At 63.7% G+C, this 57,671-nt stretch carries 45 protein-coding genes and 1 pseudogene (2 of these 46 cut by a window edge); 32 read left to right on the top strand and 14 right to left on the bottom strand.

Annotation, left to right across the window (positions count from 1 at the left end; genetic code table 11):
• Together E1B25_RS12390 and E1B25_RS12385 are read right to left on the bottom strand one after the other, a co-directional pair.
• On the bottom strand, positions 1–394 hold the 5' portion of the coding sequence (locus E1B25_RS12390; protein WP_425358934.1) for a hypothetical protein. The gene continues 32 nt to the left of window position 1, outside the view; the window shows 394 of its 426 coding nt (coding positions 1–394); it begins with the start codon at positions 392–394; its stop codon lies off the left edge, out of view.
• A gap of 39 nt (positions 395–433) precedes the next feature.
• Complete coding sequence (locus E1B25_RS12385; RefSeq protein WP_132829677.1) at positions 434–2,098, bottom strand: hypothetical protein; 1,665 nt, start codon at positions 2,096–2,098, stop codon at positions 434–436.
• 175 nt (positions 2,099–2,273) lie between these two features.
• On the opposite strand from E1B25_RS12385, the gene tssA reads away from it, so the two are divergent.
• The 22 genes and pseudogenes from tssA (at position 2,274) to E1B25_RS12280 (ending at position 31,831) form a co-directional block, all read left to right on the top strand.
• A complete protein-coding gene (tssA, locus tag E1B25_RS12380; protein WP_132829676.1) occupies positions 2,274–3,341 on the top strand; it encodes a type VI secretion system protein TssA in 1,068 nt (355 codons plus the stop codon).
• A gap of 57 nt (positions 3,342–3,398) precedes the next feature.
• Positions 3,399–3,920 (top strand): type VI secretion system contractile sheath small subunit, encoded by a 522-nt coding sequence (gene tssB / locus E1B25_RS12375; RefSeq protein ID WP_132829675.1) that lies wholly within the window; start codon positions 3,399–3,401, stop codon positions 3,918–3,920.
• Between the two features lie 9 nt (positions 3,921–3,929).
• On the top strand, positions 3,930–5,426 hold the full coding sequence (gene tssC / locus E1B25_RS12370; protein WP_132829674.1) for a type VI secretion system contractile sheath large subunit: 1,497 nt from the start codon (positions 3,930–3,932) through the stop codon (positions 5,424–5,426).
• A gap of 75 nt (positions 5,427–5,501) precedes the next feature.
• Positions 5,502–6,002 (top strand): Hcp family type VI secretion system effector, encoded by a 501-nt coding sequence (locus tag E1B25_RS12365; protein WP_132829673.1) that lies wholly within the window; start codon positions 5,502–5,504, stop codon positions 6,000–6,002.
• A gap of 80 nt (positions 6,003–6,082) precedes the next feature.
• A complete protein-coding gene (locus E1B25_RS12360; RefSeq protein WP_132829672.1) occupies positions 6,083–6,895 on the top strand; it encodes a type VI secretion system accessory protein TagJ in 813 nt (270 codons plus the stop codon).
• The gene (gene tssE / locus E1B25_RS12355; protein ID WP_132829671.1) at positions 6,888–7,385 is read left to right on the top strand and encodes a type VI secretion system baseplate subunit TssE; all 498 of its coding nucleotides are present in this window, start codon (positions 6,888–6,890) and stop codon (positions 7,383–7,385) included. The genes E1B25_RS12360 and tssE overlap by 8 nt, the downstream gene beginning before the upstream one ends.
• Positions 7,386–9,263, top strand: a complete 1,878-nt coding sequence (gene tssF, locus E1B25_RS12350) for a type VI secretion system baseplate subunit TssF (RefSeq protein ID WP_132829670.1) — start codon at positions 7,386–7,388, stop codon at positions 9,261–9,263.
• Positions 9,227–10,273, top strand: a complete 1,047-nt coding sequence (gene tssG / locus E1B25_RS12345) for a type VI secretion system baseplate subunit TssG (protein WP_132829668.1) — start codon at positions 9,227–9,229, stop codon at positions 10,271–10,273. Before tssF ends, tssG begins: the two co-directional genes overlap by 37 nt.
• Positions 10,274–10,303: 30 nt before the next feature.
• Positions 10,304–13,015 (top strand): type VI secretion system ATPase TssH, encoded by a 2,712-nt coding sequence (gene tssH, locus E1B25_RS12340; RefSeq protein ID WP_132829667.1) that lies wholly within the window; start codon positions 10,304–10,306, stop codon positions 13,013–13,015.
• 63 nt (positions 13,016–13,078) lie between these two features.
• Positions 13,079–14,632 (top strand): hypothetical protein, encoded by a 1,554-nt coding sequence (locus E1B25_RS12335; protein ID WP_132829665.1) that lies wholly within the window; start codon positions 13,079–13,081, stop codon positions 14,630–14,632.
• Between the two features lie 62 nt (positions 14,633–14,694).
• Positions 14,695–15,540 (top strand): ion transporter, encoded by an 846-nt coding sequence (locus E1B25_RS12330; RefSeq protein ID WP_132829664.1) that lies wholly within the window; start codon positions 14,695–14,697, stop codon positions 15,538–15,540.
• A pseudogene (tssB, locus tag E1B25_RS22555) lies at positions 15,537–16,010 on the top strand (type VI secretion system contractile sheath small subunit); the annotation flags it as partial. The gene E1B25_RS12330 and the pseudogene tssB (E1B25_RS22555), both read left to right, overlap by 4 nt.
• Before the next feature lie 2,172 nt (positions 16,011–18,182).
• Positions 18,183–19,367 carry a type VI secretion system contractile sheath domain-containing protein gene (locus E1B25_RS22550; RefSeq protein ID WP_342635597.1) on the top strand — a complete coding sequence of 395 codons (1,185 nt, stop codon included), beginning with the start codon at positions 18,183–18,185 and terminating at the stop codon, positions 19,365–19,367.
• 63 nt (positions 19,368–19,430) lie between these two features.
• Positions 19,431–21,524, top strand: a complete 2,094-nt coding sequence (locus tag E1B25_RS12320; protein WP_132829660.1) for a type VI secretion system Vgr family protein — start codon at positions 19,431–19,433, stop codon at positions 21,522–21,524.
• A gap of 11 nt (positions 21,525–21,535) precedes the next feature.
• A complete protein-coding gene (locus E1B25_RS12315; protein ID WP_132829659.1) occupies positions 21,536–22,129 on the top strand; it encodes a DUF6931 family protein in 594 nt (197 codons plus the stop codon).
• A gap of 23 nt (positions 22,130–22,152) precedes the next feature.
• Positions 22,153–22,446, top strand: coding sequence for a PAAR domain-containing protein (locus E1B25_RS12310; RefSeq protein WP_342635596.1), 294 nt, complete (start codon positions 22,153–22,155; stop codon positions 22,444–22,446).
• 8 nt (positions 22,447–22,454) lie between these two features.
• Positions 22,455–23,981 (top strand): type VI secretion system-associated FHA domain protein TagH, encoded by a 1,527-nt coding sequence (gene tagH / locus E1B25_RS12305; RefSeq protein ID WP_132829656.1) that lies wholly within the window; start codon positions 22,455–22,457, stop codon positions 23,979–23,981.
• Between the two features lie 64 nt (positions 23,982–24,045).
• The gene (tssK, locus tag E1B25_RS12300) at positions 24,046–25,386 is read left to right on the top strand and encodes a type VI secretion system baseplate subunit TssK (RefSeq protein ID WP_132829654.1); all 1,341 of its coding nucleotides are present in this window, start codon (positions 24,046–24,048) and stop codon (positions 25,384–25,386) included.
• Between the two features lie 16 nt (positions 25,387–25,402).
• Complete coding sequence (gene tssL, locus E1B25_RS12295; protein ID WP_132829653.1) at positions 25,403–26,863, top strand: type VI secretion system protein TssL, long form; 1,461 nt, start codon at positions 25,403–25,405, stop codon at positions 26,861–26,863.
• On the top strand, positions 26,860–30,435 hold the full coding sequence (gene tssM, locus E1B25_RS12290) for a type VI secretion system membrane subunit TssM (RefSeq protein WP_132829651.1): 3,576 nt from the start codon (positions 26,860–26,862) through the stop codon (positions 30,433–30,435). Before tssL ends, tssM begins: the two co-directional genes overlap by 4 nt.
• Positions 30,435–31,112, top strand: a complete 678-nt coding sequence (gene tagF, locus E1B25_RS12285; protein WP_165937610.1) for a type VI secretion system-associated protein TagF — start codon at positions 30,435–30,437, stop codon at positions 31,110–31,112. Before tssM ends, tagF begins: the two co-directional genes overlap by 1 nt.
• Entirely contained in the window at positions 31,109–31,831 is a 723-nt protein-coding gene (locus E1B25_RS12280; RefSeq protein WP_132829648.1) for a PP2C family protein-serine/threonine phosphatase, read from the top strand. The genes tagF and E1B25_RS12280 overlap by 4 nt, the downstream gene beginning before the upstream one ends.
• 40 nt (positions 31,832–31,871) lie before the next feature.
• On the opposite strand, the gene E1B25_RS12275 is transcribed toward E1B25_RS12280, so the two are convergent.
• Positions 31,872–34,040, bottom strand: coding sequence for a serine/threonine protein kinase (locus E1B25_RS12275; RefSeq protein ID WP_132829646.1), 2,169 nt, complete (start codon positions 34,038–34,040; stop codon positions 31,872–31,874).
• A 45-nt stretch (positions 34,041–34,085) separates the two neighbouring features.
• Positions 34,086–34,652 carry an OmpA family protein gene (locus E1B25_RS12270; RefSeq protein ID WP_132829645.1) on the bottom strand — a complete coding sequence of 189 codons (567 nt, stop codon included), beginning with the start codon at positions 34,650–34,652 and terminating at the stop codon, positions 34,086–34,088.
• 188 nt (positions 34,653–34,840) lie between these two features.
• Here E1B25_RS12270 and E1B25_RS12265 point away from each other — a divergent pair, with 188 nt between their 5' ends.
• On the top strand, positions 34,841–35,680 hold the full coding sequence (locus E1B25_RS12265; RefSeq protein WP_245510705.1) for a M15 family metallopeptidase: 840 nt from the start codon (positions 34,841–34,843) through the stop codon (positions 35,678–35,680).
• A gap of 20 nt (positions 35,681–35,700) precedes the next feature.
• Here the strand turns inward: E1B25_RS12265 and E1B25_RS12260 are convergent, their stop codons facing one another.
• From E1B25_RS12260 to E1B25_RS12250, 3 genes are read right to left on the bottom strand one after another with little or no spacing between them, the layout of a single operon-like run.
• Positions 35,701–36,366: a hypothetical protein gene (locus E1B25_RS12260; RefSeq protein ID WP_132829643.1), complete on the bottom strand. Its 666-nt coding sequence runs from the start codon at positions 36,364–36,366 to the stop codon at positions 35,701–35,703.
• Positions 36,367–36,370: 4 nt separating this feature from the next.
• Entirely contained in the window at positions 36,371–37,183 is an 813-nt protein-coding gene (locus E1B25_RS12255) for a hypothetical protein (RefSeq protein WP_132829642.1), read from the bottom strand.
• 47 nt (positions 37,184–37,230) lie between these two features.
• Positions 37,231–38,745 carry a caspase family protein gene (locus E1B25_RS12250; RefSeq protein WP_132829641.1) on the bottom strand — a complete coding sequence of 505 codons (1,515 nt, stop codon included), beginning with the start codon at positions 38,743–38,745 and terminating at the stop codon, positions 37,231–37,233.
• 206 nt (positions 38,746–38,951) lie between these two features.
• Here E1B25_RS12250 and E1B25_RS12245 point away from each other — a divergent pair, with 206 nt between their 5' ends.
• Positions 38,952–39,701 carry a hydroxypyruvate isomerase family protein gene (locus E1B25_RS12245; RefSeq protein ID WP_132829639.1) on the top strand — a complete coding sequence of 250 codons (750 nt, stop codon included), beginning with the start codon at positions 38,952–38,954 and terminating at the stop codon, positions 39,699–39,701.
• Positions 39,702–39,871: 170 nt separating this feature from the next.
• Here E1B25_RS12245 and E1B25_RS12240 read toward each other — a convergent pair whose 3' ends face one another.
• On the bottom strand, positions 39,872–40,051 hold the full coding sequence (locus E1B25_RS12240; protein ID WP_132829638.1) for a zinc-finger domain-containing protein: 180 nt from the start codon (positions 40,049–40,051) through the stop codon (positions 39,872–39,874).
• Positions 40,052–40,406: 355 nt separating this feature from the next.
• Between E1B25_RS12240 and gpmI the strand changes: the two genes are divergently transcribed.
• Genes gpmI through E1B25_RS12225 form a run of 3 tightly spaced genes read left to right on the top strand, consistent with a single transcriptional unit; the run spans position 40,407 to position 44,413 of the window.
• Positions 40,407–41,924 (top strand): 2,3-bisphosphoglycerate-independent phosphoglycerate mutase, encoded by a 1,518-nt coding sequence (gpmI, locus tag E1B25_RS12235; protein ID WP_132829636.1) that lies wholly within the window; start codon positions 40,407–40,409, stop codon positions 41,922–41,924.
• Positions 41,921–43,069, top strand: coding sequence for a murein hydrolase activator EnvC family protein (locus E1B25_RS12230; RefSeq protein ID WP_245510704.1), 1,149 nt, complete (start codon positions 41,921–41,923; stop codon positions 43,067–43,069). The genes gpmI and E1B25_RS12230 overlap by 4 nt, the downstream gene beginning before the upstream one ends.
• A 6-nt stretch (positions 43,070–43,075) precedes the next feature.
• Positions 43,076–44,413 carry a S41 family peptidase gene (locus E1B25_RS12225; protein WP_132829634.1) on the top strand — a complete coding sequence of 446 codons (1,338 nt, stop codon included), beginning with the start codon at positions 43,076–43,078 and terminating at the stop codon, positions 44,411–44,413.
• An 82-nt stretch (positions 44,414–44,495) separates the two neighbouring features.
• Here the strand turns inward: E1B25_RS12225 and E1B25_RS12220 are convergent, their stop codons facing one another.
• From E1B25_RS12220 to ilvD, 4 genes are all read right to left on the bottom strand, one after another.
• On the bottom strand, positions 44,496–44,873 hold the full coding sequence (locus tag E1B25_RS12220; protein ID WP_132829632.1) for a hypothetical protein: 378 nt from the start codon (positions 44,871–44,873) through the stop codon (positions 44,496–44,498).
• A gap of 11 nt (positions 44,874–44,884) precedes the next feature.
• Positions 44,885–45,646, bottom strand: a complete 762-nt coding sequence (locus tag E1B25_RS12215) for a DUF6478 family protein (RefSeq protein WP_132829631.1) — start codon at positions 45,644–45,646, stop codon at positions 44,885–44,887.
• A 64-nt stretch (positions 45,647–45,710) separates the two neighbouring features.
• Entirely contained in the window at positions 45,711–46,430 is a 720-nt protein-coding gene (locus E1B25_RS12210; protein ID WP_132829629.1) for a hypothetical protein, read from the bottom strand.
• The gene (gene ilvD / locus E1B25_RS12205) at positions 46,411–48,174 is read right to left on the bottom strand and encodes a dihydroxy-acid dehydratase (RefSeq protein ID WP_132829627.1); all 1,764 of its coding nucleotides are present in this window, start codon (positions 48,172–48,174) and stop codon (positions 46,411–46,413) included. Before ilvD ends, E1B25_RS12210 begins: the two co-directional genes overlap by 20 nt.
• A gap of 191 nt (positions 48,175–48,365) precedes the next feature.
• On the opposite strand from ilvD, the gene E1B25_RS12200 reads away from it, so the two are divergent.
• The 4 genes from E1B25_RS12200 (at position 48,366) to E1B25_RS12185 (ending at position 54,703) form a co-directional block, all read left to right on the top strand.
• Positions 48,366–51,488 carry an ABC transporter transmembrane domain-containing protein gene (locus tag E1B25_RS12200; RefSeq protein ID WP_132829626.1) on the top strand — a complete coding sequence of 1,041 codons (3,123 nt, stop codon included), beginning with the start codon at positions 48,366–48,368 and terminating at the stop codon, positions 51,486–51,488.
• Positions 51,481–52,368, top strand: a complete 888-nt coding sequence (locus tag E1B25_RS12195) for a CPBP family intramembrane glutamic endopeptidase (protein ID WP_132829624.1) — start codon at positions 51,481–51,483, stop codon at positions 52,366–52,368. Before E1B25_RS12200 ends, E1B25_RS12195 begins: the two co-directional genes overlap by 8 nt.
• Positions 52,369–52,431: 63 nt before the next feature.
• Positions 52,432–53,388, top strand: coding sequence for an acetyl-CoA carboxylase, carboxyltransferase subunit beta (accD, locus tag E1B25_RS12190; protein WP_132829622.1), 957 nt, complete (start codon positions 52,432–52,434; stop codon positions 53,386–53,388).
• Positions 53,389–53,464: 76 nt separating this feature from the next.
• Positions 53,465–54,703: a bifunctional folylpolyglutamate synthase/dihydrofolate synthase gene (locus E1B25_RS12185; protein WP_132829799.1), complete on the top strand. Its 1,239-nt coding sequence runs from the start codon at positions 53,465–53,467 to the stop codon at positions 54,701–54,703.
• A 148-nt stretch (positions 54,704–54,851) separates the two neighbouring features.
• On the opposite strand, the gene zapE is transcribed toward E1B25_RS12185, so the two are convergent.
• Positions 54,852–55,919 carry a cell division protein ZapE gene (gene zapE / locus E1B25_RS12180; RefSeq protein ID WP_132829621.1) on the bottom strand — a complete coding sequence of 356 codons (1,068 nt, stop codon included), beginning with the start codon at positions 55,917–55,919 and terminating at the stop codon, positions 54,852–54,854.
• Between the two features lie 168 nt (positions 55,920–56,087).
• Here zapE and E1B25_RS12175 point away from each other — a divergent pair, with 168 nt between their 5' ends.
• On the top strand, positions 56,088–57,329 hold the full coding sequence (locus E1B25_RS12175) for an MFS transporter (protein ID WP_132829619.1): 1,242 nt from the start codon (positions 56,088–56,090) through the stop codon (positions 57,327–57,329).
• A 39-nt stretch (positions 57,330–57,368) separates the two neighbouring features.
• Here E1B25_RS12175 and E1B25_RS12170 read toward each other — a convergent pair whose 3' ends face one another.
• Positions 57,369–57,671, bottom strand: partial view of an ornithine cyclodeaminase family protein gene (locus E1B25_RS12170; RefSeq protein ID WP_132829617.1) — the 3' portion only. 621 nt of this gene lie beyond the right edge of the window; 303 of the gene's 924 nt are visible here — the last part of the coding sequence; its start codon lies beyond the right edge, outside the window; the stop codon is at positions 57,369–57,371.

Below are 57,671 nucleotides of genomic sequence, written 5' to 3'. Positions count from 1 at the left end.
TCAAATCGAGGATCTCGAAACAGTCCATCTCATCCTCGTTCTGGGGGCGGCAGGCGGTCACCTCATGCAGCAGCATCTCCGAAATATCGCTGCAGGCGATGTCGGGGATCTCGAACAGTTTCAGGGTGGTGCGCGCCACCGGCAGCGGCGCCGCGTCGATCGACAGCAGTCGGTCGATCACGCCCTTGCCGTCCAGGATTGCCAGCGACATCTCGAAGCCTTCAAAGCTTTTCCCAGTCTCGTTACGAAACAGAAAGAAGGCACGGCAGCCGCCGCCGTCGATCTGTTCGAGCTTGTTCAGCTCGACGGTCAGGCGCTCGGGGGCGGCGGCTGCCGGCAGGGCAAGGGCCAGTGTCATCAACAGGCCGGCGAACAGTGAATTGCGCGGTATCATGGTGTCCCTCCCAGGAACTTGTGCGGGGGCCTGCGGTGTTCAGCTTGCCAGCGCGCCGCTGACGTCTTGCAATGCATTCAGCGCGCTGGCGCGGATCTTGGTGCGCGCGAACCCGGAGCCGTCCACCGCCTTGAAAAAGTCGGTGTCGAGCAGACCTTGATAGTCGCCGATGATCTTGCGCGCTGATTTTTTCAGCCCCTCGCGTCGGTCACCGTCGGGGGCTTCGACCAGTTGTTTCAGGGTGTCTTCCAGCGTGCTGTCGATGTCGTCGAGATAGTCGAACAGCACCCCGGATTTCGCTGGCACGTCCTCCATCCCCTCGATTCCGGTGGTGGCTGACACAATCGCGTTTTTCAGCCCCTCAAGCTCGTTGCGCAGGCTTTGGCGCGTCTTGATCCAGCCCAGACGCGATTTGGTATAGTCGACCACATTGTCCGGGGCCGCGGCCTGCGCCTGCGCTGCGGCGGCGGTCGTGGTGGAGGCTTTGGCCTGTTTGATCAGCGCCACCACCTGTCCTGCTGCGGCCAGCGCCTTGTCGAACTGCCCCGCTGCGGCCTGATCCTGCGCATAGGCAAAGGTGCGGTTGAGCGCCGCCAGATCGCCGCGCTTTTCGGCGATCAGCCGGTCGATCTCGGGCTGCAACCGGGCCTCGGCCGTGCGCCATTTTGCTGCCTGTGGATCTGGCGCTTCGGCGGCGGCCTCAGCCTTGGGCGTTGCCTCTGTTTGCGCCGCAGAGTTCGATCCGGCGTTGACGGAGGCGACCATCTTGTTCGTCGCCGCCTCGATCCGTGCCAGACCATCACTGGCGGCGACCAGATCGCCCGCTTCTATCCGCTGCGCGGCATTGCCCAGTGCTGTGGTCAGCTTGCTGCGGGCCGGGTCGTGAAGGGTGGCGATCACGTCGCGCAGCGCTCCGGCCCGCGCCGCCAGCTGGCGGGGGGCACCGTCCTGTGCCGGTTTCGTAGCGGCGGCTTCCCCGGGGGCGGGGGCAGACGTTTCAGGCGCACCTGCCTTGGGCCCTAGCCGAGAGGCGGCCTTTTCCAGCGCCGCGATGGTTTTGTCCGCCGCGGCAAGATCTTGGGCCTTGATCTGAGCCACCGCCAGCGCGACGGCCTTTTTCAGCTTGTCGGCCATCGGGGCCGGGGCGGTGACAAGCGCCGGCTGCACCGCCTTCAGCCGGATGACCAGCCCTTTGGCGTCAAGGGCGGCGGGCGCGGGTGGTTCGGCTGGGGTCGTTTCGGCGGCGGGGTCAGTCGGGGCCTTGGTGGTGGGCGCCGCGACCTCCTCGTTTGCGTCGTCCGCATCCTCCACCTCGTCCCAACCGGCATCCTGCGGCAGCGGTTCGACGTCGCTTTCCAGTACGGTGCCCTGCGCGTCCAGCACCAGAACGTTGACCAAGACCTTCTGAGATTTGAGGTATTTCTTGAGCAGCTTCGCCAGTCTTGGAATAACAACGTCGCAGGTCAGCTCCAGCGTGCCGTCATCGAGCACGAAGGTGCCAAACGCAACCTTGGGACCTGCGCCCTCCTTTTTGGCCATCTGCTTGGCCGCCTGACCCAGCACCTTGGCGGGCTTGCGTCGGTCGATCAGGACGGTGTGATCATTGCCCGAGGCGGCGGGATAAAAGGCGAAAGACAGCCTTTTCTTCATGCCCAACTTGACCAGTTTCTTGAGCGCCGGGCCTTCGACTTTTTCTTCTGCCATGGCTCCAACCCTCAAAAATGATACGAAATACAATTGACTTCGAGCAAACGATAAGGCTGTCTTGTGGTCAAGATATTGTTTTTTTATGTTTAGCGAAACGACGGGCCCGCCTCTTTGCACGGGGTGTTGAACCAGAACCCGCGAGACCGCATCGAGCTTACTTGGGAGGTTCTGGATGGAACTGGCTGTTCTGTTGCAGTCAAAGGGCGGCGATTCACCCAGTGGGGAGAATCTCGAATACGACCCGATCTTTACCGAGATGGAGCTTGCGGCCCAGCAAGGCGAAGAGGTGCAGATCGGGAGCGAGATCCACGCCGCGGAAGACCCTGATTACGGTGAAGTGCGCAAAAAATCCCTCGAGGTGCTGGAGCGGAGCCATGATCTGCGCGCGGCGGTTTTTCTGGCCGACGCTCTGCTGCACGGCGATGACGGGTTGAACGGCTTTGCCGAGGCCACCGGATTCATTCGCGGCTGCCTTGAGGATTTTTGGGACAGCTGCCATCCCGAGCTTGACGAAGACGACGGCGATCCGACCATGCGCATCAACGCGGTGCAGGATCTGTGCGGTCAGCCCGGCGGTATGGGCGGACCCTCCCCGGTGTATCGGTCGCTGCGCCGCGTGGCGCTGACCGACAGCCGTGGTTTTGGGCGGTTCACGTTGCGCGACATCGAGATCGCCGAAGGGCTGATGACCGCGCCCGCCGATATGACCACGATCCCCGACACCGCCTCTATCGGGGCGGCGTTTCAGGATACGGCGGACGAGGTTCTGACCGGTTGGCTTGAGGCGGCGCAGCGGGGCGAAGAGAATATTCGCGCCATCTCGGATGTGTTTTCCGAACGGACCCCGGGGCAGGGCCCCGACCTCGACCCGCTGATCAAGCTGATGCGTCAGATCGTCAAACGCCTGTCTGACCATGCCAGCACAAGCGATGCCGCCGCCGGGGAGGAGACCGTCGGCGCCGCTGGCGATGAGGCCCTTGGCGCAATGGCCGCCGGCAACGGTGGCGGTGGCCGTGGGGGGGTGGTGGTCGGCGGTATCAATTCGCCCGCCGATGTCTCCAGCGCGCTGGATCGCATTGTGGACTATTACAAGCGCAACGAACCCTCTAGCCCGGTGCCATTGTTGTTGGTCCGGGCCAAGCGGTTGGTGAACGCTGATTTTCTCACGATCATGCAGGATATGGCGCCAGCTGGCATCGACAACGTGCATCTGATTGGCGGAATTGAAGACGACGATTGAGGCCGCCCCTGCTGGGACGCGGACGGAACGGGACATATTAGGGTCAAGGAGCACTAAATGGCGGATAGCTCACAGAAATTCATCGCGCGAAACCGCGCGCCACGGGTCCAGATTGAATATGATGTCGAACTCTACGGGGCCCAGAAAAAGGTTCAGCTCCCCTTTGTGATGGGGGTGATGAGCGATCTTGCCGGCAAGTCCGAAGTGAAACAGCCTGCCGTCGCCGACCGCAAGTTTCTGGAAATCGATGTCGACAATTTTGATGACCGGATGAAGTCGATGGCCCCGCGCGCGGCCTTTACCGTGCCCAACACGCTGACCGGCGAGGGCAATCTGGCGGTGGACATCACGTTTGAGAGCATGGATGATTTTTCGCCCGCCGCCATCGCCCGCAAGGTCGAGCCGCTGCGCGAATTGCTTGAGGCGCGGACCCAGTTGTCCAACCTGATGACCTATATGGACGGCAAGACCGGGGCCGAGGATCTGATCAGCAAGATCATTCAGGATCCGGCCCTGCTCAAGACGTTGGCCGCCCAGCCGGCGCCGAAATCCGACAGCCCCGACGAAGCAGAAGAATAGGAGCATCCGATGGCCGAAGAACAAGCCCAGACGGAAGCCGGCGCCGAAGCCACGGCTTTTGGGTCTTCCGAATTCGCCAACCTGTTGCAAAAGGAATTCCGCCCAAAGTCCGATCAGGCCAAGACGGCGGTGGAATCCGCCGTCAAGACGCTGGCCGAACAGGCCCTGGCCAATACCGGCCTGATCTCTGACGACGCGCTGAAATCCATCGAAGGCATCGTTGCCCAGATCGACAAGAAGCTGACAGAACAGGTCAACGAGATCCTGCACCACGCCGACTTTAAGCAAATGGAAAGCGCGTGGCGCGGGCTGCACTATCTCGTCAACAACACCGAGACGGACGAGCAGCTCAAGATCCGGGTCATGAACATCTCCAAGAAGGACATGCACAAGACCCTGCGCAAGTTCAAAGGCACCGCCTGGGATCAGTCGCCGATCTTCAAGAAGCTGTACGAAGAGGAATTCGGCCAGTTCGGTGGCGAACCCTATGGCACGCTGGTGGCGGATTACCATTTCGACCATTCGCCACCCGATATCGAGCTTTTGGGCGAAATGTCCAAGATCGCGGCGGCGGCCCATGCGCCGCTGATCACCGGGGCAAAGCCGTCGCTGTTCCAGATGGACAGCTGGTCGGAACTGGCCAATCCGCGCGACCTGACCAAGATCTTTCAGACGCCGGAATACGCCGGATGGCGGTCCCTGCGCGAAAGCGAGGATTCGAAGTATGTCGGCCTTGCCATGCCGCGGTTTCTGGGCCGGCTGCCCTATGGCGCCAAAACCGACCCGGTCGAGGAATTCGCCTTTGAGGAGGATACCGAGGGGGCCGACAGCGAGAAGTACAGCTGGGTCAATGCCGCCTATGGGATGGCCACGAATATCACCCGTTCGTTCAAATCCTATGGCTGGTGTTCGCGGATCCGGGGCGTGGAATCGGGCGGTGCCCTGACCGAGCTTCCCAGTCACACCTTTCCCACCGACGATGGTGGGGTGGATCAGAAATGCCCGACCGAAATCGCGATTTCGGACCGGCGCGAGGCCGAGCTGGCCAAGAATGGCATGATGCCGCTGATCCACCGCAAGAACTCCGATGTTGCCGCCTTCATCGGGGCGCAGTCGCTGCACAAGCCGGCCGAATATGACGATCCGGATGCCTCAGCGAATGCCAATCTGGGCGCGCGTCTGCCCTATCTTTTCGCCACCTGCCGCTTTGCGCATTATCTCAAATGCATGGTGCGCGACAAAGTGGGGTCGTTCAAAAGCCGGCAAGACATGGAGGGCTGGTTGCAGGATTGGATCAACAACTACGTTGATTTCAATGCCGAGATCTCGTCCGAGAATGAAAAGGCGCGCAAACCGCTGGCGGCGGCCGAGGTCGTCGTCGAGGACGTCGAAGGCAACCCGGGGTATTACACCTCCAAGTTCTTCCTGCGTCCGCATTACCAGTTGGAAGGCCTGTCCGTTTCGCTGCGACTGGTCTCGAAACTGCCCTCCGAGAAAGGTGCCTGAGCGGGGTCGCGTCCCCGCTCAGACGCAAGACATTTTTAATCATCAACCTGACTTTTAGAATGAAAGGATAAGACAATGGCCGCCAATATGTTCGTCGAGATCTCCGATATCCCCGGGGACGCGACCGAATCGGGTCACGACAAATGGATCGTGATCCAATCCTGCAGCTGGAATGTGGAGCGTGCCGTCGAGATGTCGGATCTTGGCTCGACCCAGCGGGGGCATGCGAACTCCAACTTCGGCAAGGTCGAAGTGTCGTCTCAGATGGGGCTGGCATCGAACAAGCTGATGACCTCGGTTGCCAACGGCACCATCCGACCCGAGATCAAGATCCATTTTTGCCGCTCGGGTGAAAGCGCCTCTGCCGGTTTGGAGGCCTATTCGATGTGGACGTTGAAGGACGTCGTCGTCGACAGCTATGCGGTTTCGAGCAGCGAGGATGGCATCCCCGAGGAAACATGGACGATGGCCTATACGGCGATTGAACATGAATACAAATCGACCGATCAGAAAAGCGGAAAACTGAAGACCGAGAACACCTTCAAGTGGAACGTGCGGACCGGCAAGGTCGAGTGATCCGATAGTTGATGCCCCGGGGTCTGACCGGCCCCGGGGCGTTGGCCCTGTCTTTGTACCGCCTCAGCGGAGCCCGCCATATGACACCCGAAGAGCACCTCAAGACCGGGGATCTCGATCTTGCCCTCAAGGTATTGCAGGACAAGGTCCGCGCCGACCCCTCTGATGCAAAGCTCAGGATTTTCCTGTTCCAGCTGCTCTGTGTTCTGGGCGATTGGAAACGCGCGATTGCGCAACTGAAACTCAGCGCCGAGCTGGACCCGGAGGCTGAGATGATGGCCCGCACCTATCGCGAGGCAATCATCTGCGAGGTCTATCGTGACAAGGTCTTTGCCGGCGAAAAGGAACCGATGATCTTTGGCGAGCCGCAGGAGTGGCTGGCGCTGTTGATCGAGGCGCAAAAACGTCTCTCCGAGGGTAAACCGGAAGAGGCCGCCAGCCTGCGCGCCCGCGCCTTTGACGCCGCCCCGGCGCGGTCCGGCACCTTGAATGGGGAGCCCTTCGGCTGGATCTCGGACGCTGACATGCGGCTGGGGCCGGTTCTGGAAATCATCGTCAACGGCCGCTATTTCTGGCTGCCCTTTGCCAGTATTTCCAAGCTTGAGATCGACGAACCCGGCGATCTGCGTGACGCGGTCTGGACCGCCGGTGTGCTGACGCTGGCCAATGGCGGCGAAGTGCCGGCCTTGATCCCGACCCGCTATCCCGGCACGACGCTCAGCAACGACAGCGCCGCGAAACTGGCGCGCGCGACAAGCTGGGCCGATGTGGGCGCCGACACCTTTGTCGGGACCGGCCAGCGCCTGCTGGCAACGGATCGGTCCGACATCGCATTGATGGATCTGCGCAGCCTTGTCATGAACGGCGCCGGAGGCGCGCCCGAGGATGGCTGACAAGACGCTCGCTGACCGATTGCAACCCTCGCTTCTGGACCGTCTCACCGACCGGGATCCGGGCAACCCGAAAGAGGGGCGCGACGTTCGGGTGATCGACCTTGTCCGTCTGCGCGAGATCATTCAACGCGACCTGTCCTGGCTTTTGAACACCAACAATATTGCTACCATGATCGACACCGAAACCTATCCCAACGTGGCCCGGTCGGTGCTCAATTATGGGCTTGAGGAAGTGTCCGGTGAATATTCCACCGAAGAGCGCGCCGAACGCATCCGCCGCTCCATCGAAATCGCGATCTCGATGTTCGAGCCACGGATCATTGCCGGTTCGGTCGATGTCGCGATCAATCCGGACAAGCGCGGCGGCGAGATGACAGTTGATCTCGATATCCGCGCCGATATGTGGGCGCAGCCGCTGCCGCTGGAACTGTATCTGCGCAGTCAGGTGGATTTGACCACCGGCGAAGTTCTGGTCGAGCGGAGCGCGTAGATGGATACACGTCTCACCAAACATTACGAACGCGAACTGATGTACATGCGCGACATGGGCGCCGAGTTTGCCGCCGCCTATCCCAAGATCGCGGCGCGGCTTGGGATGGAGGGGATCGAGGTGCTCGATCCCTATGTCGAGCGGTTGCTGGAGGGGGTCGCCTTTCTTTCTGCGCGGGTCCAGCTTGAGCTGGAGCTGCAATACCCCAATTTCACCTCCAATCTTTTGGAGATTGTCTATCCGCACTATCTGGCACCGACCCCCTCGATGATGATCGCGGCGTTCGAACCCGATATCGCCAATGCGGCGCTCAAGGATGGCTATGTGCTGCCCCGCAATTCGGTGCTGCGCAGCCGCCTGATGGAGGGCGAACAGACCCCCTGCGAATACCGCACCGCCGCCGATCTGACGATGTGGCCGATCGAAATCTCCGAGGCCGAATATATCGACGGGCGGGGCGATCTGGTGGCCGCCGGGGTGGCGGGGCAAACCCGTGCGCGCGCCGGTATCCGCCTGCGCCTGCGTCGCCGCGACGGCGATCCGATCCGCGAATTGGCGATGGACAAGCTGGTGCTGCATCTCAACAGCGGGGCGGGCAATTCCTGGTTGCTGCTGGAATTGCTGTGCACCCAGGTCGAGGGGCTGACCGGCCGCTCCACCGATCCGCGCGCCGACTGGACGCTGCCGCTGCGCGACGGGGGCGTTGTGCAGCGTGGCTTTGAACCGGAAGAGGCGCTGTTGCCGATCCCGCGACGGGTGTTCGATGGCTATCGGCTGTTGCAGGAATATTTCGCGATGCCGGAGCGGTTCCTGTTCGTCGAATTGCAGGGGCTTCGCCCGGCGCTGGAACGCGCGACGGGCTCCGAGGTGGATATCTATATCCTGCTGCACGAGGGGCATCGCGACCTTGCCCCGATGATCGTGCCCGAGGCGTTTACCCTCAACGCGGTGCCGGCGGTCAATCTCTTTCCCAAGCGCTGCGACCGGGTTCTGGTCAATGCCCGGGACGCTGAACACCATGTGGTGCCAAACCGCACCGCCGGGCTCGATTTCGAGATCTACGCCCTGCAAAGCGTGACCGGCATCAGCGGCGAGGATCGGGACGACGTGATCTTTCGCCCGTTCTATTCCGCCACGGATTTTACCGCCGCGGGTGAAACTCACCCCGCCTATTACACCCTGCGCCGCCGCATGCGACAGCGCAGCGAAAAGGAGCGTTTGCGCGGGGTGCGTACCTCCTATCTGGGGTCCGAGGTCTATCTGACGCTGGTGGACCGGGGGCAGGCGCCCTATCGCGCCGACCTCGATCAACTGGCGGTGCAGGCGCTGTGTACCAACCGGGATCTGCCGCTGCTTTTGTCCACTGGCGACGCGGATGTGTTTCAATTGCCCGAGGGCGGGCCAGTGAAATCGATCCGGCTGCCGGTATCGCCGACCCGGCCAAACCCGACGCTGGCCCAAGGCGACACCGCTTGGCGTCTGATCAGCCATCTCAGCCTGAACTACGCCTCGATCGCCGATACCGGCCAAGGCAGTTCGGCCGAGGCGCTGCGCGAACTGGTCGGCCTATATGCGCCGCTGGGCAACCGGGTGACCGAGAAACAGCTTGAAGGGATCGTCAACGTCTCCAGCCGCCCGATCGTGCGCCGGGTCAGTGACGAGGTGCTGTCAACGGCGCTGCGCGGGCTGGAAATCACCATTGGGTTTGACGAAAGTTTCTTTGAAGGGTCGAGCATTTACGCCCTTGGCGCGGTGCTGGAGCGGTTTTTTCGCCGCTACGCCACGCTGAACAGTTTTACAGAAACCGTTTTGACAACGCAGAAACGCGGGGAAATCGCCCGATGGCGACCAGAAAAGGGCCTGGGCCGGATCATTTGAGCCATTTTGACCGATTGGCGCGTGACCCTGAAAAGCATCATGTTTTTCAGGCCCTTCGCGTTATCGAGGCGCAGTTTCCCGAAGCCCCCCGTCTGGGTGAAAGCCGGCGTCCACGTCAGGATCAGGTGCGGCTGGGCCAGCAGCCGGAATTGTCGTTTCCCACCTCGAGCATCGCTGATTTCACACCGCCCCAAGGTGACCGACCGGGGCGTCTGACCAACCGGTTTTTCGGGCTGTTCGGATCGCAGGGGCCGCTGCCGCTGCATATCACCGAATATGTGCGCGACCGGCTGCGCAACCATCGCGACCCCACCTTCGTCGCCTTTGCCGATATGCTGACCCATCGGATGATGAGCCTGCTCTACCGCGCTTGGGCGGCGGGCCAACCGGCGGTCAGCTTTGATCGCGGCGATGATCAGATGGCGCGTCAAGTCGCGGCGCTGTCGGGCTATCACGGCGATCACCTGCAAGATCGTGATGCGATGCCCGATCTGGCGAAACGCTATTTTTCCGGTCTGTTGGCACAGGGCCCCAAGAACGCCGCCGGGCTTGAGGCGATGCTGGGCGACTTTTTTGGCGTGCCAGTCACGGTGCAGCAATTCGTCGGCTCCTGGCTGGAGCTGGAGCCGGATGACCGTTGGCAACTTGGCGCGGCCGCCGGGCTTGGGCAGGCCACCAGCATCGGCAATCGGGTCTGGAGCCGTGCGGCCAAGTTTCGGCTGCGGATCGGCCCGCTGAGCATGGCAGATTTTGACCGCCTGCTGCCCGGGGGCGCGGCGCTGGACAGGCTGCGCGCCTTGGTGCGCACCTATGCCGGCGACGCGCTGGATTGGGACATTAACCTGATCCTTGCCGGCGACGAGGTGCCGCGTGCCAGCCTCGGCGGCAGCACCCGGCTGGGGCATACCAGCTGGATCGGCAGCCGCCGCGATGAAGATACCGACCGCTCTGACGCCGAGGACTTGTTCCTCTATCCCGGCGCTGGGGCGGACCACCACAGGCCGATGTAACGGCCGGGACGGAGAGGGAAGGAAACACAGATGACCGAGATCAGCCGCGTTGCACTATTCGGAAAGCTGAACCCGCTGGGCTATCAGGCGGTGGAGAGCGCGACAGTGTTCTGCAAGATGCGGGGCAACCCCTATGTCGAGATCGTGCACTGGATGCACCAGATCCTGAACGGGCAGGACAGCGACCTGCACCGCATCCTGCGGCATTACGATCTGGACCCGGGCCGCATCGCGACCGAGCTGACGCGCGCGCTCGACGCGCTGCCGCGGGGGGCCTCGACCGTCTCGGATCTTTCCGATCATCTGATGGACGCGATGGAGCGCGGCTGGGTCTGGGGCTCGCTGCTGTATTCCTCGTCGCAGGTGCGCACCGGGCATTTGCTGCTCGGGATGCTGAAAACCCCCAGCCTGCGCAATATCCTGTCCTCCATGTCGCCTGAGCTGGCCCGGATCGGTGCCGATGATCTGGCCGAGAATTTTGCACGCGCGACCGAGGGGTCGCCGGAAGAAGGGCAGCGCCCGCAGGACGGCTCGCAAACCGGCGGCGGGGTAGAGCCGGGCGAGGCCTCAGGCGCCCGCGCCCCGGCGCAGATGGGCCAGGGCGAGGCGCTGGAGCAATTCTGTACCGACCTCACCGAACAGGCCCGCAACGGCGAAATTGATCCGATTGTTGGCCGGGACGAGGAAATTCGTCAGATCGTCGACATCCTGATGCGGCGACGCCAGAACAACCCGATCCTTACCGGCGAGGCCGGGGTCGGCAAGACGGCCGTGGTCGAAGGCTTTGCCCTGCGCATCGCGCGTGGTGACGTGCCGCCGACGTTGAAGGACGTGCGCCTGCTGATGCTGGATGTCGGCCTGTTGCAGGCCGGGGCCAGCATGAAGGGCGAATTCGAGAACCGCCTGAAACAGGTGATCGAAGAGGTGCAGTCAAGCCCGGTGCCCATCATCATGTTCGTGGACGAGACCCACACGTTGGTCGGCGCGGGCGGGGCCGCTGGCACCGGCGATGCCGCCAACCTTTTGAAACCGGCGCTGGCGCGCGGCACCCTGCGCACCATCGGCGCGACCACTTGGGCGGAATACAAGAAGTACATCGAAAAGGATCCTGCGCTGACCCGCCGCTTTCAGGTGGTGCAGGTGGACGAGCCGGGGATCCCCAAGGCGATCCTGATGATGCGCGGCATCGCCTCGATGCTGGAAAAACACCACCGTGTTCAGATCCTGGACGAGGGGATCGAGGCCGCCGTCACCCTCTCGGCCCGCTATATCCCGGCGCGGCAACTGCCTGACAAATCGGTCAGCCTGCTGGACACCGCCTGTGCCCGCGTCGCTGTCAGCCAGCACGCGGTCCCGGCCGAGGTAGACGACAGCCGCCGCCGGATCGAGGCGTTGACGACCGAGCTTGAGATCATCGACCGCGACGAGACCGCCGGTTACGAGGTGGCCGCCCGGCGCGAGGCGGTGACCGCCGCGCGCGAGACCGAGGAGGGGCGTCTGGCCAAGCTGACCGAACGCTGGGACATCGAAAAGGCGGTGGTCGAGTCGATCCTTGATCTGCGCGCCAAACTGCGCGAAGGCGGCGCCCCGGTCGAGGGCGCGGACGCCACCAGCGCAGAGGCCGCCGCCACCAGCCCGCTCAGCAGTGAGGAGCGCGCCGCCCTGTTGGCAGAGCTCAAGGCAAAGAATGCCGAACTGATCACGGTGCAGGGCGATAGCCCGCTGATCCTGCCGATCGTCGATCATCAGGCGGTGGCCAGCGTCGTCGGCGACTGGACCGGCATCCCGGTGGGGCGCATGGTTCGCGATGAAATCGACACCATCCTGCATCTGGAAGACCGGCTGGCCGAGCGTGTGATCGGTCAGGATCACGCGATGAAGATGATCTCCAAGCGCATCCAGACTTCGCGCGCGGGGCTCGACAACCCGTCCAAGCCGATCGGGGTCTTCATGCTTGCCGGCACCTCTGGCGTTGGCAAGACCGAGACCGCGCTGGCCTTGGCCGAAAGCCTGTATGGCGGTGAACAGAACGTCATTACCATCAACATGAGCGAATATCAGGAGGCCCATACCGTCAGTTCTCTGAAAGGGGCGCCGCCGGGCTATGTCGGCTATGGTGAGGGCGGCGTGCTGACCGAGGCGGTGCGGCGCAAGCCCTATTCCGTGGTGCTGCTGGACGAGGTCGAAAAGGCCCACCCGGACGTGCACGAGCTGTTCTTTCAGGTCTTTGACAAGGGCGTGATGGAGGATGGCGAGGGCCGGGTGATCGATTTCAAGAACACCCTGATCCTGCTCACCACCAATGTCGGCACCGAACTGATCATGGATCTGTGTGCAGATCCCGATCTGTTGCCCGAACCCGATGGCATCGCCAAGGCGCTGCGCGATCCGCTGCTCAAGGTGTTCCCGCCGGCGCTGTTGGGGCGTTTGGTGACGATCCCCTATTATCCGCTGACGCCCGACATGCTGGGCCAGATCACCCGGCTGCAACTGAACCGGATTCAGAAACGCGTGGCCGAGGCGCATGACGTACCGCTCTCCTATTCCGACGCGGTGGTCGAGGCGATCGTCGATCGCTGTCAGGAACTCGACTCAGGCGGGCGCATGATCGACGCCATCGTCACCAACACCATGCTGCCCGACATCTCGGCCGAATTCCTGCACCGGATGATGGACGGCGACAGCCTGTCCAAGATCGCCATCGATGTGACCGAGGGAGAGTTCACCTACGCGTTTGATTAAGACCCGGGCGGCGGCGCCCGAACCGGTGGGAAACACCGATGTAAACCAGAGTGGGGGGTAACGATGAAAAAGAATGCTGTACCGGAACTGAACCAGAAATGGTGGTCCAAGAACAAGGCCAAGACGATGAAGAAATCCGGCCTCGGCACTGCGCTGAAGGATTTCGAGGTCGCCGAAGACCTGATGGATTACGACCGCATGCTCAAGGCGCTGAGCGAGGTGAAGAAAAAGGTCGTGGTGGCGATCCAGGGCTGCAGCGCGTCATCCCACGCCGAAACCATCGCCGCGCTCAAGAAATACCCGGGCGTGATCCAGAAACGCGAGACCGAGATCAAGGCGAAACAGAAGCAGGCCGCCGCGCGCCCTGCGGCCCAGGGCGCGCCCAAGCAGAAGCTCGGCAAGAGCGTGGTGATCTGGAAAAAGGATCTCGGTACGGAGCTGCTGAAGGCGTACAAACCGTCTTGGGTCAAGGACATCAAAGGGTATGAGTTCAAGCTGACGCTGAACGAGGATCTGCTTGATGTGCTGGAAGCCGAAGGCGATTACGTCACGCCGCAGCAGATGGTCGATGATGCCAACGACCTGACCAAAAAGCTGGTTGTGGCGCTGGTCAAGCTGATGAAACAGATCGAGACTGCCGCCGACAAGGAAACCGACCCGGGCAAGAAACAGCGCATTTACGGGCTGTTCGATACCAAGGCAAAACAGGTGTTGACCGCCTCGAAATCGCATTTCGAAAAGATCCCTGACGCCCGCTGGAAGGCCTTTGTAAAGCGCAAGGCGCAGTACAAGGATTACAAGATCAAGACCGGTTTTGACATCACGCTGGGCGTGCTTGGCGTGGCTGGCGGTGCGGTTGGCGTGGCCGGCTCCGTGGCCACCGGCGGGGCCTCTCTGGTGCTGGGCATTGTCAGCCTTGTGCGCGGGGTCGCGGCGCTGGCCGACAAGCTCAAGGACGCTGCCCGCGATGCCGAAAAGGTCGAAAAGGTTCTGGATGGGGATCTTGCCACGCTGAAGAAACGTTATCAGACCGTGCTTGGCGAGGCCAAGAAAGGCGCGCAAGGCGCGAGCGAGATGACCGGCAGCGTGATCAAGGGACTGTTGGGAACCGATACCCCCTTTGTCGCCACCCTGCCGAAATGCGACAAGAATTACGGCCTGTGGCAAAACAAGGTTGCCGGTCTGGCGGTTGGCGGGCGCAAGCTGTCGGCGGCGATTTCCAAGGCGCTGGACGACTGCGACAAGCTGGAAAAGATCCTCAAGAAATCGAGCGATGCCAAGGCGCGCAGCTATCTCGACAAGCTGCGCAAGGCCCGCAAGGCGCTGGACAAGGCGCTGGATGGCTGCTCTGACATGATGGGCCGGGTCACCCATGCCGACAAGAACGCGCCCAAGCTGAAAACGCTGCTGGACGCGCTCAAGGCGCAGAACCCGAAATACGCCGATATCTTTGACCGCGCCTTTCCCGCCGTCATCAACCTGACGCTCGCCGGTGCGAATGCCGGCGTCGGTTTCAAAGAGGCGGCAAGCACGCTGGAGTCTCTCAATACCGGGCTGGGGCTGATGAATGACATCCTCGGCGAAGGCAAGGACCAGCTCGAAGCGACCATCGGATAAATTCACCGCCCTGTCCCGTTTGGGGCAGGGCCCAGATCACAGATCAGGTCGGCAGCAAACAGATGACCGAAACAGCCCCCACGACGCTTCAGGACAGGGTGCGCGCCTTTGTGGAACGCGGCAGCACCCACAATGCGATTCTGGGCGTCATCATCTTCAATGCCATCACTCTGGGGCTTTCGACCTCGGCCACTGTCCGGGCCGAGATTGGCGGCACGCTGACGCTGATCGACCACGCCGTGATGACCTTTTTCGTGGCAGAGTTGGGGTTGAAATTCTTTGCCTACGGGCTGCGCTTTTTTGCTAACGCCTGGAACATCTTTGATTTCGTCGTGGTCGGTCTGGGGCTTTTGCCCGACCGGGCCGGGCTTTCGGCGCTGCGCGGGCTGCGGGTGATCCGGGCAATGCGGCTGTTGTCGGTGATCCCGCAGATGCGCGCGGTGGTGCAGGCGCTGTTGGATGCCTTGCCGGGGATGGGCGCGGTGATCGTTATGATCTCGATCGTGTTCTATGTTTTCGGTGTCATGGCGACATTGATGTACGGCGCGGCCTTTCCGCAATGGTTCGGGACGCTGGGGGGATCGCTGTATTCCCTGTTCCAGATCATGACACTGGAAAGCTGGTCGATGGGCATCGTGCGCCCGGTGATGAAACAGTTTCCGATGGCGTGGCTGTTCTTTGTCCCGTTCATCGTCATCACCGCCTTTTCCGTGCTCAACCTCTTTATCGGTCTGCTGGTCAACACCATGCAATCGGCCGTGGAGGAGGAGGCCGAGGCCGAATTCGAGGGGCTGCGCGATCTGGTGCGGTCGGAAACCGATGTGGTGGGGGCCCATGTGCTTGATCTGCACCGGGAGGTTAAAGCGTTGCGCGCCGATCTGGCCGCGCTGAAAGGGAGCGGATCATGAGCAGCACGTCGCAGAAATTCATCGCCCGCAACCGCGCGCCACGGGTGCAGATCGAATATGATGTCGAACTCTACGGGGCGCAGAAAAAGGTTCAGCTCCCCTTTGTCATGGGCGTGATGAGCGATCTGGCAGGCAAGTCGCGGGTGCAACAGCCCTCGATCGACGAGCGCAAGTTTCTCGACATCGACGTCGACACCTTTGATGACCGGATGCAGGCGATGGCCCCCCGCGTCGCCTTTGCCGTGCCCAACACGCTCACTGGCGAGGGCAATCTCGAAGTTGATCTGACCTTCGAGAAAATGTCCGATTTCAGCCCCGCTGCCATTGCCTCCAAGGTCGATGCGCTGCGCCCGCTGCTCGAGGCCCGCACTCAGCTTGCCAATCTGATGGCCTATATGGACGGCAAGGCGGGGGCCGAATCCTTGATCGAAAAGATCCTCGCCGACCCCTCGCTTCTTAGCGCGCTGGCAGGGGCCGACGGGGGCGCGGATCACAGCGCCGCGCTTGACAGCCTGCGCGCCCTCACCCCGCAGCAAGAGGGGACGCAGGACGACACCGCTGCCACTCTCGACGCCCTGCGCGCCAGCACGCCTGAACCGGCTACAGAAACGGACAGTGCCGCCGCAGTGCTGGGCGCGTTGAAATCCGCCGCCCCGACGCCGGATGTCGCCTCGGACGAGATCGGCGGCGCGCTGGACGCCCTGCGCAGCTCCGCTCCGGAAGCGGCCCCGGCGGACAACACCACCGCCGCCGCCCTCGACAGCCTCGCGGCGCTGGACCTGCCCGAGGAGGTCGCGGACATCACCGATGATCTGCTCGCCGATCTGGCCGCCGCCGCCCTGGAGGAGGTGGTGGAAGACGACAGCACAAGCGCCCTCGACAGCCTCGCGGCATTGGACCTGCCCGAGGAAGTTGCGGACATCACCGACGACCTGCTCGCCGATCTGGCCGCCGCCGCTCCGGAGGAGGCGACGGAAGACGACAGCACAAGCGCCCTCGACAGCCTTGCGGCGCTGGACCTGCCCGAGGAGGTCGAGGACATCACCGATGATCTGCTCGCCGATCTGGCCGCCGCCGCTCCGGAGGAGGCGACGGAAGACGACAGCACAAGCGCCCTCGACAGCCTTGCGGCGCTGGATCTGCCGGAGGAGGTCGCGGACATCACCGATGATCTGCTTGCCGATCTGGCCGCCGCCGCCCCGGAGGAGGCGGTGGAAGAGGACAGCACAAGCGCCCTAGACAGCCTCGCGGCGCTGGACCTGCCCGAGGAGGTCGCGGACATCACCGATGATCTGCTCGCCGATCTGGCCACCGCCGCCCCGGAAGCGACGGTGGAAGAGGACAGCACAAGCGCCCTCGACAGCCTTGCGGCGCTGGATCTGCCGGAGGAGGTCGCGGACATCACCGATGATCTGCTCGCCGATCTGGCCACCGCCGCCCCGGAAGCGACGGTGGAAGAGGACAGCACAAGCGCCCTCGACAGCCTTGCGGCGCTGGATCTGCCGGAGGAGGTCGCGGACGACACCGACGACCTGCTTGCCGATCTGGCCACCGCCGCCCCGGAGGAGACTGTGGAAGAGGACAGCACAAGCGCCCTCGACAGCCTTGCGGCGCTGGATCTGCCGGAGGAGGTCGCGGGCGACACTGACGACCTGCTTGCCGATCTGGCTGCTGCCGCCCCGGAGGAGGTCAATCTGGATGCTGCCGGTGACGACCTTGATGACCTTCTGGGGGATCTGGGGGATGAGGCCCCTGATCTTGGAGCGCAGGGCGAAGAGTCTGCCGCGCAGGAGGTCGGCAGTGATGATCTTGACGATCTACTCGGCGATCTGGACGGCGATCTGGAGGGGGCAAACGACGCATCCTCCCCCCCGGACGAGACCGGGCAGGGCGGTGACAGCGGCACAGACTTCGATGATCTGGATGATCTGCTTGGCGATCTTGGCGAGGATGAGGCCGGGCCGACGGCGGTCAGCGCGGACAGCACAGACTTCGATGATCTCGACGATCTGCTGGGGGATCTGGGCGGTGATCTGGGCGGTGATCTGGGTAGCGATTTGGACAGCGATCTGGGCGGTGACGAGGGGGAGGCTCCCTCTGGTGCCACCCTCACCGGTGCCCCTGAATTTGCCTATGGTACGCTCAACACCGAACGCCCCACCGCCGAGCGGCTCACCCGCAAACGCTTTCGCATCGCCATTCTTGGCGATTTCTCGGGCCGTGCCGCGCGCGGCGCGATCGAGACCGGCGAGGCGTTGGCCACCCGTCGCGCCACCTTGCTTGATCCGGATACGGTCGAAGAGATCATCGAAAACTTTGCCACCGATCTGGTGTTGCCGCTGGGCCGGGAGGGTGGCGGCGTCGCGGTTCCGCTCACCGGGCTGGATGATCTGCACCCGGATGAACTGTACGAAAAGGTTGAGATATTCTCCGAACTGGCGGGGCTGCGCGGGCAGCTGGCCAGTGGTGCCACGACCGAGCGCGCGGCGCAGCGCCTACGGGATTGGGGCGCGGCCTATGGCAGCCCGGTCAGGCCGCCGCACGCGCGCTCGGGCGGCAATGCGGTGCGCGCCGACCTCAAGCTCAGCGATTTCCAGACCCTGATCGGCGCCACCCGGCCGCAACCGGCCACGCCATCGCCGATGGACGATCTGATCGCCCGCATCGTCGGCCCACATATTCGCGCGCTGCCGGATCCTGACGAGGCGGCGATGACGGCGGCGGTGGACCGGGCGCTGTCGTCGGCCATGCGGTTGCTGCTGCATCATCCTGAGTTCCAGTCGCTTGAGGCGCAGTGGCGTTCGCTCGACCTGATTGCGCGCTCGGTCGAAACGGATGATACGCTTGAACTGATGCTATATGACGTGTCCGCCGAGGAAATCGCCGCCGATCTGGCAACCCATGACGACCTGTCGCAAAGCGGCTTCGCCCGCCTGCTGACCGAAGAGCCGCTGGATGAAGAGAACGGTCGCGGCGGTTACTCCGCGCTGATCGGGCTGTACAGCTTTGAGGAAACCCCACCCCATGCCGAGCTGCTGGGCCGGATCGCCCGCGTCGCGGCGCATGTGGATGCCCCCTTCCTCGCCGCGATCTCGCCCGGGTTCCTTGAGGTCGAGAAACGCGATCGCCCGCCGCTGGTGGCCACGGCCTGGGACACCCTGCGCGCCATGCCCGAGGCCGGGCATCTGGGCCTGTTGACCCCGCGCGTTCTGCTGCGTCGCCCCTATGGCGCCAAAACCGAGCCGATCCATGAATTCGAATTCGAGGAATTCACCACGCAAGAGGGGCTCTCTGGCCTGCTCTGGGCGAATCCGGCGGTGTTGGCTGCGATCTTGCTGGCGCAATCCTTTCGCCGCAACGGGCCGTCGATGGGGCTGGGGTCGGTGATGTCGCTGGGCGGGATGCCCTATCACTATGTCACCGACCGCTATGGCGATCAGGTGGCGCTGCCCTGCACCGAACGCAACCTGACCCAGTCGCGGGTGGAATTTGCCATGGCGCGCGGGTTTATGCCTGTGGTCTCGATAAAGGGCCGGGATGAGGTTAGACTGGCCTCGTTCCAGTCGCTTGCCGGGGGCGATATTCTGGGGCCATGGACGGGCGTCGCCCCGCCCGAGGCCTCGCCACCGATCCCTGCCGCGCCCCCCACTTCCGGCGCGGATGACGATACGTCCGAGCTTGAGTTGGACGGGGACGAGACGGGCGATGATGATCTCGATGACTTGCTTTCGGGTTTTGGCGACGATCTTGATCCGGGCGGGGACGAGGACGACGGCGGGATCGGCGATATGGACGCCGACCTTGCCGCACTATTGGACGATTTATGATGAAGATTTTTAGATCCAAGATAATTGTAACGCGCGTCGCGCCCCGTCACGAAAGGACAGGCCATGGCGAAGAGTAAATCACACGAGAAAGATGTCGTCTGGATGTCAGGCGGCTATGCGGCCAAGGACATTTCGCTCAAACGCGCCATCGTGCGCGAGGGGCTCAGCACGTTGACCGAAACCACGATTGAATTTCAATCCAAAAACAAGGTGCTGGAGCTCAAGGACTTTATCGGCAAACCCATGCGGCTGCACATGATCGACGAGGCGCAGAAGGAACGGGAGTTTCAGGGCCTTTGCATCTCGGTTGAAAACCTCGGCTTTCGCGACGGATATGGCCAGTACGTGGCCGAGGTGCGCCCCTGGGCCTGGCTTTTGACCCGGGCGCGCAACTGCCGAATTTTTCAGGACAAATCGGCGCTGGAAATCATCGAAGAGGTGTTCAATGACCACGGGTTCTCTGATTTCCAGAAACGGCTGAGCGAGACCTATGAGAAACGCGGCTATTGCGTACAGTACCGCGAAACCGATTTCGACTTTATCTGTCGCCTGATGGAGGAGGAGGGGATCTATTACTATTTCGATTCCGACAAGGCGGCATCGACCTCGGAAACGATGGTGCTGAGCGATGGGGTCAACGGCCATTCGCCGGTGTCGGGGGATGCGACGCTGCGCTATCACGCCCGCGACAACAATGACCGCCGCCGCGGCGATCATATCGCCGAATGGAGCGAGCAGGAGCAGTTGACCACCGGCAAGGTCACGCTGACCGACTATGATTTTCTTTCGCCAAGTGCCGATCTCAAGGTGGCCGAGGTCATCAAGAAAGGCAGCCACAGCCATAACGCCTATGAGATCTATGATTATCCCGGCCATTACCGAAAGGATACCGGGCTTGGCAACAAGCGGGCCCGCGTGCGGATGGAGGCCGAGGCGATCACCCACAAGCGCTGGCGCGGGGCCGGCAGCGTGCGCACATTGGCGACCGGGTTCAGTTTCAAGCTCAAGGATCACCCGGACACAAAGGCCAATTCGGATTATATCATCACCGAAGCGGTGCATTATCTGCAGGTGGATACCGACTATAAAGAAAGCGATCTGCGCCACGATCTGAAGCCGCAGAATGCCGATGTCCCCGAAGAGGTCGCGGGCGATGCCTATGCCTGTGTCTTTGGCGCGATCCCCAAGACCGAACAATACCGCGCGCCGCTGGTCACGCCCTGGCCCGAGATTCCGGGCCTGCACACCGCCACCGTGGTCGGCAAGGCTGGCGAAGAGATCTGGACCGACGAACATGGTCGCATCAAGGTCCAGTTTCACTGGGACCGGGTCGGCACGAGCGACGAAAACGCGTCCTGCTGGGTCCGCGTTGTGACCCCGTGGTCGGGCAAGGGCTGGGGCATGGTCGCCGTGCCCCGCATGGATCAAGAGGTCGTCATCCAGTTCGAAGAGGGCGACCCGGATCGCCCGATCTGCACTGGCATGCTGTATAATAACGAAACCATGCCGCCCTATGACTACCCTGCCGAGCAGACCCAGATGGGGATCAAGACCAACTCCTCCAAGGGCGGCGGCGGCTATCACGAACTGATGTTCGACGACAAGAAAGATGCCGAACTGATGCGCGTGCAGGCGCAAAAAGATCACCAGGCGCTGATCAAGAACAAATCGGTGGTCACCATCGGTCTGGACGATGTCGAGACCGGCGATCATGACGAGGATGGCAGCCTGAGTCAGGTGGTGCGCAACCACATTACCCAGACCATTCAGGAGGGCGACCACTACTACACGATCGAGAAGGGCGACGAGGAATACAAGATCGAGAGCGGCAGTCAGCTGTTGGAGATCAAGCAGGACAAGACCCAGAAGATCGAAGGCAAGCACACCAAGACGATCACCGGTAACGACAGCACCACGGTCACCAGCGGAAACATGACCGTCGATGTCTCATCCGGCAAGATCACCATGACCGCCGCGATTGAAATCCTGCTCAAGGTCGGCGGCAGTTCTGTCAAAATCGACAATTCCGGTGTAACCATCAAGGGCCCGATGATCAAAATCCAGGCCGATGGCATGGCCGAAGTCAAAAGCCCGATGACGACCGTCAAGGGTGAAGCAATGCTCGTCCTCAAGGGCGGCGTGACGATGATTAACTAGGGCGCGCTGACATGAGTGAAAAGTTTCAAGAGTTCAGCAAGTTTTCGCGTGATCCGGTGGCAAAGCAACTGGCGCAGTGCAACGTGATCCTGAAGACCCGGCTTGACGCGCCGGCCAGCGCCCCGGCCGAGGTGGTTCTGGCCGAGCTGTATGAAAAACGCGCGCTGATCGACCTGTTGCGGTTGCTGGCGATCCTGTTGCCGCCGCGCGAACGGGTGTGGTGGGCCTGCATGGCGGCGCGCGACTATATCGGGCCGCGCTCGGACAATGATCCGCCCTCGCTGACCACCTCGGAGGTCTGGGTTTATAGCCCGTCGGAGGAAAACCGTTGCGCGGCCCGCAACTCGCTCGATCATGCCTATGTCGACGATGACACAGTGCATTGCGCCACCGCCGTGCTCTATGCCGACGGGACGCTTGGGCCGGGCGATCTGGCGCAATACCCCGCCCCTGCGGGCGCGTCCGAGGCGGCGGCCTTTGCCATGAATATGGTGGCTCTGGGGGAATTGTCTGATAGGTTCGAAGAGCATGGATGGATGCTGGTTGACCGGGCCCTCGACATCGGTCGCGGCGGCAACGGCAAGGCCAGGTTGAGCGAAGCTTAGGCAAGAGAGGACACGACATGGGAATGCCCCAAGCCAGACTGAGCGATCTGCATCTGTGCAATGTGCCCGTGGTGGTCGTGCCACCGGCGCCACCAGCCCCGATGCCGATCATGCCGCCCTGTCTGCCGACCGTTCTGGTGGGCAAACTTCCGGCGGCGCGGGTCACCGACATGCATGCCTCGGCCCCGCCGCACCCGATCGTCAAAGGTTCGATGACCGTGCTGATCGGCAAACTTCCGGCGGCGCGGATCGGGGATCTGGGCGCCTGTGGCGGCGCGATCCTGAAGGGTGAATTCACCGTGCTGACCGGAGGCTGACAGCGACCATGGCTGTGACGCTGAAATTCCAGTCTTCGGGCACCGTGCCGGGCAATGCCCGACCGGTTCGCATGCAGGGCGGCAGCCTGACCGTCGGACGTGGCCCGGCCAATGATCTGGTGCTGCCCGATCCCGACCGCATCCTGTCGAAAAACCATTTCGTAATCGAGGATCACAATGGCAACGTGATGGTGGTCGATCTGTCCACCAACGGCACTTTTCTGAATTACGCCAAGATCCCGCTGGGCCGCACGCCCACGCCGCTCAACAGTGGCGATGTGCTTTGCCTTGGCCCCTATGAACTGGTGGTCGAAATCGGCGCCGATCTTGCCGCCGACACCCCCATCGCGGGTCCGGCGGCACAGGGTCCGGCCTCGCACGGGGTGGCGGACAACGCCCCCGATCCGCTCAGCTTGCTGGACGATGCCGGGCCGGGTGGCGATTTCCTTGACGATCTTCTGGGCGGCTCCAGCCCTCCGACAGGTCCGGCGCAACTCAACCCCGCCGACCCGATCGACGCGCTATTGCCGCCGTTGGAGGACGACGACGATCCCTTTTTTACCCGCCCCGACGATGGGCGCGGTGGCGAGGGGGCGAGCCTGCCCGCGCATAACCCCTCGGCCAGCGACAGTTTCACACCGCAAGCCGTCCCGACACCGTCCTCGGGGCAGACTCTGATCCCCGACGATTGGGATGACGACCTGCTGGGGGGGGCCGATCTGGGGGCGCCTAGCCTTGGCCACGCGGCGCCACTTCCGCCCGAGCCGGCCCCGATCCCGCCCGCTCCCTTGCCCGTGACCGAAACAGCGCTGCCCCCCGTGCCCCCGATCCCGGAGCCAGAGGTGTTGCACCGCACGCCCCCGAATCTCGACCCCGGTGCCGCACAGCCCCCCGCGCCCGCGGAGGCGCGCCCGCACCTGGCCTCGACCCCGGAGCGGGGCGAAGTGCTTGGAACGGATGCCGCGCGCGCCTTTCTCGAAGGGGTGGGGGCTGACGCGCTCAAGCTTGATGATGCCGAGACGGTTCTCGCCATGGGCCGCATGGGCCGGGTGATGAAGATCCTCATAACCGGGTTGCGTGAAATCCTGATGACCCGCACTTCGATCAAGTCCGAGTTCCGGATCGAACAGACGATGATCGGGGCGGGTGGCAACAACCCGTTGAAATTCTCGATCAGCCCCGAACAGGCGGTCGAGGCGATGGTTCGCCCCGCCACCAAGGGTTATCTCAGCCCCGAAACCGCAGCGGAGCAGGCGCTTGACGATATCAAGGCGCATGAGATCGCGATGGTCACCGGCATGGAGGCTGCGCTCAAGGGGGTGCTGACGCGGCTTGATCCGAAACAGGTGGCCGACCGTATCGAGACATCCGGCGCCTTTGGCAGCCTGCTGAAGGGCAAGAAGGCCCGCTATTGGGATGTTTACGAAAAGCTTTATTCACAGATTTCGGACGAAGCCGAAAACGATTTTCACGACTTGTTCAGCCGCGAATTCGCGCGCGCCTATCAGGATCAGATGAACAAGCTCAAACCATAACGCCGGCGTACCCGGTGACCGATGACAAGACGCCCGTACAGGGCGACAATATGGAGGATACCCCGTGTCCTGGGACAGCAAGGTGCTTTGGACCGAGGGGTTGTTTTTGCAACCCCATCATTTCCAGCAGGCCGACCGATATACCGAGGCGCTGGTCGCGGGGCTGGCGCGTCGGCTGCGCCCCTATGGCTGGGGCTTCAGCGGGCTTGAGATCGACCACGAGGTGTTGAAAGTGGGCCAGTTCGCGCTGAAATCCTGCGCCGGGCTTACCCAGGACGGAACCGTGTTCCGGGTGCCCATGGCCGACGATCACCCGCCCGCGCTGGAGGTGCCGGAAACGATCAAGGATTGCGTCGTCTACCTGACCGTGCCGCAGCGCCGCCAAGGCGCCGCCGAGGTCGATTTGTCGGGGGCTGAAATGTCGGCCAGCCGGCTGCGCCCGGCGGAACAGGAAGTCACCGATTCCATGAGCGCCGAGCGCAAGCCGGTGGTGCTGGGTGTCGGCAAGATGCGGTTGCAATTCGCGCTTGCGGTCGATGATCTGGCGGACCGGCTGGCGATCCCCGTGGCCCGCATCATCGAGGTGCGCCCGGACAAGGAAATCGTGCTGGATCAGGCCTTCATCCCGGCCTGCACCGATATCCGCGCGGCGCCGCCGCTCGAAGGTTTCCTGCGCGAGCTGGAGGGGCTGCTGTCGCATCGGATGCAGGCGCTTGCCGGGCGTCTGAGCGAAGGCGGTGCCGCCCGTGGCGTGGCCGAGGTGTCGGATTTTCTGCTGCTCACCATCATGAACCGGATGATCCCGCAGTTCCGCCATATGGCGACCATCGAAAACCTGCACCCCGAGGATCTGTTTCGCACCTGCGCCGGGCTGGCGGGCGAGCTTTCGGTGTTCATGACCGCCGAAAAACAGCCACCGGTGTTTCCGCCCTATACCCATGACAACCTAATTGCCTGTTTCACGCCGCTGATCCGCACCCTGCGGCAATATCTGTCGTCGGTGCTGGAGCAGACGGCGGTCCCGATCAAGCTGGAGGCGCGCAAATACGGCATCAGCGTCGGCGTCATCGCCGATCGCAAGCTGTTGGGCACTGCCGGCTTTGTGCTGGCGGTCGATGCCGATATCCCGTCCGAGGATGTGCGCCGCCATTTCGCCGGTCAGGCCAAGATTGGCCCGGTCGAAGAGATCCGGCAACTGGTCAACTCGGCCCTGCCGGGGATCACCCTGCGGCCGCTGCCGGTGGCCCCGCGCCAGATCCCCTATCATTCCGGTGTGGTCTATTTCGAGCTTGATGCCGACAGCCCCTATTGGAGCAAGATGACCACCTCCGGAGGCATCGCAGTCCATGTCTCGGGCCAGTACCCGGGGCTCAAGATGGAGCTTTGGGCGATCCGTAACAGCTGAGCGACTGGTAGTAAAAATGGCCGATCACGACGATCCCTTTGCCGAACCCAATGACACCGACAAGACGGTGATCAAGCCCAATCCGGGCGGTCGTCTGTCGCAACCGGCACCCGTAGCGCCCCAGCCTGCCGCGCCCGATCCGGTCGCGGCCCACCCCACCGGCGGGGGGCAGGGCGGCGGGTATGGTGGCGGTGGCGGTCAGGGGGGCATGGATGCCTTTGGCGTGCCGCAAGCGGCTGCGCCCGCTGCCGCACCCGCTTCGGGGCCGCGTGAAACGGCGCCGGTGCTGACCGGCATGAACCAGCTTTTGGCCTGCGCCTCGACCCTGTTTGCACTGATCAGCCGCATTCGCAACCGCGCCCAGCACATGGACCCGGACAAGCTGCGCCAAAGCGTCGTGGCCGAGGTGCGCGAATTCGAGAACCGCGCGTTGCAGGCCGGCATCCCGGCCCAGACCGTCAAGGTGGCGCGCTATGCGCTTTGTGCGACGCTGGACGACGTGGTGCTGAACACGCCATGGGGCGGCCAGTCGAGCTGGGGTTTGCAATCCATGGTCGGCACCTTCCACCGTGAAACCGTGGGTGGCGATCGCTTTTATGATCTGTTGGCGCGGCTGGAAAAGGAACCCTCGAGCAATATCGATCTGCTCGAATTCCTTTATATGTGTCTGTCGCTGGGCTTTGAGGGGCGGCTGCGCATCGAACAGGGCGGCTCGGACAAGCATCTTCGCATCCGTGGCGCGCTGGCCCGCATCATCCGCGCCCAGCGGGGTCCGGTGGAGCACGATGTCTCGCCCCATTGGGAAGGGGTGGAAAAGCCGTTCAAACCGCTCTCGGCCTGGCGCGTGGTCTGGATCGCCGTCGCCGTTGTGGCGCTGCTGCTGACCTTGCAATTCGCGGGTCTCAGCTGGGCGCTTTCGACCTCCACCGAACGGGTTTTGGGACAGCTCGGCAGCATCGAATCCGGCCCGGTCGCCACGCTGGAACGGCGCGCGCCGCCGCCTCCGCCGCCCCCGCCGCAGCCCACCTCCGAACAGCAGTTGCAGAAGGTCACCGGCTTTCTTCAGGCCGAGATCGACGACGGCATCGTCGAGGTGTTCCGCAAGGGCAATACGCTGATCATCCGCATCAAGGGCTCTGGCATGTTCGCATCGGGCTCGGACGCGCTGCAAGATCGCTTCGTGGGCCCTGTCAATCGCGTGGCCGAGGCGCTCAACGATGAGCCCGGCCCGGTGATCGTGGCGGGCCATTCCGACAACGTCCCGATCCGCTCGTCGCGGTTCCCGTCCAACATGCACCTGTCGCTGGCGCGCGCCAAATCGGTGATGGCCGGCATGGCCCGTGTGCTTGAGGATCCCGACCGGCTCAGCGCCGAGGGGCGCGCCGACAAAGAGCCCATTGGCGATAATGCCACCCGAGATGGCCGTGCCAAGAACCGCCGGATCGAGGTTCTACTGGTACAGGAGGAGGGGCAATGATCCTTCGTCGCTTCATCTTTCCGCTGTTCCGCTCGATCTATACCGTGCTGATCATTGTGGCCGCAGTGCTCAGCGCCTGCATCTGGTATTTCGCGCCGCTGATCGGCTCGGAGGGCTGGCACCCGTTTGACAGCATCCTTGCCCGCGTCGTCACCATCGCCTGTCTCTGGCTGTTCTTCCTGCTGCTGATCGGGGTGATCTTCTGGCTCCGCAGTCGCAAGGACAAGGAGATGACCGAAGAGATGGCCGAGGCCGTCGATACCTCGGACGACGCGGACGTTTCATCCGAGGAGTTGGGCGAGCTGCGCGGCAAGTTCAAGACCGCGCTGGCTGAGTTGCGCAAATCCAAGAACGGGCGACGGCATCTGAACGAATTGCCGTGGTACGTGATGATCGGCCCCCCCGGGGCGGGCAAGACCACGGCAATCGTCAATTCCGGCCTGCAATTTCCGCTGGCTGAAAAGCTGGGAAAATCCGCCATTGGCGGCGTCGGTGGCACCCGCAACTGTGACTGGTGGTTTACCAATCAGGCGGTACTGATCGACACCGCCGGGCGCTATACCACGCAGGAAAGCGATGCCGAGGCCGACAACGCCGCTTGGCTCGGGTTTCTCGGACTGCTCAAGAAATATCGCAAACGCCAGCCGGTCAACGGCGCCATGATCGCGATCAGCCTTAGCGATCTGTCACTGCAGGATGAGCTGACCCAGAAAAACCACGCCCGCGCCGTGCGCCTGCGCCTGAATGAGCTGCGCGAGCGGCTCGGCGTGCGCTTCCCGGTCTATGTGCTGTTCACCAAGGCCGACCTGATCGCGGGTTTTTCCGAGTTTTACGACAATCTCGGCAAGGAGGACCGCGAACAGGTCTGGGGCTTCACCTTGCCCTTGCCCAAGGCCAAGGCAGAAGCCTCGCCCATCGCCGGGTTCGATGAAGAGTTCGGCGCGCTGCTGGGGCGGCTCAACGGCCAACTGCTGGAGCGGCTCCAGACCGAAACCGACCACCAGCGCCGCGCGCTGGTCGCGGGGTTCCCGGCACAGGTGGCCTCGATGCGCCGCGTCGGGCGCGAGTTTCTCAACGAGGTGTTTCAGGACAACCGGTTTGAAAATCGCCACCTGCTGCGCGGGGTCTATTTCACCTCTGGCACGCAAGAGGGCACGCCGATCGACCGGCTGATGCTGGGCATGGCGCAGACCTTTGGTATCGGGCGTCAGGCCATCGGCACCGGGCAGGGGACCGGGCGCTCGTTCTTTCTGACCCGGCTGTTTGAAGGCGTGATCTTTCCCGAGGCGGGGCTGGTATCCTCCGATGACAAGGTCGAGCGCCGCTATCGCTGGACCCGGCGCGCGGCCATCGCCGCCACGGTGCTGATCGCGCTGGCCACCGGCGCGCTTTGGGTGCGCTCGTATCTTGGCAATACCGACCTGATCGCGCAGGCCGGTGAACAGGCCGACGCCTATCAACAGGCGGCTGACACCTTGCCGCCTAGCCCGGTGGGCGATACCGACCTGCCGCCGGTGGTGGTTGCACTGAACCTGCTGCGCGACATGCCCGGCAACCCGGTGCTGTCAGATCCCGAACCGTCCCGCGCGCTGCGCTACGGGCTCTATCAGGGCGAGGTGATCGGCACACAGGCGGCGCAGACCTATCGCGCTGGACTCAACCACCGCTTCCTGCCGCGGCTGCTGCTGCGGCTTGAGGAACAGATCACCGGCAACATGAACAACCCCGACCTTCTGTACGAGGCGCTCAAGATCTATCTGATGTTGGGCCTTCAGGGGCCGATGAACACCGATCTGGTCAAGGACTGGATGAACGTCGATTGGGAAATCGCCTATCCCGGCATCCAGCGCAAAGACCTGCGCGACGACCTTGCCGCGCATCTGGACGCGTTGCTGTCGCAACCGATGGAAGAGATCGCGCTGAACGGCCCGCTGGTCGAACGGGTGCAGGGTCTGCTGACCGAAATGCCACTGGCGCAACGGGTCTATAACGGCATCATCAACAGCGCCAAGGCCACCACCTTGCCGAAATGGCGCATCACCGATGTGGGGGGGCCGGCGGTGGCGCGGGTGCTGGTGCGCTCTTCGGGCAAGCCGCTGAACGACGGCATTCCGGGTATCTTTACCTATGACGGGTTCAACACCGTGTTCCTGCCCGAGGCGGTCAGCGTTGCCGAACGGGTGCAGAACGAAAGCTGGGTGCTTGGCCCCCGTGGCGAAGCCGCCCAGAGCGAGGCAGCGCTGCTCGCGCTCAGCCGCGATGTGCTCGACCTCTATTACAACGACTTCATCACGCAGTACGACCAAATGCTGTCCGACGTCGACATCATCCCGATGGAATCGCTCAGCCACGCGATCGAGGTCACCAATGTGCTGTCTGGGCCGACTTCGCCGCTGGTCAACATCCTGACCGAGGCCAGCAAGGAAACCAGCCTGACCGAGGACCGCTCGGTCCTCAACACGGAATCGCTCAGCTCGGGCGCCGGCTCCATTGCCGCGCTCGAGGCGCGCTCCAGCCTCTCGATTCAGGGCGAGATCCTGATGGAGGCGCTGCTCAATTCCACCGCCGGTGGTGACGGCACGCCGCCGAAACCGCCCGGTGCCTATGTCGAAGAGCGCTTTGACTGGCTGCATCGGCTGGTGGCGCGCCCCGAAGCGCAGCCCTCGCAGCTTGATCAGCTGATGGATGTGCTGACGCAGGTCTATCAGGAGCTGAACAAGATGTCCTTCAGCGGGGCCGCCTCCGGGGCCGAGGGCGGCGAGGCGATCCTGCGCTTTCAGCAGGCGGCCAGCCGGGCCGAGGGGCCGGTGCCGCGTTGGGCCACCCAGATCGCCAATGGCTCGTCCGGGATTGCTGCCGACGGCACCCGCGCCTCGATGAACGCGCGTTGGCAGGCCAGTGTATTGCCGTTCTGCAAACAGGCGCTGGCGAACCGGTATCCGTTCAATCCGCGCGCCCGCGCCGATGTCGGGGTACAGGATTTTGCCAAGCTGTTTGCACCGGCCGGGTTGATTGACACGTTCTTCAACGAACATCTGGTGAAATTCGTCGATACCCGCTCGCGCCCCTGGACGTGGAAGCGGGTCAACGACGTGGATCTGGGCATCTCCAACACCGTACTGCAACAGTTCCAATACGCCTCCCAGATCCGCGAGGCGTTCTTTGCCGGTGGGCCGCAGCCGCAGATCCAGTTCCAGATCACCCCCTATGGGCTGGACGACAAGGCGCGCTCGGTCCTGCTTGAGGTGCACGGTCAACAGATCGCCTTCAAACATCGCGGCGGCCTGCCGACCCCGGTGGCGGTGACATGGCCCGGGTCGGTCGGGCTGGCGCGGGTCAGTTTCGAGCCGCAAAAGCGCAATGTCGAAAGCGTGCTGTCGCGCGATGGGCCCTGGGCATGGTTCCGGTTGCTGGATGCGGCCGAAATCCGCTCGCTCAACGTGGCCGACCGCAAGCGGGTGAATTTCATCATCGGCGGGCGGCTGGCGATCTTTGATCTGCAAGTGGGCTCGGTGATCAACCCCTTTGCGCTGCCGGCTCTGAGCAAGTTCAGCTGCCCCGAGTCGCTCTGATGGCGGGGTTCGGGGCCTTCGGCAAGATGCCCGCAGTTGGCGATTTCTTTCGCATTGCGGCGCCCCCGGGCTTTGTCTCGGCTTGGGATCCGTGGATTCAGGGGGCCATGCTGGCGGCACAATCGGCGCTGGGCGCGGCATGGGACGGGCATTACATGTCGGCCCCGATCTGGCGTTTTGCGCTGGCCCCGGGGTTGGCCGGGCGACACAAGGTGCTGGGCGTGCTGATGCCCTCGGTTGATCGGGTCGGGCGGCGCTTTCCGCTCACGCTGATGGCCGCGCTCGACACGCCGGGGCCCGTCCCCCTCGATCATTTCCGCGAGACGGCGCTGTTTTCCCGACTGGAAGAGGTGGCGCTGTCGGCCCTTGGCGACGCCATGACCCGCGAGAGGTTCGAGGCCGACCTTACCACGCTTGAGGCGCCACAGATGCGCGCCACCGCGCCGTTGCGCCAGGCTGGCGGCTGTCTGGTGCTGACGCAATCGGCCGCTGGCGCGCTGCCGGGGGATCTGGCGGCGGGCCTGCTGGCGGGCCGCTATGCCACCCCCAGCGTCTGGAGTACCGAGGTGGCGGGCACCCCGCGCATGATGGTTTGCGAGGGGCTGCCGGATGAAACCTGCGCCCGGGGTCTGTTCGATCTCAACGCGCCGATTTGGAGCGAGGCGCGACCGCTATGACCGATTTGCACCCCTACCGCTATACCGCGCAGACCCATGTGGGGCTGAAGCGCAAGGTGAACGAGGATGCGATCCTCGCCCTTCCCGATCACAACATCTGGGTCGTGTCCGATGGCATGGGTGGGCATGAGGCCGGCGATTTCGCCAGCCGGCTGATCACCGACGCCGTTGCCACGGTTCCCGTCGGGCTGGATCCCACCACGCGGATGCATGCGCTGCGCGATGCGATTCAGGGCGCCCATCGCGCCATCCGTGCCGAATCCGAGGCACGCGGGCGCGGTGTGATCGGGGCCACGGTCGCCGCGCTGATGATGGCCAACGGCCATTTCGTTGCGCTCTGGGCGGGCGACAGCCGGATCTATCGGCTGCGCGATGGAAGCATCGAAATGCTGACCACGGATCATTCCGCCGTCGCCGAATTGGTTCTGTCAGGCCAGATGACATGGGATGAGGCCGAGCAGCATCCGCAATCCAACGCGATCACCCGCGCCGTGGGCGTGGGCGATGTGTTGGAACTGGACAAGATCCGTGGACAGGTGGCCACCGGAGACCGCTTCCTGATCTGTTCCGACGGCTTGACCAAATATGCCACGCAGGGCCTGCTGCAACGCATGCTTGCGCGCGCCCCGCTTGAAACGGTCGGCGAGGAACTGCTGCAAGTGGCGCTGACCGGTGGTGGCGCCGACAATATCTCGGTCATCGTGGTGGACGTGCTCTAGCGCGCCTCTACGGGCCGGGAGTTCCCCGACCCGCGTTCGCTCAGGGCTTCGCCGCCGTCACCAGCAACCGGCTGTCCAGCGACAGGATCGCGCTGTCATTGCCCTGTGCATGGGCTTGCAAGGCCTCGGCATACCCCAGTGCGGATTCCGAGGTCGGCCGCATCCCGTCGAACAGTGGCGCACTGGAATGGATGACCATCACCTTGCTCTTGCCCAGCGTGCTGTCATCCACCTTGAACGCCAGACCGCCGGTCTTTGCGGCCTCATCAATGCCAAAGGCGACGCGCACCGAGACCGGTCCCGTCGCGCCGTCGCGCAGGGTCTTTACCGCGTTGTCCTGCCGATTGATGTTGGGCAGCAGGTGGAACACGTTGCCCGAGACATCCAGTATCGAAACCGTCAGAAACCCGTCGGTCACATCCGCGGGCAGGGTCACGTCGATCACCGGGTTTTCACCGACGAAGAACCGCCCCGAGGGGTTTGGCGCGCCGGTCTCGCCGACGTGATAGCTCACGCCGATGCCATCCGTCGGCGCATGGGGAAGATGGCTTTCGATCAGGCAGAGCGTGGGGTTCAGAACCTCGACATCCAGCACCAGCTTGCGCTCTCCCGCACGTGCGCGCAGCGCATCGAACAGCGCCACTCGCGTTGCCGTTCCCGCGACCCGGCCCGTCACGGTCACCGCCGCACCGGGGCCATAGCCGGTGGCGGGTGGGGCAAGCAGCTCCAGCGCGCCGCAATCGGCCTGCGCTGCCAGTATCGGGCGCAGCGCCTCCGCCGGCAGGAACAGTTCCCGATAGGCGATCTCGGCATTGCCTTCCAGCGCGCCGGGCAGGCCGCCCTCGAACAGCGCCGACAGCCGTTCCTGCACCGAGGGGTCCGTGGTGGAGCCGGTCAGCTTGCCCCGGTTGCCGCTGATCGACAGCCGCCAGTCTTCCAGCCCGTCAAGCGGGCGCAGCGTGGCCAGAACATCGGCGCCCCAGCTCTCTGCGATGCCACCGCTGGCCAGGGTCAGATCGGCCGCGCCTCCGGCCAGATCGTTCAACGCGTCCCGGATCTTGGGCGAGGGGGCGTTGCCCACCACCTGCACCGCGCCATCGGCCTTTTGGGCCACCAGCGTATAGGGATCGGCCAGCGGATAGCGTGACCCCAGCAGCGCATCGAACAGACCGGCGAAATAGCCGCCCGCGCCGCCACCGATCAGCACCAGCGCCAGCAGCGCCGCGATCAGCCCACCGCGCGATTTTCGCGGCTCTGATGCGACAGCAGCGCGGCTCGTTTTCGGCCTGCCCTGCGGTGCAGAGGTTGCGGGGGCAGGCCGCTGCGCCAAGGGCGCGATCACGGTCGCCTCATCCTCGTCATCTGTCGGGGCGGGGGCCCCGATCTCGGGCGCGTCAAGAAAGGCCAGAACCTCGGCCGCGCTTTGCATTCGTCGCTCCGGGTCCGGGGTGGTCATCCGGTCGATCAGTGTCTTCAACGGCTCTGGTACGCCATCGGTATCAAGCGGATCACCCTTGCGCTGCAACACCTCCATCGGCGAGTTGCCGAGCTTGGGCGCGGCACCACGGAAATTCGCCAACAGTAAAGCGCCCAGCGAATAGACGTCAGAGCGCGCATCGGTCTTGCCGCTCAGCTGTTCCGGTGCGGCATAGGCATATTTTCCGGCGAATTCATTGCCGACGATGGTCTGCGCGCCGGGATTGGTATCCTTGGCGATGCCGAAATCAATGATCACCGCCTGCGCCGGATCGCCGTCGCGCAGGATGATATTGTCCGGGCTCAGATCACGGTGCACGATGCCGCGCGCATGGGCCGCCATCAGCCCCCCGGCCACCCGACGGCACACGACCATCAGATCCTCGGGTGCCATCGGCCCCTGTTTCAGCTTGCGGTCCAGCCCCGGCCCTTCGACATAGTCCATCAACAGATAGACATGGCCGTCCTCGGTCCGGTGGTTTTCGGAATAGCGCACCACCGCCTCATGGCGGATCTCGCGGATTTCCTCTTCGCGGGTCAACAGGGTCAGGTAATCCTCGTTGCCCGAGAATTCCGATTTCAGCATCTTCAGCGCGACCAGACGGCCCGAGATTTCGCTGCGCGCCTTATAGACGTCCGAGGTGCCGCCGCGCCCCAGAATCGCCTCGACCCGATAGGTGTTGTTGACCAGATCGCCGGGCTGAAAAATGTCTCCGGGACGCGACTCCGTCATCGCGCCGCCCCTGTGTGCCGCATGGCTCCGGGGCCCCCGGCGGGCTTAACCCAGCGCCTGGAATTCGACACGGCGGTTCACGTCGGCGCGGGGATCGGCAGTGTCAAACGGGGCCTTTTCGCCCATCCCGATTGCGTCAAGCCGATCAACGCTGATGCCACAGGCGCTGACCAGATGGCGCTTGACCTCCTGCGCGCGCAGCAGCGACAGCCGCTGGTTATAGGCGGCGCCGCCGGAACTGTCGGTGTGGCCGATGATCTGGAACTGCTCCACATCGACCGCTTTCATCACATCGCACAGGGTCGCCAGCTTTGGTTTTTGATCCTCGCGCAGCGCGGCGCTGTCAAAGTCGAAAGAGATCTGGATATTGACCTGATCGGATTTCTCCACGGCGGAATAGCTTGGCTCGGTCGTGGCCGGGGTCACCGAGGTGGCCTCGCCACTCACTGAGGGCTGACCGGTGGGCACGATCACCAACCCCCGGGTTTTCTGTTTCTTGAAAGCCTCGGCGATTTCCTGGGCGGTCATGTCGGATTGTGCGCTGACCGGTGCGGCGCCAAAGGCCAGAGTGGTTGAAAATGCAAAAACAGTAAGGACGGCAATGCGGAACATTTCCTGTCCTCCCTTTGAATAAATGAATGAAGACTGTTGGAAACCTATACCACGGGTGCGCCTCCGGCAACGATTTTACCGTCTGCTTTACCACCCGCGCCGATCCTGGCAAATCCTCGCCTTTCCGGCTTTGCCCCTTTACTCTGGCCGGTGGAACAGGCTCAATCAGACCAAGTTCAGGAGGCTGCATGCTGCGTTTCGTTCCGGCCATCATCATCGCGACGGCGCTGCTTCTGGTGCCGGTGATCTGGGTCGGGCTCGATCATCTGATTTCGGCCGAGGACTATGGCGGCGGCGGTGCCGGCATCGATTCCGGCGCCCGGATCGAACTTGAGCGGATGCGCCAGCAACTCGATAGCCTCAACACCCGCATCGACGGGCTGGAGCGCGAACTGGCCCGTGTCGGCAATGACGCCGCCATGGCGCCGCAACCGGGCGCCGAGGATCAGGGGTTTCGCCAGTCGGGGCCCAACGACATCGTCGATGCCTATGCGCAGCTTGTCTTCATTGCCGACCGGCGCAACGTCAACCGGGGCATGACCGTGCTGAACACCCGCTATCTGGTGGACAAGCTGGGCCGCCCGCGCGCCGATCTGACCGATCAGTGCCAGTCGATCACCAACGAACGTCTGGCCGGTCAACTGGTGGTGGAAGAGGTTGGCCCGATCCGGGTCAGGATGCTGAAACCGGCCGTTGAATCGCTGCGCACCGTGTTCGAAAAGATCCGCCGCACCGACCCCGACCTTTATGCCAAGATCAACACCTCAGGCTCGCTTTGCACGCGGCTGGTGCGCGGCTCTTCAACCTCGATCTCGAACCACAGCTACGGCATGGCGCTGGACCTGAACATCGACGGCCATCTGGATTCGCTGGCGGATGGCAAGACCCAGCTTGGCCTGACGATCCTGGCCGATTTCTTCCGTACCGAAGGTTGGATCTGGGGCGCCGGTTTCGGGCGCGAGGACAGCATGCATTTCGAGGTCAGCCGCGAAAAGCTTGATGAATGGCTGGAGGCCGGGCTGCTTTAAGTTGGCGCTGAAACGCGTGCCTACAACGACCGCAGCAACACCTTGTTCGATCCCACTGCCGCCGCAATGCGCTGGAACTGTGCCCCGGAGGCCGTCCCGTCGCTGGCCGAGCGCAACAGCCGCGTTTCCGCCTCTGCGATCACCGCCAGCGCCTGCGCCACGGCGGCCTGCTGCCGGGCCGGGTCGACCGGCACCAGCGCCCGGTTGGTCCGCGTCACCTTGCCGTCAGCATCCTGGGTGCGGAATCGCGTCGCGCGCTGCCCCGCCGCGCGGTTGTCCCGCGCGATCCGGTGCAGATCGCGTGTCGTCTGCTCCAGCACCGCGCGCACCTCCTCATAGCCACCGGTGCCCGCCATCCGCCGGTTCACATCGTCCAGCCGCTCGGCCAGGCAATCGACCACGAATTCGCCTTTGCCGTCGCGTTTCAGCCAACTGCAATAGCGCGTCGCCTGCTGGAGCGTGGCAACGACCTGCGCGGTGGTGGCCTCGCTCGGTGTCTCGTCTGTCGGGCGCGAACTGCCGCTGGGCGATGACTTTCCGGCTCCATAGGGCACAAAGACCGGCGAGGATCCCACCGCATCGCCCCCGGTCAGGTGCAACGGGGCGCCGGGGCGGTCGGGGGCCGCGCCCCAGCAGGTCAGGACAAGCGCGGCGGCAGCAGAGAGGGCAGGCAGGGACAACGACATGGGCTCAGCTCCTGAACAGATTGGGGTTGAAAAGGTTGAAGGTGATCGAAACCCGCCGTTGACCCAGCCGGTCGGTGGCGTCGTTGATCTCGGCGCTGACGGTCATCCAGTCGATGTCGTCGAATTTCCACGATGTGCCCAGATCCAGCGTTTCGCCGGTCCACGCCGCCGAGAGGCCGAGGTTGCGGTTCACCCCGATCCCCGCGCCGGCAAACACGCCCGGGTCGGTCTTGGCGTTGCGCAGATGGGTGCCATAGCCCAGCGTGAGCATCAGCGGGAATATATCGCCCCCAACCGACAGGTCCGGGAACCAGGTCGCCATGATCCGCCCGCTCTCGGGCACGTTGCTGGCATCGCCCCATGTGCCCAACCCCTCGACCTGAGCGCCCAGATACAGCGGGGTTTCGCCCGACGAGATCCGCCGCGAGATCTTGGCCTCGAAATACCCTGAATCCCCGAATGCGCCGGTGAGCGAGGTGATATTGGCGGTCAGTTGCACCCCCAGCCCGGTTTCGGCATCCCCCAGCCCAAGACCAAAGGCCAAGGATCCGTCCCATTCGTTCAGTACGCCGCCCCGTTTCGAGGTCAGCCCAAGCGAGCCGAATCCCATCCCATGCGGCGCCACCGTGGCCGAGGGAATGCCAAGCAGCGTCAGGTTCTTTGGCTCGCCCTCGTCGAAATAGGGCAGCTCAAGGCTCTGCGCCTGCGCAGCCGGCACCGCCATCCCGACAGCGATCGCCAGTCCGCCCAGCAGGGATCTCAACGTGGTCCGGTTCGGCGCTGGGCGCGCGTCAAAAGGGGGGCGGGTCTGGGGCATGACGGGGTCCAATCGTTGTTGCTTTGGCCGGCGGCTTGACGGCGGCCTCAATCTTCAATGCCATAGGCGCGACGAATGCCGCGCTGGGTGCCGGGGCCGAAATCCCCGTCGATCGCCCCGGCATAAAATTCATGTTCTTTCAGCCGGGCCTGCAAGGCGCGGCGCGTGGCCGTTTTGAACATGGTCGGCCGATCGCTCAGCAGGCTCAGAACATCGGAACTGCCCGAACGCAGCGCCTCGTAAAGATAGCGCGCCGCATCCTGGGGGCCCTTGTCCGGGATCAGACCGTCATCAATCAGCGCGGCGAAATTGAACTGGGCCTGCGGATGGCGCAGATCGGCTGCGCGCTCAAAGAATCCCAGCGCCTTTTTCGGGTCCGCCGGCAGACCCAGCCCGCCCTGATAATGCAGAAAGCCCAGATCGTTGATCGCATCGGCATAATCCTGCGCTGCCGCCTCGCGATACAGCGCCAGCGCGCGCGCCTCGTCGCGTGGCACGCCGGTGCCGCGTTCATACAACTTGGCCAGTTCGAATTGCGCCTCGGGTGAGCCCGCCTCGGAGGCGCGGGTCAGGAAATCCACCGCCGCCGCCGGGTCAAAGCGCCCCTCGTTCGGGTTCAGCCGGATATAGGCCAGCCCCAGCATCGAACGGGTATCGCCAAGTTCTGCCAATGCCAAAAGCTGTTCTTCCTGATCCGGCTTGATCGCTGCCCAGGCATCCTGCGCGCTGGGTGCTGATGCCAGATCCTGCCCAGCCCCCGGTCCGGCCAGATAGAACGGCACCCCGGTGAGCGAGCCATAGGTATGGGGCTCTTGCAGGTTGCCGGTCTCTTCCAGCACCATGTCGCGCACCTGACGGAACATCAGGCTGATCTCCAGCCCCGGCTGTACCATCTTGGTCATCAACGCCCGGGCGAACGGGCTGTTGTCGCCGCGCCCGTCCAGCGCCACCTGCCCGTCACGGGCGGCAAAGGCCACCATCGTGCCGCGATCCGGGTCCGCCGGGGCCAGCCCGCCGCCCCCACGTGTGGTCTGTTCGGCGCTCTGTTCGGTGCTTTGCGCCACCATCGCCTGCGTGCTTTGGCGCAGCTCGATGGCATCGCCCAGCGGGTTGTCGCGGCAACTGTCCAGGATCACGATGCGCATTTTGCGCGCCCGCTCAACTGCCGCAAGCATCTGTTTCAACGACACCGATTGCCGCTGCACATCAAGGTTGCTCGCCACCTGCGCATCGACCGGGATCATGAAATTCTCACCCTGCACCTCGACCCCGTGTCCGGCGAAATAGATCAGCGCCAGATCGGCGGTTTCCGAGCGAAAGGCGAAATCGTCCAGCAACTGGCGCATCTGATCGCCGGTGGTGTCGAGCGACAGGGTCACGTCGAACCCGATATCCTCCAGCGTGCGGGCCATGTCCGAGGCATCGTTGCGGGTGTTGTCCAACGCCGGGACAGATTGATACGCCCCCAGCCCAAGGATCAGCGCCACCCGATCCCCCGCGGCCCAAGCCGCCGGGGCGCTCAGACACATCACCCAAATCACGAAAACGCTCAGCGCTCGCATGCTCAATCCCGTCCTGCAAAAGGTCTTGATTCAAAAATTCACCTCAACCTTACCTCAGGTCGGCAAAAATTAAAGCAAGGAATCCTTGGTTTCTCCATAATCCCGCGCCCGCTCGGCCTGTCACCGTCCCACCCGCTGCGCTATCGTGCATTCGTTCCGCCCCCTTCTACGCCGGTCGCACCCGGGCCAAGATCAGGACAGACCCGATGCCGCGTTTTGCCGCCAATATCTCGCTGTTGTTTACCGAGTTGCCGTTTCTCGACCGGTTTGCCGCCGCCGCACGGGCCGGATTTCAGGCGGTCGAGATCCTGTATCCCTATGACCTTCCCGCCGCGACGATTCGCGCGGCGCTGGACCGGGCCGGGGTGCAGCTTGCCCTGATCAACGCCCCGCCGCCGGGTCCCGACGCAGCCTATCCCGCGCTGCCGGGGGGCGAGGCGGCGTTTCGCGCCGCGATGGGGTCGGTGCTGGAGCGGGCCGCTCTGCTGCGCCCGGACGCGATACATGTGATGGCGGGATATAGCGATGATCCGCAGGCGGAAGACACCTTTGCCGCCAACCTGCTATGGCTGGCCGACCGCGCCCCGGATCAGCTGTTCACAATCGAGCCGCTCAACCCGGCGGATCAGCCCGGCTATGCGCTGGGTGATTATCCCCGTGCCGCCCGGGTGCTGGCGCGGGCGGAGCGGCCGAATCTGGGTCTGCAATTTGACAGCTATCACGCCCAGCAGATCCACGGCGACGCACGCGCCATTTGGCAGCAGTATGCCCCGCTGGTCCGCCATGTGCAGATCGGTGCGCCGCCGGATCGCAGCGCCCCCAGGCTTGACAGCGGCCCGCTCGATTTCACCGCGCTGTTGGCCGAGATCGCGGCCAGCGGCTATGATGGTTGGATCGGGGCCGAATATCACCCCGGCAGTGCCAGAACCGAAGACAGCCTGGGCTGGATGCCGTGACAGGCGGGTGATCCTGCAAGGCGCTGTCAGCGTTTCAACAGTCCGCAGGCGCACCATCAGAAAGGCCGGCAAGAAGGCTGGGTGAGTCCTACCGCTTCTCTTTGTCACAAATACTCAAATCCCGCCGCCCCCAAACAGGGCGCGCGTCCGGTCTTTCCGGGCTGGCCGGCTCAGACCTTCCCTTCAAAATCCTTGTGGATGTATTTGCAATCGCAATAGGGGCATTCGACCCAGCCCAGATCCTCGGGGATCTGCAGCCAGACGCGGGGATGGCCCAGCGGTCCTTCGCCGCCGTCACAGGCAATGCGGTAGCTTTCGACGATCTTGGTTTCCGGCGCCTGGGTGGTCATGGCTGTGCGGCTCCCTCTTGATGCCGTGGCGGTTTGGGTCGGCTGCGTTTATGGGCCAAGCCCGGGGGCGGGGCAAGACCTGCAATGCCTCCCCCTGCTGTGCCCTGGTGACTGTCGCCTTTGCGTCCCGGGGGGGGGTAAAACTGGCTGGGGACGCAAACCGTACGAAACAGGCCCTGAAATCCCCAAAACTGCCGCTGTCGTCGGGGCCTATCGTTCGCGGGCCTTGGTCGCGTGGATCTGTGGGTTCGGTTATTTGGAACAAGAAGAAGCAGGGCGCGGCATTGAAACCGGTTCACCCTGCCGCGCCCAGGCGTTAGAACGCAGACAACACCAATCGTTTCGGAGCCTGCTCATGACCACCCCCAAACCCGTGATTCTCTGCATTCTCGACGGCTGGGGTCTGTCGGACAAGACCGAGGCCAACGCGCCATATCTGGCGCAGACCCCGAATTTCGACGCGCTCATGGCACAGGGGCCACATGCGAAACTGATCACCCACGGACCTGATGTGGGCCTGCCCAGCGGGCAGATGGGCAATTCCGAGGTGGGCCATACCAATATCGGCGCCGGTCGCGTGGTGGCGATGGATCTGGGCCAGATTGACCTGGCAATCGAAGATGGCTCGTTCTTTGAGAATACCTCTTTGCTGGCGTTCATTGCGGCGCTGAAGGCCACGGGCGGCACCGCGCATCTGATGGGGTTGGTCTCGGACGGTGGCGTGCATGGGCACTTGCGCCATATCGTCGCAGCAGCGCGTGCCATTGCCGCCGCCGGCGTGCCGGTGGTGTTGCATGCGATGACGGACGGGCGCGACGTGGCGCCGAAATCGGCCTTTGAATACATGCGCGAGATGGAAGAGCACCTGCCCGAGGGGGCCCAGATCGCCACCGTGACGGGCCGTTATTTCGCGATGGACCGTGACAACCGCTGGGGCCGGGTGTCCGAGGCCTATGCCGCGATGATCCGGGGCGAGGGGCGCAAGGCGACCAGCGCCAAGTCAGCAATCGACCAGGCCTATGAGCAGGGCGAGACGGACGAGTTCATCACCGCCACCGTGGTCGGCGACTATGCGGGGGCAAAGGATGGCGATGGCGTCTTCTGTCTGAATTTCCGGGCGGATCGCGCGCGTGAAATCCTGCGCGCCATTGGCGAGCCGGGATTTGACGCCTTTGACACCGGCGCGCGCCCGAAGCTGGCGGCGCTGCTGGGCATGGTGGAATATTCCGACGCGCATAATGCCTATATGACCACGGTGTTCCCCGCGCGCGATATCGTGAACACGTTGGGCGCCTGGGTGGCCAAACAGGGGTTGCGCCAGTTCCGGTTGGCCGAAACCGAGAAATACCCGCATGTCACGTTCTTCCTCAACGGGGGCAAGGAAACGCCCGAAGTGGGCGAGGATCGCTATATGGCGCAGTCGCCGGATGTGGCGACCTATGATCTCAAGCCCGAGATGTCGGCCGAGGAAGTCACCGACAAGCTGGTCGAGGCGATCGGCGCGGGCTACGATATGATCGTGGTGAATTTTGCGAACCCCGATATGGTCGGTCATACCGGCGATCTGCAGGCTGCGATCAAGGCCTGCGAAACCGTGGACCGCGGTCTTGGTCGGGTTGTTGCGGCACTGGAGGCTGCGGGGGGCGCGATGATCGTCACCGCCGATCACGGTAATTGCGAACAGATGATCGACCCTGAAACCGGCGGGCCGCATACGGCGCATACGCTGAACCCGGTGCCGGTGGCGCTGATCGGCGGACCGGCTGGGGCCGAGCTGCGCGACGGGCGGTTGTCGGATCTGGCGCCGACGGTGCTGGAACTGATGGGCTTGGCGAAACCGGATGAAATGACGGGGGCAAGCCTGATCAAATGACCCTGCGCCGCGCTTTCGCCGTGATTGCGACCGGGGCCGCCCTTTGGGCCGGCGCCGCTGCGGGCGAGAGCGATCCGGCCAGTGCCGCGCGGGCGGCGTCGGCGCAGCTTGAGCAGGCAGCGCTTGATTTGCAGGGGGCCAAAGCGGCGCGCGATCGGGTTCACGCCCTAACCGAGACGGTGCGCGCCTATGAGGCCGGGTTGGCGGCGATGCGCGACGGGCTGCGCCGCGCGGCCACCCGTGAAACCATGCTGGCCCACAGGCTGCGCGCGCGCGAAGGCGAGATTGCCCAGTTGATCGGGGTGCTGCTGACCATTGAAACCGCGCCGCCCCCGGTGCGCATGTTGCACCCGCAGGGGCCGCTGGGCAGCGCCCGCTCGGGCATGATCCTGGCCGAGGTGACCCCGGCGCTCAACACCCGCGCCGAACGGCTGCGCCACGACCTCGAAGAGGTGCATACCCTGCGCCTGCTGCAACAAAGCGCGGCCAGGACGCTGGAACAGGGGCTTGCCGGTGTGCAGGAGGCGCGCACCGGGTTAAGCCAGGCGATCGCCGACCGCACCGACCTGCCGCGCCGCTTTGCCGAGGATCCGGTGCGCACGGCGATCCTGATCTCGTCGACCGAAACCTTGGACGGGTTCGCCAGCGGGTTGTCGCAGATTGCCGCCGGTGGCGAGATCGCCGATAGTCAGGCCGATATCAGTGCCAGCAAGGGGCAGATCGCGTTGCCGGTACAGGGGGTTCTGTTGCACAAGGCGGGCGAGGCCGACGCGGCCGGGGTGACGCGTAGCGGGCTGGTGGTGGCGGCGCGGCCGCGGGCGCTGGTGACGTCGCCCACGCCGGCGACGATCCGCTATCGCGGGCCGCTGCTGGATCTGGGAAATGTGATTATCCTTGAACCGCAGCCCGATACGCTCTTTATCCTGTCGGGTCTGGCCGAGGTCTATGGCGAGGCCGGTCAGGTGATCCCGGAAGACACACCGGTGGGGCTGATGGGGGGCGCAGTCCCGGAAAATGGCGCTATTTTGTCACTAAGCGGTGATGGCACTGGAACTGAGCGTTCGGAGACGCTCTATATAGAAGTAAGAGAGGGCGGCAGCCCGGTGGACCCGGAGACGTGGTTCCGAACCGACAAGGATGGGTAATCAGGCATGAAGAAATTCGTGATGGCCGCAATCGGCGGTACATTGGCAGGCATCGTGGCGACCACTCAGGTGGCCGGACCGTTGCTGGCGCAGGAAACGGAACGCAACTCGAACCTCTATGAACAGCTTGATCTGTTCGGCGACATTTTCGAGCGGATCCGCTCGCAATATGTCGAAGAGGTCGACGAGTCCGAACTGATCGAGGCCGCGATCGACGGGATGCTGTCGTCGCTCGATCCGCATTCCAGCTATCTCTCGCCCGAGGATGCCGCCGCGATGCGGGTGCAGACCCGGGGTGAATTCGGCGGCCTTGGCATCGAGGTCACGCAGGAAGAGGGTTTCGTCAAGGTGGTCTCGCCAATCGACGGGACACCCGCCGACGAGGCCGGGATCGAGTCGGGCGATTTCATCACCCATGTGGATGGTGAAAGCGTCTTGGGGCTGACGCTGGATTCCGCGGTTGATCTGATGCGCGGCCCGGTGGGCAGCGAGATCGTGATCACCGTGGTGCGCGAAGGCGAGGCCGAGCCGTTCGATGTGTCGATCATTCGCGACACCATCAAGCTGACCGCTGTGCGGGCCCGGACCGAAGGCGAAACCGTGGTGCTGCGGGTCACGACGTTCAACGATCAGACCATGCCAAATCTGGAATCCGGTCTGGCCGAACAGGTCAAGGCCGCCGGCGGCATCGACAAGGTCAACGGCGTCGTGCTGGACCTGCGCAACAACCCCGGCGGGCTTTTGACGCAAGCGATCAAGGTGTCCGACGCGTTCCTGGAAAAGGGCGAGATCGTCTCGACCCGTGGCCGCGATCCGCAGGATGGTGAGCGTTTCAATGCTGTTCCGGGCGATCTGACCGGGGGCAAACCGATGGTGGTGCTGATCAATGGCGGCTCGGCCTCGGCTTCGGAAATTGTGGCCGGTGCGTTGCAGGATCATCGCCGGGCGATCGTTGTCGGCACCAAGAGCTTTGGCAAAGGCTCGGTCCAAACGGTGATGCCACTGCGCGGGGATGGGGCAATGCGCCTGACCACGGCGCGGTACTACACCCCTTCGGGCCGCTCGATCCAGGCGCTGGGCGTGTCCCCCGACATCATCGTGGAACAGCCGCGCCGTCAGCCCGTGACCGAGGAAGCGGACGCTCCGAAGCGGCCGCGTGCCCGGACCGAGGCCGATCTGCGCGGGCGGTTGAACAACGACAGCCTGACCGAGGATGAGATTCGCCAGATCAAGGAGGATCGCGCCAAGGCAGAGGCCGCCGCGCGCCTGCGGGACGAGGATTATCAACTCGCCTATGCCATCGATATCCTCAAGGGGCTGGTTGCGCTGAGCGGCGAAGAGTAAGCGACGCCAACCCAACAAACGCGAAAGGGCCACGCATCTGCGTGGCCCTTGTCGTTTTGGCCCCCATGAACCGGGCGGTTGCCTACATCGTTTCAAGGCAATGATGGCGGAAGGCGCGTTTGAGCATATCCAGCTCGGCGCGCAGCAACTCGACCTCGGCACGCAGATCGTCCGAGACCGCAGCATCCGCAATCAGGGTGAAATCCCCCAGCTTGGTGTCGGTGGCGGCGTCGAGGATCAAGAAACAATGTACACCGTCGGCGATTGCCTGGTCCGGGATCGGCACGACAAGATCCCAACTGCCCGGCTCTGGCCCTTCACTCAGTTCGATCCCGGCGACGGGCTGGTCAAGATAGGTGACGCTGATCTCGGGGCAGGCCCCCCCCGCCGGGGCGCCGCTCAACCGGCCCTCCCATCGGCGGTTGCGCAGGCGGATCTTGGTCAGGGTCAGATCGCTCATCTCGGGGTCTCCTAGAGCGCGGCGCGGCGGCGGCGGGAAAAGGTCAGATCGCGCAGGATCGTCTGGTTCATCTCGGGCGCCTCGAAGATCAGGTCGAGCCAGATTTTCTCGATCCGCTTTTCATTCAGACGGGAATAGGCAAGGTCGAATTCCACCCTCACCTCTTCTTCGTTCAGCGGCAGTTCACGCACGATCTGTTCGGTATTGGGTCCGTGCTTGATGTTCAGGCGGGCGAAGATCTCCAGCGGTTTTTCGGTCTCGATGATGGTGTCCACCCGCAAGATATGATCGCGGGTCAGCCCCTCGACGGCGGCATCCGGCAGGTCGATCACCAGCGACAGGAACGAGCCGTCGAACCGGAACACGTCCATCCGCAAGCCGTAGGCGGCCAAATCTTCCTCACGCGTGTTGCGCAGCTGCCGCAGGGTGAGTTCGGAGACGCCGCAATCGTGAAACAGCGTGACCTCGTCCCCAAGCGAGGATTTCGTGGCGACCGAACTCAGCCCCTTCACCGGCAGCGGGCCACGCCACAACTCGGGCCGCCAAGCCCAATCGGTGCCATGCGGGCGCGGGAAAAAAGAGGTGCCGATCTGTGGCAGCGCCAGCCGTCCGTCGGCCACATGGATCAGCCTGTCGAGATGGGTGCGCAACTGGCGCGCCTGATTGCGTTGCACCCGCACCTCGGACAGGGGGGAGTCTTCGGCCGCTTCGGCCGCGCGCCGCCACTTGCGCAAGGCGCGTTCGTGAAACAGCCGATCCAGTATCTTGCCCATAGCCTGTTCCTTCGCTCGCCCCTGGGCGAAGATGTAATGATTGGGTCAGCTTAGCGAATGCCGCTCAGTCAAACAAACCGCCAATCGCCTTGAACGGCGAAATAAATCCCACCCTGTTCGCAGGTTGTTTCGTACCGGGTTTCGCATTGGGCTTTGCGTCGGCCTCGGGCGCTGCTGCCGCAACCGCCGCCGCATTCTCGTCGGGCCGGGCACTGGCGCGGCGGATGCGGCCAGCCAGATCGGCCAGAAGGGCGGGCGCGTCGATTACCGGACCCGCGTCGTTTTCCGGCGCATAAAGAGCCAAGGCCACCAACTGCCCGTTCAGCGCAAAGGCGCTGCGCCAGTGCTGCGGGGCGATCCCGCCCACCACCCCGCCGGGTGGGTCTAGCCGGAGCATCGGAAGATCCCCCGCCATCCCGGTTTCGATTACCCGCGCCGGGCTGGCAGAGCGTTCCAGATCGGCCAGGCTGGGGGAGGGCGCCTCTGTGCGTTGGGGGGCCGTGGTTACGGTAATCAGGGCGAGATTTCGACCGGGAAAAAAGCTGCGCAGACCCAGCGTATCGCAGCGCGCCAGCAGTGCAAAATCGCCATAAGGCGCCCGGTGCAGGGCTTGCCGGTCGATGCAATAGCCGGAGGGTGCCTGCAGGTGGATCGCCCCGCCCGCAAGATCGGCGCGGGTGGCTTGATCGAACGTGGCGCCGGACGGGAATACGCCGTCGCCACAGCCGGTCAGCAGCGCAAGACCCAGGGCCGCAAGCGGGCCCCTACAGGTCCATATAGTCATGTTTTTCGGCCCCGCCGCCAGGATGGGTTACTGCGCCCTGATAGGTTGGTCCAACCAGCTTTGCGTATTTCCACAGCGCGCCAGAGGCATAGATGGTTTCGCGCGGTCCGGACCAGTCGGCCCTGCGTTGGGCCAGCTCTTCGGCGCTCAGATCGACGTTGATCTCGCCCTTGACCGCGTCGATGGTGATCCTGTCGCCATCTTTCAGCAGCGCGATCGGCCCGCCCAATGCGGCCTCGGGGCCGACGTGGCCCACGCAGAATCCACGGGTCGCCCCCGAGAACCGGCCATCGGTGATCAGCGCGACCTTCTTGCCCATGCCCTGACCGCTGAGCGCGGCGGTAGTGGCTAGCATCTCACGCATGCCGGGGCCACCTGCGGGGCCCTCGTTGCGGATGACGATCACGTCGCCCTCATTGTAGCTGCGCTGCTTGACTGCTTCAAAGGCGTCTTCTTCGCATTCGAACACAAGGGCCGGGCCGCTAAAGACCTGCTCTTGCGGCGTCATGCCGGCGACCTTCGCGATGGCGCCTTCGGGCGACAGGTTGCCCTTGAGCCCCACGACGCCGCCGGTCTTGGTCAGCGGGGTGTCGATCGGATAGATTACCTTGCCGTCGGCCTCGCGTTCGATCATCGCCAGCTCTTCGCCGATAGAGCGGCCGCTGACGGTGATGCACCCCTCGTGGATCAGGCCCGCCTTGCGCAACTCCTTCATCACCACCGGAATGCCGCCGGAATCATAGAGATCCTTGGCGACATACTGGCCGCCAGGTTTCAGATCGACGAAATAGGGGGTCTCGCGGAAGATGTCGCAGACGTCTTCGAGGAAAAAGTCGATGCCAGCCTCATGCGCGATCGCCGGCAGGTGCAGGCCGGCATTGGTCGAACCGCCGGTGCAGGCCACCACGCGAGCGGCGTTTTCCAGCGATTTACGGGTGACGATGTCACGGGCGCGGATGTTCTTTTCCAGCAGGTTCATCACCGCGTGGCCAGAAGCCTCGGCATATTGGTCGCGGCTCTCATAGGGGGCGGGCATGCCCGAGGAGTTCATCAGCGCAAGGCCGATCGCTTCCGAGACGCAGGCCATGGTGTTGGCGGTGAACTGGCCGCCGCAGGCCCCGGCACTGGGGCAGGCGACGCGTTCGAGCATCTCGAGCGCCTTGTCGGACAGGCTGCCGTTCTGGTTGCGGCCCACAGCTTCGAACATGTCCTGCACGGTTAGGTCGCGGGTGCGGAAATCTTCGGGGATTTCCTCCAGATTCGGTGCCTTGCCCGGCAGGATCGAGCCGCCATAGACGAAAACGGATGGCACGTTCAGCCGCACCATCGCCATCATCATCCCCGGCAGCGACTTGTCGCAGCCCGCCAGACCGACCAGCGCATCATAGCAATGGCCGCGCATGGTCAGCTCGACCGTGTCGGCAATCGCCTCGCGTGAGGCCAGCGAACTGCGCATGCCCTCGTGCCCCATGGCGATGCCGTCGGTCACGGTGATGGTGGTGAATTCGCGCGGGCTGCCGTGCGCCTCTTTTACGCCGCCCTTGGCCGCCTGCGCCTGTCGGCTTAGCGAGATGTTGCAGGGCGCCGCCTCGTTCCAGCAGGTGGCAACCCCGACCAGGGGCTGGTGAATCTCGGCCTCGGTCATGCCCATCGCATAGTAATAGGACCGGTGCGGCGCGCGTTCCGGTCCTTCGGTGACGTGGCGGCTGGGCAGCTTGGACTTGTCAAACGGACGCTTGGGCATGTCTGGCCTCCAATACATGTTTCCATGGCAATAGCCGCGTGCCGGATTTGAAACAAGGGTGTCGCGCCCGCCGCGATTCTCCGGCTGGTCGGTGCGGGTTGTAATCATGGGGGCCAATGTTTACCCTCGAAAATCCGCGGTGCCGGAGCCTGTTCTGCGGCGGGGCGTATTTTTCGGGCAAGGGCCAGGTGATGGAACCCACGCTGTTTTCGTTCATCTGGAAGTACTCCAAGCGGCAGCAGCTCTGGCTTCTGGTGCTGACGCTGGTGTCGTTCCCGTTCCTCTATGCCTCGCTCGAAGTGCCCAAACGGATCGTCAACGACGCCATCGGCGCGACCAGTGATCGGATCGCCATCCTCGGGTTTGAGTTCACCCAGGTGCAATACCTATTGCTGTTTTGCGCCGGATTTCTGGCGGCCGTGGTGATCGGCGGGCTGTTGAAAATGCATATCAACACCCGCAAAGGCGTGTTGTCAGAGCGTATGCTGCGCCGGCTGCGCTATCGACTTATCAGCCGCATGTTGCGTTTTCCCAAACCCTATTTCCGCACCACCAGTCAGGGCGAGTTGGTGTCGATGATCACCTCGGAGGCCGAGCCGATGGGCGGGTTGATGGGGGACGCCATCGCCCAGCCGGTGTTCCAGTTTGGCCAGATGATGACCATCGTGGCGTTTCTGTTCATGCAAAGCGTCTGGTTTGGATTGGCCTCGGTGGCGTTGATCCCGTTGCAGGCCTGGCTGATCCCGATGATCCAGCGCCAGATCAACCTGTTGAACAAGGACCGCATCAAGGAGCTGCGCCATCTGGCCACCGAGATCGGCGAAAGCGCGGCGGGCATCAGCGATCTGCGCGTCAATGGCGGCTGGCGCTATCGTCAGGCCCTGATCACCGACCGGCTGGGCTCGCTGTTCGAGATCCGGTTCAAGATCTATCAGAAGAAATTCTTCATGAAGTTCCTGAACAACATGATCGGGCATCTGACCCCGTTCATGTACTATTCGGTGGGGGGGTATCTGGCGATCCGGGGCGACATCACGGTCGGGGCGCTGGTGGCGGCGCTGTCGGCCTACAAGGATCTGTCGAGCCCGTGGAAGGAACTGTTGACCTATTACAACCAGGTTCAGGACATGTCGCTGCGCTGGGATGTGGTGACCGACCGGTTCGCGCCAAAGAACATGATCCCCGAGGAGCTGTTCGAGGGCGAGCCGACGAGCATACCGCATCTTTACGGCAAGATAGAGCTGCGCGACGTGACCGTGCGCGATCAGGACGGCAACACCATTCTGGACGATATCAGCCTTGAGATCCCGCCGCGCGCCCGCGTCGCGATCCGCAGCGACAAGCCGCTTGAGCGCACCGCACTGGCCGAATTGCTGGTGCGCGAAACCCTGCCCGTGCAGGGCGAGGTGATCGTGTCGGGCCACCCCCTGAGCATGCTGCATCAGGCGGTGATCGCGGCGCGGATCGGCTATGCCAATTCGCGGCCCTATCTGTTTGACGGCACGTTGGGGGACAATCTGCTGATGCCGCTCAAGGTGCGGCCGTCGAAGGAGGATTGCCTCGCCACCTCGCAGGACCGCAACATGATCGAAGCAGAGCGCGCCGGGAACAGCCAGGATCCAAGTCAGGCCAACTGGATCGACCCCGAGATTGCCGGGCTCACCGACGGGGCCGAGGTGCGCGACTGGTGGTTCACGCTGGTCGAGGCGATGGGGATCGACGAAATGATGTTCCGCCGCACGTTGCGGTCGCATTTCGATCCGGTGCAGCACCCGACGCTGGCGCGCGAGATCGTCGCGCTGCGCCCTGAGATCTGCAAGAAGCTGCGCGCGAAAGGGTTGGACGACGCGGTCCGTACCTTTGATCCCGAGCGGTTCAACCCGGCGCTGCCGCTGGCGGGGAACCTGCTTTTTGCGACGCCGCTGCGCGAGGTGTCGCCGGTGGCACTGGCGCATGAGAAACGCTTCCTGAGCATGTTGCAGGAACAAGGGTTGGCGGATGAGGCGATCGCGGTTTCGATGGGGGTGATCGACACGCTCAACCGGACGTTTGGCAAGGATGGCACCCAGCACCCGCTGTTTTTGCGCCTTGGAATTGACGAGGATCTTTATCGCCGCGTCTCGGACATTGCCGCGCGGGCCCTGCGCCGGGGGCTGGAGCGGCTGTCGCCCGAGGATCATGCGATGCTGCTGATCGTGCCCTTCATGTTGACGGCGGAACAGATCGGCCCCGACTTTCCGCAAAAGTACAAGGACAAGATCCTGGCGATTCGCCGCCATCGGGGGGCCGAGTTGCGCAAACTTCTGGATGACATGTTCCTGCCGATTGGTCCTGACATCTATGTGCCCCGCCTGACGGTGATGGAAAATGCGATCTATGGCCGGGTGTCGTTGATGGCGGGCGGTGCCAAGACCGACGAAATCGAAGATGTGGTCGCAGAGGTTTTGCAAGCCCACGGCCTGCGCCACCGCGCGGCGGCGATCCTGTATGATCTGCGCGCCGGTCTCGGTGGGGCCAACCTGCCCACGGTGTTTCAGGAACGGGCCGCCTTCAGTCGGGCGGCCATAAAGCGGCCTGATATTCTGATCATGGACAACGTGCTGGCAAGTCACGATGCTGAAAGCCGGTTGCACACCCGGGAACGCCTGCGCGAGCTGTTGCCGAACTCGATCATGATCTTTCTGGAGGACCGGTTCGACAACCCGGACGCCTATGACATGTATATCGAGATCCGAAATGGCCGGATCAACGACGGAGCCGAACTGCCCACCCCGGCCGAGGGGGAGGGCGCCACAGATGATCTGGGTCGCAAGCTGGCGATCCTGTCGGACAATGACCTGTTCGGGCGGCTGAGCCTGCGCAACCGGCGGCTGTTGGCCTATTCCGCCCAATGGTTCGTGGTGGCGCCGGATCAGGTGGTGTTTTCGCATGAGCAGCCGGCGGATGCGGTCTATCTGTGCCTTGAAGGTCAGGCCGAGCTGCGTTGGCCCGGCCGCGATCCCACGCGCCCGCCGGTTTCTTACGTGCGGCCGGGGCGGTTGATCGGGGATCTGGCGGTGATTACCCGCGACAAGCGCTTTCTTGACCTTGTGGCGGTGGAGCCAACGCGCTTCCTGCGGATCGGGGCCGAAGAGTTCCGCGCCGTGATCGAAAATGATGCGTCTGTCGCGCTGGCGCTGCTGGAGGCGGTGGCGGCGCATCTGTCGGGCGCAACCGAGATGCTGCAGGCGGCGCAGATCAACCTTGCAGATTACGCTGGCACACGAGACGTTCCAATCTCTGCGGAAACGCTGAACGAGTATTTTGATGACTGATCAGCCCTATCGTGCCCATGAAACCCTTGTTGCCCCGGCCCGGCGGGGGGCGGCGGTGTGGCGGCTGCTGGCCGGTCTGGGGCTGATCGCGCTGATCATCTTTGGCCTCAACACGGTGTTGCAAACGGTGGTTTATGCCACCGCACCGATTGGCTGGGCCGGCGATCTGCTGACCGGGCATCGCCCCGGTCCGATGCTGATCCTGCTGGGCAGTTTCGCCTTTGTCATCGTCGCGGTGTTCACCGCCGCGCATTTGGTGCAGCGCCGGGCGCCATTGGGGGTCATCGGGCCGCCGGGCATGGCCGTCGTCCAGTTTTGGCGGGTGCTGCGGCTGTTGGGGCTGTTCGGGATCGTGCTGCTGATCCTGCCGCCCTACGATATGGGGGCGCCCTTGCTGCCCAATCTGGCGCTGGGGCGCTGGCTTGTGCTGCTGCCTTTGGCGCTGATCGCGATCCTTATCCAGACCAGCGCCGAAGAAATCCTGTTTCGCGGCTATCTGCAACAGGCGCTGGCGGCACGGTTTTCACACCCGGCGGTCTGGCTGATTCTCCCGTCGACCCTGTTCGCGCTGGGTCACTTCGTGCCCTCCGAGGCCGGGGCCAATGCGGGTCTGATCGCGATCTGGGCCGGGTGTTTCGGGATCTTGATGGCCGACCTGACCGCGCGCGCCGGCACGCTGGGCCCGGCGATCGCGGTGCATTTCTTCAATAATATCACGGCCCTGCTGATCTTTGCCACACCCGAAAGCCTGAATGGACTCGCGCTCTATATCCTGCCGTTCTCGGCCTCCGATACCGGGCCGATGCGGGCCTGGCTGGCGGTGGATTTCGCGCTGATGGTGCTGACTTGGCTGGTGGCGCGCATCGCCATCAGGCGTTGATTGCAATTGGTGGCGCTGGCGCTTATTTGACGCAGCGTGCATGCTCCTGCGAGAGGCCCCGATATGAACTGGATCACCAACTACGTCCGCCCCCGGATCAACTCGATCTTCTCGCGTCGGGAGACGCCTGAGAATCTCTGGCAGAAATGCGATGAATGCGGCACCATGCTGTTTCACCGCGAGTTGAGCGATAATTTGAATGTCTGCACCAATTGCGGACATCACATGGCGATTACCCCCCGCGCGCGCTTCGACGCGCTGTTCGATGGCGGTGTCTATACCGAGGTCGCGGTGCCGGACCCGGTGGCCGACCCGCTGCATTTCCGCGATCAGAAGAAATACCCGGACCGGATGCGCGCGGCGCAGAAGAAGACCGGCGAGAAAGAGGCCATGCTGGTCGTCACCGGCGATATGGGCCGCACCCCGATCGTCGCGGCGGCACAGGATTTCGCCTTCATGGGTGGCTCCATGGGGATGTATGTGGGCAACGCCATCGTTGCCGCCGCCGAACAGGCGGTAAAGCTGAAACGCCCGCTGATCCTGTTCTCCTCCGCCGGTGGCGCGCGGATGCAGGAAGGGATTTTGGCGCTGATGCAGATGCCGCGCACCACGGTGGCGGTGCAAATGCTGAAAGAGGCCGGGCTGCCCTATATTGTGGTATTGACCCACCCCACGACCGGCGGTGTCACCGCCTCTTACGCCATGCTGGGCGATGTCCATATCGCCGAGCCGAACGCATTGATCTGTTTCGCCGGGCCGCGTGTGATCGAACAGACCATCCGCGAGAAACTGCCCGAAGGGTTCCAGCGCGCCGAATACCTGCTGGATCACGGCATGTTGGACCGGGTGACCAAGCGCACCGAGATGCGCGACGAGCTGATCACCATCACCCGCATGTTGCTGGGCCTGCCGCCTGCGATTCGGGGCGACCTGCCGCCGCCGGAACCGACCGAGCAGAGCGTTGCCGTGACCGCCCCGGTGGCCCCCGCCCAAGACACGCCGAAACCGACCCAGAAATAACGGGGCCCTCCGCCCCCTCCTTCACCTTGCGAGGTCAATGGTGACTGCCCAGACGTCTGACATCCTGCTTGAGCGGATGATGTCGCTGCACCCCAAGATCATCGACCTGACGCTTGATCGGGTCTGGCGACTTTTGGCCAAGCTGGGCGATCCGCAAAAGGCGTTGCCGCCGGTCATCCATATTGCCGGCACCAACGGCAAGGGCTCGACCCAGGCGATGATCCGGGCCGGGCTGCAAGGTGCTGGGCTGACGGCGCATGCCTATACTTCGCCGCATCTGGCGCGGTTTCACGAGCGTATTCGCGTCGCCGGAGAGCTAATCTCGGAACCCGATCTGAGCGCGGTTCTGGATGAATGTTATTCCGCCAGCCTTGGCGAGAGCATCACCTATTTCGAGATCACCACCTGCGCCGCATTCCTTGCCTTTGCACGCACGCCCGCCGATTACACCCTGCTTGAGGTGGGGCTGGGCGGACGGCTGGACGCCACCAATGTGATCGACAGACCTGCGCTTACCATCCTCACGCCGATCTCGATCGACCACGAGCAGTTCCTGGGCGACACGCTGGCCAAGATCGCCTTTGAAAAGGCGGGAATCCTCAAGCGCGGAGTGCCCTGCGTGGTGGGGCCGCAACCCGACGAGGCGCTCGAGGTGATCGAGGCGCAGGCCGACCGCCTTGGCGCGCCGCTGATCGCACATGGCCAACACTGGCATGTGTCCGAGGAGCGCGGGCGCATGGTCTATCAGGACGAGCGCGGGCTGCTGGATCTGCCGTTGCCCAACCTGCCCGGCGCACACCAGATCCAGAACGCCGGTGCCGCACTGGCCGCGCTGCGCCATCTGCGGCTGGGCGAAGAGGCCTGCGAGGCCGCCGTGACACAGGCCTATTGGCCAGCCCGGATGCAGCGGCTGAAAACCGGCCCGCTGGTTGAGGCCGCGCCGCAGGCCGAGCTTTGGCTTGATGGCGGGCATAATCCGGCGGCAGGTCTGGCGCTGGGCGCCCATCTGGCCAGCCTGCCAAGGCGCGCGACGCATTTGATCTGCGGCATGCTCAACACCAAGGATGTGACCGGCTATCTGCGCCCGCTGGCAGCACAGGCCGAGACCCTTACCGCCGTGTCGATCCCCGGCGAGGCCAATACGCTCAGCGCCGAAGACACCGCGACATCGGCGCGGGCGGTGGGGATGCGGGCCGAAACCGCTGACAGAGTTCAGGCGGCGGTGGAAAAGATCGCACGCACCGACCCGCGCGCCCGCATCCTGATCTGCGGCTCGCTCTACCTTGCTGGCGGCGTGCTGCGCGAAAACGGGTAACTCCCGGCTTTTCCTTTCACTGCAAATATCCCCGCCGGAGGCCGCGCCCCTGTGGGGCGCGTCCAGTTCGCGGCCCAAAGCGCGGCGGGGCAGCGATGCCTTCGGTGAGAGTATTGCCGGCCAGAAAAAGTGGGCACGCGATCGGGGATCAGCCCGCGTCCTGGCCCCAATCCTTGTCCTGCATTTCGCGCAACCGGCTGGCGGTGCGTTCAAACTCAAAGACGCCCTCGCCCTCGACATAAAGCATCTCGGGTTCGGCGGCGGCTGAACAGACCAGCCGCACCTGCGCCTCGTAAAGCGAGTCGATCAGGGTGACGAAGCGTTTTGCCTCGTTGAAATTGCTGCGCGACAGGCGCGGGATGTCCTCGAGGATCAGCAGTTTCACCGCTTGGGCAATGGCCAGATAATCGGCGGGGCCAAGGAAATGGCCGCACAGGTCATAGAAATGCGCCCGCGCCACCCCGTTGCGGTACTGTGGCAACACCACGCGGCGGCCTTTGACCTCCAGCACCAGTTCGGTGCCGGGGCCGCCGGACAGCTCGTGCCAGATCGCGTCGATGGCGCGATGCGCCTCGGGTCCATTGGGGGTGAAATAGACCTGTGCCCCCTCTAGCCGGTTTTGTCGGTAATCCTTGGGGCTGACCAGTTCATGCACCACCATCTGCTGTTTGATCTGGGCGATGAAAGGCAGGAAAAGTTGCCGATTCAACCCGTTTTCATACAGATCGTCCGGCACCCGGTTCGAGGTGGTGACGATGACCACACCGGCATTGAACAGCGCCTCGAACAGGCGCCCGACGATCATGGCGTCGGTGATGTCGGTGATCTGCATCTCGTCAAAGGCCAGAACCCGGACGCTGTCGATCACCGCCTGCGCCGCCGGGGCGAGCGCATCTTCGATGCCCTGTTTGCGCGCGGCGTGCATGGCCGTGTGGATTTCCTGCATGAAGGCGTGGAAATGCACCCGGCGGACCGGGATGTCGCCCAGCGAGTCGACAAAGAGATCCATCAACATGGATTTTCCGCGCCCGACCCCGCCCCAAAGATACAGCCCCTTGGGCGGCGGCGGCGGTTTGCGGAACAGCCCCCGTTTGGCAGGTTTGGCGAGTTCTGCGCGGATGCGTTCGAATTCGGGCAAGACGGCCTCTTGCGCGCTGTCGTGGTGCAGCGCGCCGGTGGCGATCCGGTCAGTATAAAGGGCAAGGATATCGGACATGGGCGCAGCCATAGCGCGCGGCGATGGGGTTGAAAAGTGCCCGCGCGTCGGTGGCCCCCAGCGCTGGCAGATATATCAGCATTTCTGACCCGGAATCGCCCGTTTCCCCGGTTGCGCTTTCACCACTCGCCCTTAATCTGCCCGGATCGCGCAGAGGGAGAGATGCCGATGACCCGTCGTTCCGACAGCCTGACCCCGGTTCTGGTGGTGAGCTGTATCATCATCACCGTCAGTTTCGCCGTGCGCGCCTCTTTCGGGGTGTTCCAGATCCCGGTGGCCGCAGAATTCGGTTGGGCACGCTCCGAGTTTTCGCTGGCGATTGCGCTGCAGAACCTGGCCTGGGGCATAGGGCAGCCGATCTTTGGCGCCATCGCCGAGAAGATTGGCGACCGCAAGGCGATCTTTCTCGGCGCGCTCGTCTATGCGGCGGGCATGGTGCTGACCGCCAGCTCCACCACGCCGCTCGAGCATCAGCTCTATGCCTGGCTGGTGGGGTTCGGCATTGCGGGCACCGGCTTTGGCGTGATCCTGGCTGTGGTGGGGCGCGCGGCCTCGGACGAAAACCGCTCGATGGCGATGGCGATCGCCACCGCCGCGGGCAGCGTCGGCCAGATGATCGGGGCGCCGGTGGCCGAATGGCTGATGGGCGTTATGAGCTGGCAGAGCACCTTTGTGGTCTTTGCTGTCGCGATCCTTTCGCTGGTGCTGACCTTGCCGATGCTGCGCGTGTCGCAGCCCTCGGGCCAGCAACAGCCAGGGGAGACGATGGGCGCGATTCTGGGCAAGGCCCTGCGCGACCCCTCTTTCACGTTGATCTTTCTGGGCTTTTTCAGCTGCGGCTATCAGCTTGGCTTCATCACCGCGCATTTTCCCGCCTTCGTGACCGAGCTGTGCGGGCCGATCCAGCCCGGTGGCTTGCTGCACGGGATTGGCATCACCTCGACCTCGACGCTGGGGGCGGTGGCGATTTCGCTGATCGGGGCGGCGAATGTCGGGGGCACGCTGATGGCGGGCTGGGCGGGCAAGTATTTCTCAAAGAAATATTTGCTGGCGGGGATCTATGCCGGGCGCACGGTGATCGCCGCGACTTTTATCATGGCGCCGATCACACCGGCCTCGGTGCTGATCTTTTCGGTCCTGATGGGGGCGCTGTGGCTGGCGACCGTGCCATTGACCAGCGGGTTGGTCGCGCAGATCTATGGGCTGCGCTACATGGGTACGCTCTATGGCATCGTGTTCTTCAGCCACCAATTGGGCAGTTTTCTGGGCGTCTGGCTGGGCGGGCGGATGTATGACGCCTTTGGCAACTATACCTTCGTGTGGTGGATCGGGGTCGGCGTCGGGGCCTTCAGCGCGATTGTCCATCTGCCGGTGCGCGAACGTCCGCTGGGTTTGCGCGTGGCGGCGTGAGGCGCGGGCGGGCCGAAGCCCGCCCTACGGGCCGTCCGGCTATTGCGCCGCCGCCCAGCGATCAAGGATATAGCGGCTGGTCATCAGGTCCAGATGCGCGCCGCCGCCATTCTTGAACAGCGTGATCTCCTCCGCGCTGCCGGGGGTGAAGGCGTCGAGGTCATAGAAATCGGCAAGGATATCGGCCTCGCTGATCACACCGCGTTCCAGCGGGATTTGAATCTCGCCGATATGGCCGATGGTGGTGTCGCGGCTGTCGACATAGATTTTCGACCGGGTCAGCGCGGTGTCGTCGGCCTCCCGCATATCCGGGCGATAGGCCCCGATCAGGTTCAGGTGCTG

Source organism: Antarcticimicrobium sediminis (assembly GCF_004348975.1).
Lineage (GTDB): Bacteria > Pseudomonadota > Alphaproteobacteria > Rhodobacterales > Rhodobacteraceae > Antarcticimicrobium > Antarcticimicrobium sediminis.
This window is presented reverse-complemented; position numbering and strand designations above follow the sequence as displayed.

What these genes read in the sequence shown, in the direction of transcription:
- E1B25_RS12385 (WP_132829677.1), bottom strand. Translation starts at nt 2,098, where the DNA reads ATGGCAGAAGAAAAAGTCGAAGGCCCGGCGCTCAAGAAACTGGTCAAG.
- tssA (WP_132829676.1), top strand. Translation starts at nt 2,274, where the DNA reads ATGGAACTGGCTGTTCTGTTGCAGTCAAAGGGCGGCGATTCACCCAGT.
- tssB (WP_132829675.1), top strand. Translation starts at nt 3,399, where the DNA reads ATGGCGGATAGCTCACAGAAATTCATCGCGCGAAACCGCGCGCCACGG.
- tssC (WP_132829674.1), top strand. Translation starts at nt 3,930, where the DNA reads ATGGCCGAAGAACAAGCCCAGACGGAAGCCGGCGCCGAAGCCACGGCT.
- E1B25_RS12365 (WP_132829673.1), top strand. Translation starts at nt 5,502, where the DNA reads ATGGCCGCCAATATGTTCGTCGAGATCTCCGATATCCCCGGGGACGCG.
- E1B25_RS12360 (WP_132829672.1), top strand. Translation starts at nt 6,083, where the DNA reads ATGACACCCGAAGAGCACCTCAAGACCGGGGATCTCGATCTTGCCCTC.
- tssE (WP_132829671.1), top strand. Translation starts at nt 6,888, where the DNA reads ATGGCTGACAAGACGCTCGCTGACCGATTGCAACCCTCGCTTCTGGAC.
- tssF (WP_132829670.1), top strand. Translation starts at nt 7,386, where the DNA reads ATGGATACACGTCTCACCAAACATTACGAACGCGAACTGATGTACATG.
- tssG (WP_132829668.1), top strand. Translation starts at nt 9,227, where the DNA reads ATGGCGACCAGAAAAGGGCCTGGGCCGGATCATTTGAGCCATTTTGAC.
- tssH (WP_132829667.1), top strand. Translation starts at nt 10,304, where the DNA reads ATGACCGAGATCAGCCGCGTTGCACTATTCGGAAAGCTGAACCCGCTG.
- E1B25_RS12335 (WP_132829665.1), top strand. Translation starts at nt 13,079, where the DNA reads ATGAAAAAGAATGCTGTACCGGAACTGAACCAGAAATGGTGGTCCAAG.
- E1B25_RS12330 (WP_132829664.1), top strand. Translation starts at nt 14,695, where the DNA reads ATGACCGAAACAGCCCCCACGACGCTTCAGGACAGGGTGCGCGCCTTT.
- E1B25_RS22550 (WP_342635597.1), top strand. Translation starts at nt 18,183, where the DNA reads ATGGACGATCTGATCGCCCGCATCGTCGGCCCACATATTCGCGCGCTG.
- E1B25_RS12320 (WP_132829660.1), top strand. Translation starts at nt 19,431, where the DNA reads ATGGCGAAGAGTAAATCACACGAGAAAGATGTCGTCTGGATGTCAGGC.
- E1B25_RS12315 (WP_132829659.1), top strand. Translation starts at nt 21,536, where the DNA reads ATGAGTGAAAAGTTTCAAGAGTTCAGCAAGTTTTCGCGTGATCCGGTG.
- E1B25_RS12310 (WP_342635596.1), top strand. Translation starts at nt 22,153, where the DNA reads ATGCCCCAAGCCAGACTGAGCGATCTGCATCTGTGCAATGTGCCCGTG.
- tagH (WP_132829656.1), top strand. Translation starts at nt 22,455, where the DNA reads ATGGCTGTGACGCTGAAATTCCAGTCTTCGGGCACCGTGCCGGGCAAT.
- tssL (WP_132829653.1), top strand. Translation starts at nt 25,403, where the DNA reads ATGGCCGATCACGACGATCCCTTTGCCGAACCCAATGACACCGACAAG.
- tssM (WP_132829651.1), top strand. Translation starts at nt 26,860, where the DNA reads ATGATCCTTCGTCGCTTCATCTTTCCGCTGTTCCGCTCGATCTATACC.
- tagF (WP_165937610.1), top strand. Translation starts at nt 30,435, where the DNA reads ATGGCGGGGTTCGGGGCCTTCGGCAAGATGCCCGCAGTTGGCGATTTC.
- E1B25_RS12280 (WP_132829648.1), top strand. Translation starts at nt 31,109, where the DNA reads ATGACCGATTTGCACCCCTACCGCTATACCGCGCAGACCCATGTGGGG.
- E1B25_RS12275 (WP_132829646.1), bottom strand. Translation starts at nt 34,040, where the DNA reads ATGACGGAGTCGCGTCCCGGAGACATTTTTCAGCCCGGCGATCTGGTC.
- E1B25_RS12270 (WP_132829645.1), bottom strand. Translation starts at nt 34,652, where the DNA reads ATGTTCCGCATTGCCGTCCTTACTGTTTTTGCATTTTCAACCACTCTG.
- E1B25_RS12265 (WP_245510705.1), top strand. Translation starts at nt 34,841, where the DNA reads ATGCTGCGTTTCGTTCCGGCCATCATCATCGCGACGGCGCTGCTTCTG.
- E1B25_RS12260 (WP_132829643.1), bottom strand. Translation starts at nt 36,366, where the DNA reads ATGTCGTTGTCCCTGCCTGCCCTCTCTGCTGCCGCCGCGCTTGTCCTG.
- E1B25_RS12255 (WP_132829642.1), bottom strand. Translation starts at nt 37,183, where the DNA reads ATGCCCCAGACCCGCCCCCCTTTTGACGCGCGCCCAGCGCCGAACCGG.
- E1B25_RS12250 (WP_132829641.1), bottom strand. Translation starts at nt 38,745, where the DNA reads ATGCGAGCGCTGAGCGTTTTCGTGATTTGGGTGATGTGTCTGAGCGCC.
- E1B25_RS12245 (WP_132829639.1), top strand. Translation starts at nt 38,952, where the DNA reads ATGCCGCGTTTTGCCGCCAATATCTCGCTGTTGTTTACCGAGTTGCCG.
- E1B25_RS12240 (WP_132829638.1), bottom strand. Translation starts at nt 40,051, where the DNA reads ATGACCACCCAGGCGCCGGAAACCAAGATCGTCGAAAGCTACCGCATT.
- gpmI (WP_132829636.1), top strand. Translation starts at nt 40,407, where the DNA reads ATGACCACCCCCAAACCCGTGATTCTCTGCATTCTCGACGGCTGGGGT.
- E1B25_RS12230 (WP_245510704.1), top strand. Translation starts at nt 41,921, where the DNA reads ATGACCCTGCGCCGCGCTTTCGCCGTGATTGCGACCGGGGCCGCCCTT.
- E1B25_RS12225 (WP_132829634.1), top strand. Translation starts at nt 43,076, where the DNA reads ATGAAGAAATTCGTGATGGCCGCAATCGGCGGTACATTGGCAGGCATC.
- E1B25_RS12220 (WP_132829632.1), bottom strand. Translation starts at nt 44,873, where the DNA reads ATGAGCGATCTGACCCTGACCAAGATCCGCCTGCGCAACCGCCGATGG.
- E1B25_RS12215 (WP_132829631.1), bottom strand. Translation starts at nt 45,646, where the DNA reads ATGGGCAAGATACTGGATCGGCTGTTTCACGAACGCGCCTTGCGCAAG.
- E1B25_RS12210 (WP_132829629.1), bottom strand. Translation starts at nt 46,430, where the DNA reads ATGACTATATGGACCTGTAGGGGCCCGCTTGCGGCCCTGGGTCTTGCG.
- ilvD (WP_132829627.1), bottom strand. Translation starts at nt 48,174, where the DNA reads ATGCCCAAGCGTCCGTTTGACAAGTCCAAGCTGCCCAGCCGCCACGTC.
- E1B25_RS12200 (WP_132829626.1), top strand. Translation starts at nt 48,366, where the DNA reads ATGGAACCCACGCTGTTTTCGTTCATCTGGAAGTACTCCAAGCGGCAG.
- E1B25_RS12195 (WP_132829624.1), top strand. Translation starts at nt 51,481, where the DNA reads ATGACTGATCAGCCCTATCGTGCCCATGAAACCCTTGTTGCCCCGGCC.
- accD (WP_132829622.1), top strand. Translation starts at nt 52,432, where the DNA reads ATGAACTGGATCACCAACTACGTCCGCCCCCGGATCAACTCGATCTTC.
- E1B25_RS12185 (WP_132829799.1), top strand. Translation starts at nt 53,465, where the DNA reads ATGATGTCGCTGCACCCCAAGATCATCGACCTGACGCTTGATCGGGTC.
- zapE (WP_132829621.1), bottom strand. Translation starts at nt 55,919, where the DNA reads ATGTCCGATATCCTTGCCCTTTATACTGACCGGATCGCCACCGGCGCG.
- E1B25_RS12175 (WP_132829619.1), top strand. Translation starts at nt 56,088, where the DNA reads ATGACCCGTCGTTCCGACAGCCTGACCCCGGTTCTGGTGGTGAGCTGT.